Here is a 55,954-nt window from a genome sequence, read left to right on the forward strand (position 1 = left end):
GGGGCCGCCGATCCGGAAGAGGACGGCGGCCAGGGAGCCGAAGAGGGCGATACCGAGGGCGTTGCCGAGCTCGTTGCCGGTTTCGGCCAGGGCAGCGGCCGCGCCGGCCCGTTCGACCGGGACCGCGGCGACAGCGATATCGGCGACCACGCTGAACGAGATGCCGTAGCCGATGCCCGCGACGGCGGTCGCGGCGATATACCAGCCGACACCGTCGCCGGTGCTGGTCGGCAACAGCAGCAACAGGCCGACCGCGATCGTGAAATGGGCGGTGATCAGGGCTGCCGAGTGGCCGATGCGGGCGACGACAGCCGGGGTGACGACGGCGGCCACGGTGAGAACGAGAGCTCCGGGGACCGCGAGCAGCGCGGCGTCGGCGATGGCCATGCCGAGGACCGATTGCAGGTAGGTCGCGGCCAGATAGGCGGTCGCCGACCAGGCTGCCAGGGGCAGGAACCCGGTGATGATCGCGATGGTGAAGACCCGATTGCGGAACAAGGTGAAGTCGATGAGCGGATTGTCGATGCGCCCCTGCCTGCGGCCGAACGCGCCGAGCAGCGCGACACCGGCCAGCCCGACGATCACCGACGAGATCGAAATACCCTGTGCTGCCATATGTTTCACCGCGTACATGGTGAGCAGTAGCCCGACCGCCGAGGTGAGCACGCTCGCCACGTCGATGCGACCGAGACCGGTCGCGCGCACCTCACCGAGCAGGACCGGCGCCAGCACCAGGAACACCAGCACCACCGGCACATTGATCAGCAGCACCGAGCCCCACCAGAACCGGGTGAGCAGCTGACCGGCGACGATCGGGCCGACCGCGAAACCCGCGGCGAAGGTGGCGGCGAAGATGCCGATGGCCTGTGCGCGTCGACGCGGGTCGGTGAACAGGGTGCCGAGCACCGCGAGCGCCGATGGCAACAGCGTCGCACCGGCCACCCCCATCAGGACCCGGAAGGTGATCAGCAGCTCGGGGCTCGTGGCGAAGGCCGCGCCCACCGAGCCGAGGCCGAACATCGCCGCGCCGATCATCAGCAGGCGCTTGCGGCCGTAGCGGTCACCGATGGTGCCGAACGCGATCAACAATGAGCCGACCGCGAAGCCGTAGCTGTCCAGGATCCAGAGGGATTCGTCGGCCGAAGGCGACAGTGCGTCGGTGATGGCGGGCATCGCCAGGAATAGCACCGAGCCGTCCATCGCGACAAGCAGTACGGGGCCGAGCACCACCAGCAGGCCCAGCCAGGACCGCAGCTCGGTGTCATGGGTTCGCAACATGTCACCACCTTGCGATCGGGTGCCGGTGGCAACCAGACCCCTGACGTGGGTACACCCAGGCGGGGTAGGCAGGTGCTCGCCCAGGTGCCTACGATAGGAACGATGGAGTTGGAAAGCCTCGGAACGTTCCTCAAGTCCCGCCGCGACCGAACCACCCCCGAACGGATCGGCCTACGAACCTTCGGAGTCACCCGCCGCGTACCCGGCCTGCGTCGCGAGGAACTCGCTCAGCTCGCCGGGGTCAGTGCCGGGTATTACACCCGCCTCGAGCAGGACCAGGCAGGAACCGTCTCCGCGCAGGTCATCGATGCCATCGCCCGGGTGCTCCAACTCGACCCCGCCGAAACGGCCCACCTGCACAACCTCGCAGGCCAACCGGCCGTCCCACGCCTGGTCAGGACGGAGCCGGAACAACCGCACCCTCGCGTACTCACGCTGCTCACCTCACTGGGCGACACCATGCCCGCCATCGTCCTCGGTCGTCGTGGCGATGTGCTCGCCTGGAACCGCGCCGGGCACGCGCTGGTCGCCGAGCACCTCGACTTCACCGCTCCCGAGGACCCCTCGCGGCGCCCGTCGATTCCGCGACTGTTCTTCCTCGATCCGCTCGCCAGGGATCTGTACCGAAACTGGGACGAACTCGCCCGCATCCACGTCGGCTACCTTCGCCTGACCGCTGGACGCCATCCCACCGACGCGCACCTGGCCGAACTGATCGGCGAACTCGCCATGCGCAGTGCGACGTTCGCGACGCTGTGGGCTGCGGCGGAGGTCGCTGATTGCACGGTCGGGCCCATGGATCTGCGTCATCCGACGGTCGGCCGGGTCGATGTGGACTATCAGGTGTGGTTGCAGCCCGACAGTCCCGACCACCGCCTCGAGGTCTACACCGCGCGTAACGAGAGTTCGGCCGATGCGCTGCGCCTGCTGGCCGCATCCGCTGGGACGCGCCACCTTCCGGCGATGGTCGACTCCGAAACGTCGGACGGAACCCACCCGTAGGTCTCGCGGACGAACCGGTGACGCCGCACGCAGTGCGACGCCACCGGTTTCGATCAGCCGCCCGTGATGATCGACTCCGCCGCACCCGGTGGGACCGGCGCGTAGGAGTCGAACACCATCGAGTAGTTCGCTCGGCCACGGGTTTTCGAGCGCAGGTCCCCGATGTAGCCGAACATCTCCTGGAGCGGGGTCAGCGCGCGCACCACGTGCGCGCCGCCCCGTTCCGTGAGGTCGGTGACCCGGCCACGGCGGGCGTTGAGGTCACCGATCACCTCGCCGACGTACTCCTCCGGCGTCACGACCTCGACAGCCATCACCGGTTCGAGCAGTACCGGCTTCGCCCGCGCGATCGCGGCACGCACCGCTGCCGCGCCCGCCAGACGGAACGCCAGTTCCGACGAATCCTGCACGTGCGCGCCGCCGTCGAGCAACGTCACCTTCACGTTCACCATGGGGAAGCCGCCGAGCGTGCCGACGCGCAGCGCGTCCTGTGCGCCCGCGTCGACCGCGGGGATGTACTCCCGCGGTACGCGCCCGCCGGAAACCCGGCTCTCGAACTCGTAGATCGCGTCGTCATCGGCCACGTGCGGTGCCAGCGCGATCACCACCTTGGCGAACTGTCCGTGCCCACCCTGCTGCTTGCGGTGGGTGTATTCGAACAGCTCGACCGCGGCGGTGATGGTTTCGCGGTAGGCCACGCGTGGGGCGCCGATGTCGGCGTCGACCCGGAACTCCCGTTTCATCCGGTCGACCAGGATCTCCAGATGCAGTTCGCCCATGCCGCCGATGACCGTCTGGCCGGTTTCGGCGTCGACGTGCACGGTGAACGTCGGGTCCTCGTCGGCCAGGCGAGCCAGGGCGGTGCCCAGCTTGTCCTGGTCGGCGCGGGTCCTCGGTTCGATCGAAACGGCGAGTACCGGGTCGGGGAAGGTCATCGACTCCAGCACGACGGGGGCCTCCCGATCGCACAGGGTGTCGCCGGTTCCCGTCGCCTTCAGGCCGATCACGGCACAGATCTGACCGGCCTGCACCCGCTCGACGGCGATCTCGGTGCTCGAATGCATCTGGAACAGTGTGCCCAGGCGCTCCTTTCGTCCATTCGTCGAATTCAATACGGTCGCACCGGGTTCGGCGGTCCCGGAGTACACCCGCAGGTAGACGAGCTTGCCGAAGAACGGGTGCAGCGCGACCTTGAACGCCAGGGCCGCGAAAGGCTCGGCGATATCGGGTGCGCGGTGGATGTGCTCGCCCTCCGGCGAGAATCCATGCACAGCGACAACATCCAGCGGTGACGGGAGATAGTCGACGACGGCGTCCAGCAGCGGTTGCACGCCGATGTTCGCCAGTGCCGAGCCACACAGGACCGGGTAGGCCTGTGCGTCGATCGTCATTCGCCGGATGGCCGCTTTCAGCACGTCGACGGTGATCGGCTGACCGGCGAGGTAGTGCTCCAGCACTTCCTCATCAGCTTCGGCGACCGCCGCTTCCAGTGCTTCGCGGTGCTGGAAGGCTTTGGTGCGCAGCTCTTCCGGGATCTCGACCGTCTCGAAACGTGCACCGTGGCCGGTGTCGCCACGCCACACCTTCGCGGTCATCTCGACCAGGTCGATAACCCCTTCGAACTCCCGCTCCGCACCGATCGGCAGCTGAATCACCAATGGGCGCACGCGGAGTCGCTCCGCGATGGTCCGCACGGTGAACGCGAAATCGGCACCGAGCTTGTCCATCTTGTTCACGAAGCAGATCCGCGGAACGCCGTACTTGTCGGCCTGGCGCCACACCTGTTCCGATTGCGGCTCCACGCCTTCCTTGGCGTCGAATACGGCGATCGCACCGTCGAGCACCCGCAGCGAGCGCTCCACCTCGACGGTGAAGTCGACGTGGCCGGGGGTGTCGAGGATGGTGATCTGGTGCTCGTTCCACCAGCAGGTGGTCGCCGCCGCGGCGATCGTGATGCCGTGTTCGCGCTCCTGGATCATGCGATCCATCGCCGCGGTGCCGTCGTGCACCTCGCCGAGGGTGCGGGTGACACCGGTGTAGAACAGCACCCGCTCGGTGGTCGTGGTCTTGCCCGCGTCGATGTGGGCGGCGATACCGATATTGCGGATGCGGGCGAGGTCGGTGCGTGGTCTGGTCATGGGAATCCCCCAGTGGGTCAACTAGTTCGGTCGAGGAATCGACGCTCGCCAGTTGTGCGTTCCACCGGACGGCACGGGCGTCGGATCACGCGGCGCCACACCGGCGCCCGAAGACCCGATGTGAACTAGTGCCGCGAATGCGGACGTGCCGTAACCATGGGACCAGTTCTACGCGGTCGCAGGCTCGACTGTCGACGGGTTTTTCGTCGCCAGTGCGTTCGAGGATTCAAGCGGGCATAAATCCGCCGCGACCACGGTTCGTCACAACGAGGGCCCGCCCGTGGTATCCATCCGGCGAGTCAGGCACCGCGCACCCAGAGGAGACCCACCGATGACAGCAGAGTTCGACCCGCAACAACTGCTCGCGACGGCCAAGCTCGGCGTACTGGCCACGATCAAAGCCGACGGACGTCCGCAACTGTCCCCCGTCACCCCGTACTACGACCGCGACGCCGGGATCATCTATGTCTCGATGACCGAAGGCCGGGCCAAGACGGCCAACCTCCGGCGGGATCCGCGGGCCGCCTTCGAGGTGACCGCGCCCGACGGCTGGTCCTGGGCCACGGCCGAGGGCAGCGCCACCCTCACCGGTCCTGGCACCGACCCAGCCGGTCCCGAGGTGGAGGCTCTTGTCGCCTATTACCGTGCCGCTGCCGGTGAGCACCCTGATTGGAACGAATACCGGGAAGTCATGGTGTCGGACCGCCGGGTGCTGATGGCGTTGAGCGTCGAACGCGTCTACGGTGCCAAGATTCGCTGAGTCAGGTTGTCGCAGCAAGGAATTCGGTGACGTCGGGGGCGAAGCGGGCATGTTTGATCGCACCCAGATGGCTCGTGGCGGGATAGATGATCAGGCGGGAATCGGGAATGCCTTCGGCGGTGTGGCGGAACGAGGATTGCTCGTAGAACTCGTCGCGTTCGCCGGCGACAACCAGGGTGGGGGTGGTGATGTCGGCGAGGCGGTCGGTCAGGTCGAAGGCGTCTTCGGCATGAACGAAGGCGAGCGTGTCGGCCGGGTTCTTCGGGCGAAGTAGCGGGTCCGCCAGCCAGGCCATCGCGCCGACGAGGCGGGCCTTCAGCGGCGATTCGATGCCCTGGGTTGCCAGGTGGTGCAGGGCGCGCTTGCCCGCGGCGGCGGCCTGCGCGTAGTTCATCTGCGACGTACGCGCCGACTGGTCGAGACGGTAGGCGGAGGAAGCGATCACCAATCGGCGCACGGCGGATGGATGGTCGGCGGCGAGTTGCAGCGCTACCGAACCGCCCGAGGAGATGCCGAGAACGTCTACGGGAGCACCGAATTCGGCGCGCAGGGCTTGCGCGTGCGCCTGCGCGATATCGGCCATCGAGGTCCCTGCCGCCATCCCCGGCGCGCGATTGACCGCGTACACCCGGAAGTTCCTGGCCAACGGCGCCATCGTCTTGATCTCGCTCGACCGCAGCCAGCCACGCGGATTCGCATGGTCGGGCGTGAACCACCGCAAGAACACCAGCGGCCGCCCCGATCCGAACGCGAGATAGGGCATCCCGTGTTCGAGCACGCCCTCGCGGACATCCAGTTCCCGTTCGAGCGCGGCCCTACTCATGACGTCTCCGATCTTGTCGAATGCGCTAGCGCCCCAAGGCTACCGAGCACCACCGACAACCACGATGACCTGCGACGTCATCCGCCGTCGGTAGGCTGACGGTTCGTTCGACTACAGGAGAATCCGATGGGACAAGAATCGCTGCTGCGCCGCGGTGTCGGCGTATTCAACACCGGCGTGGTTGCCCTGACCAAGGCACCCGTCATCGGCAAACTAATGGGCAAGGCCTTCGCCCAGATCACCTACGTCGGCCGCCGCTCGGGCCGCACCATCAGCACCCCCGTCAACTACCGCCGCTCCGGCAACGAATACCTCATCGGCGTGGCCATGCCGGACAAGAAGACCTGGTGGCGCAACTTCCTGGGCGAAGGCGCTCCCGCCACCCTCCGCATCGACGGCATCGACCACCCCGGCCACGCCATAGCCCACCGCGACGACCGCGGCGGAGTGTCCGTCCGCTTCCGACCGGAGTAGCGCATCCGCCCGAGTCGACACCATGTGAACCGGACGAGCTCGCCCGAAACGCCGAACGGCGCCGCTCCCAGGGGAGCGACGCCGTTCAGGTAGTGCAGTGGGTCTTACCGACTCACTTGATGATCTTCGTGACGCGACCGGCACCGACGGTGCGGCCACCCTCGCGGATCGCGAAGCGCAGGCCTTCGTCCATGGCGACCGGCTGGATCAGCTTGACGCTCATCTCGGTGTTGTCGCCGGGCATGACCATCTCGGTGCCCTCGGGGAGGGTAACGACGCCGGTCACGTCCGTGGTACGGAAGTAGAACTGCGGGCGGTAGTTGTTGAAGAACGGGGTGTGGCGGCCGCCCTCATCCTTCGACAGGATGTAGGCCTGGCCCTCGAACTCCGTGTGGGGAGTCGTGGTGCCCGGCTTGACGACAACCTGGCCACGCTCGACATCTTCGCGCTTGATGCCACGAACCAGCAGACCGACGTTGTCGCCCGCCTGGCCCTGGTCGAGCAGCTTGCGGAACATCTCGATACCGGTGACGGTGGTCTTGGTCGACTTCTCACGGATGCCGACGATTTCCACCTCCTCGTTCACGTTCAGGATGCCGCGCTCGATACGACCGGTGACGACGGTGCCACGACCGGTGATCGTGAAGACGTCCTCAACGGGCATCAGGAACGGAAGCTCGGTCTCGCGGACCGGCTCCGGGATCGCCTCGTCGACAGCGTTCATCAGCTCGACGACCGACTCGGTCCACTTCGGGTCGCCCTCGAGCGCCTTCAGACCGGAAACGCGCACGACCGGCGCGTCCTCGTCGAATTCCTGCGAGGCCAGCAGTTCGCGGACCTCCATCTCGACGAGCTCGAGGATTTCCTCGTCATCGACCATGTCCGACTTGTTCAGCGCGACCAGGATGTAGGGCACGCCGACCTGACGGGCGAGCAGCACGTGCTCGCGAGTCTGCGGCATCGGGCCATCGGTGGCCGCGACCACCAGGATGGCGCCGTCCATCTGCGCCGCACCGGTGATCATGTTCTTGATGTAGTCCGCGTGGCCCGGGGCGTCGACGTGCGCGTAGTGGCGCTTCTCCGTCTGGTACTCGACGTGGGAGATGTTGATCGTGATACCACGAGCCTTCTCCTCCGGCGCCTTGTCGATCTGATCGAACGCGAACGCGTCGTTCAGGGTCGGGTACTTGTCAGCCAGCACCTTGGTGATCGCTGCAGTCAGCGTGGTCTTGCCGTGGTCGACGTGACCGATGGTGCCGATGTTGACGTGCGGCTTCGTCCGCTCGAACTTCGCCTTCGCCACTGTGGGTCCTCCTGGACTTGTTGGTGCGTGCATTTGCAGCAGTGCGTGTGTCATCCCCACTGGGGGTGGGGACCGGGTTTTTTCTTGACGGCCAGCACTTGCGGTCCAGTGTGTCACTGGACCGCAAGAGGGTTTTATTCGCCGGTCGCCTTAGCGATGATCTCCTTGGACACGTTGGCCGGAACCTCCGCGTACTGGGCGAACACCATGGAGTAGTTCGCGCGACCCTGGGTCTTGGACCGCAGGTCACCGATGTAACCGAACATCTCCGAGAGCGGAACCAGCGCCTTGACGACACGGGCACCACTGCGTTCCTCCATGGCCTGAATCTGGCCACGGCGGGAGTTGAGGTCGCCGATCACGTCGCCCATGTATTCCTCGGGCGTGATGACCTCGACCGCCATGAGCGGCTCGAGGATCACCGGACCGGCCTTGCGGGCCGCTTCCTTGAGGGCCTGCGAACCCGCGATCTTGAACGCCATCTCCGAGGAGTCGACGTCGTGGTACGCGCCGTCGAGCAGGCTGACCTTCAGGTTCACCAGCGGGTAGCCGGCGAGCACGCCGTACTGCATGGCATCCTGGGCGCCCGCGTCGACCGACGGGATGTACTCACGGGGCACGCGACCGCCGGAGACCTTGTTCTCGAACTCGTAGGTCGCGCCGTCTTCGCCGACGAACGGCTCGAGGGCGATGATGACCTTCGCGAACTGGCCGGAGCCACCCGTCTGCTTCTTGTGGGTGAACTCGTGCTTTTCGACCTTCTTGGTGATGGTCTCGCGGTAGGCCACCTGCGGCTTGCCGACGTTGGCCTCGACCTTGAACTCGCGACGCATACGGTCGACGAGGATGTCGAGGTGGAGCTCGCCCATGCCGCCGATGACGGTCTGGCCGGTCTCCTGGTCGAGCTTGACCGAGAACGTCGGGTCTTCGCGCGCCAGCTTCTGGATCGCGGTGCCGAGCTTCTCCTGGTCGGACTTGGTCTTGGGCTCGATCGAGACCTCGATGACCGGATCCGGGAAGGTCATCGACTCGAGGACGACCTGGTTCTGCGCGTCGGACAGGGTGTCACCGGTGGTGGTGTCCTTCAGGCCGATGACCGCGTAGATGTGGCCCGCCGAAGCCGTGGCGACCGGCATCTCCTTGTTGGAGTGCATCTGGAACAGCTTGCCCAGACGCTCCTTCTTGCCCTTGGTCGAGTTGACGACCTGGGCGCCGGAGGCAACCTGACCCGAGTACACACGCACGTAGGTGAGTTCACCGAAGAACGGGTGCACCGCGATCTTGAACGCCAGGGCCGCGAACGGCTCGTCGACGTTGGGCTTGCGGGTGACCAGCTCTTCTTCCTTGTTGGGCACGTGGCCGGTGGTGGCCTCGACGTCCAGCGGGGAAGGGAGGTAGTCGATGACCGCGTCGAGCATGGGCTGAACGCCCTTGTTCTTGAACGCGGAACCACACAGCACCGGGTACAGCTCGGAGTTGACCGTCATCTTGCGGATGGCGCCCTTGATCTCCTCGATGGAGAGATCCTCGCCACCGAAGAACTTCTCGAGCAGTGCCTCGTCGGACTCGGCGACGGTCTCGAGCAGTTCCTGACGGTACTGCTCGGCCTTCTCCTTGAGGTCGGCCGGGATCTCGACGACTTCGTACTCTTCGCCGAGCTTGGTCTCGCCCTTCCAGACCTTGGCGTTGTTCTCGACCAGGTCGACGATGCCCTCGAAGTCGTTCTCAGCGCCGATCGGCAGCTGGATCACGAGCGGACGAGCGCCGAGACGGTCCTTGATGGTCTGCACGGTGAAGTAGAAATCCGCACCGAGCTTGTCCATCTTGTTCACGAAGCAGATACGCGGCACGTCGTACTTGTCGGCCTGACGCCACACCTGCTCGGACTGGGGCTCGACACCCTCTTTGCCGTCGAACACCGCGACCGCACCATCGAGCACGCGCAGCGAACGCTCCACCTCGACGGTGAAGTCGACGTGCCCGGGGGTGTCGATGATGTTGATCTGGTTGTCTTTCCAGAAGCAAGTGGTAGCCGCGGAGGTGATGGTGATACCACGCTCCTGCTCCTGCTCCATCCAGTCCATCGTGGCCGCGCCATCGTGAACTTCACCGATCTTGTACGTGATACCGGTGTAGAACAGGATGCGTTCGGTTGTGGTGGTCTTGCCCGCATCGATGTGGGCCATGATGCCGATGTTGCGGACCTTGTTCAGGTCGGTGAGCACGTCCTGTGCCACGAAATTCTCCCTTTTAAGTGACGGGCCGGACTATCACCAGCGGTAGTGCGCGAAGGCCCGGTTCGACTCGGCCATCTTGTGGGTGTCCTCGCGACGCTTCACAGCGGCACCGAGGCCGTTGCTGGCATCGAGGAGCTCGTTGGCCAGACGCTCGACCATGGTCTTCTCGCGACGGGCGCGGGAGTAGCTGACCAGCCAGCGCAGCGCGAGGGTGTTGGCGCGGCCCGGACGGACCTCGACCGGCACCTGGTAGGTGGCGCCACCGACACGACGGGGCTTCACCTCGAGGGCGGGCTTGACGTTGTCCAGCGCGCGCTTGAGGGTGACGACCGGATCGGTGCCGGTCTTCTCACGCGCCTGCTCGAGTGCGCCGTAGACGATGCGCTCGGCGGTGGACTTCTTGCCGTCCATCAGGATCTTGTTGACCAGCTGAGTGACCAGCGGGGACCCGTAAACCGGGTCGTTGATCAGCGGACGCTTGGGTGCGGGGCCCTTGCGTGGCATATCAGCTCTTCTCCTTCTTGGCGCCGTAGCGGCTGCGCGCCTGCTTGCGGTTCTTCACGCCCTGGGTGTCGAGCGAGCCACGGATGATCTTGTAACGGACACCGGGAAGGTCCTTCACACGACCGCCGCGGACGAGCACCATGGAGTGCTCCTGCAGGTTGTGGCCCTCACCGGGGATGTACGCCGTGACCTCGATCGCGCTGGTCAGGCGAACACGCGCGACCTTACGGAGCGCGGAGTTCGGCTTCTTGGGGGTGGTGGTGTACACGCGAGTGCACACACCACGACGCTGCGGGCTCCCCTTCAGGGCCGCAGTCTTGGTCTTGGTGACCTTGTCGCGGCGACCCTTGCGGACCAGCTGGTTGATGGTTGGCATAGACCGGCTTTCCTTATTGGTAATTGCGCTTGGTGTGCAGTGTCTTGCAGTTCATCGAGCTTTCACTCGCACGTCAGACCACGTTTCCCTTAACCCGTGGTCGGGCGTGTCGCTGTGGCGCTCAGTGCCCTTTTCAAGGCACGTCGGAACATATCGGCCGCTTTCGCTGGCCTACGTTCACACACGAACTTGCCCGTAGCAATCCGGGCACAGGGATCTACGATACCCGCGTGCCCGATTCGGGGTCAAAGCGGGGGGCCGCGTCAAGCCTTCTACCGGGCGAGATCCAGAGTGAGCTCCACCAATTTCTGGGCACCCGCGCACGGATCGGGGTGTGCCGAGCCGGGCCGGTAGTTGATCCACCAGCCGACGACGCCGACATCGGCGGCCGGCGCGGTGACGCCGCAGGAGTCGTTGTCGCCCGGCCGACGCACCTGCAGCGCCCTGCGGCCCTGCACGGTGATGTCGCCGGAGAGGTAGCCCAGCTTGTCGTTGGTGGTCTTCTCGTTGTTCAGGGTACCCATCTCGTACCAGTTGAGGCTGACCATGGCTCCCCCACCAGGTGCGTCCTCGATGTCCCACATGCAGACGGCACCGCTGAAGGAGGGACTGACGAGCATGGCGTTGCCGACGATCTCGCCGATCTTGTCGGCGGCCACCACCTCGCACTCGCGCAGCAGCTTGTCGAAGTCGGTATTGATCGACTCACCGCCGCCACCCTGACCCAGCGGCTGGGCGCTGCCCTCGATCTTCTCACCGCAACCTGCCAGCGTGAGGGTGAGGATCAGCGCGGCCGCGACCTTGCCCGCCCTCACTGCAGCCGTCCCACGGTCAGCTCGGCCAGTTTCCTGGTCCGATCGCACGGGTTGCCGCCGACGGCGAAGAGGCCGGTGGACATCGACCATTCGAAGAAATCGTCGTCGAGTTGCACAGCGAGGTCACAGACGGTGCCCTGCGGGTCGAGCGCCATGAAGCCGGAACGGCCGCCGACGTCGATGGTTTCCGGTTCACGGCCGACGCTGGACACCCACGCCTTCTCACGTTCGATCGGACTGCCCCGGTACGAGGCGAAAGTGACGCTGGGCGAAGACAATCCGGCCGCCTGCCAGTTGCAGCCGGTCGCGTTCTTATAGACCCGCGCGATCTGACCGAGGCCGGCGAGGGTGCGCACTTCGTCGTCGGTGACATGACCGCACTCGCCCACGAAGGGGCCGAGTGAGGCGACCTTCGGTGGTGGTCGGTTGGGCCCTGTCGGCGTATCGGAGTCGCCCCCCGATCCGCACGACGTCAGCATGACGACCAAGGTCATACCGGTGATGATCGCCGAGGGGATCCGCATGCCATGAACTCTAACCGGCGGTGCGGTCCGGTCACAGATTGCCGCGGGCCTCCTGTTCCCGTTCGATGGCCTGAAAAAGGGCCTTGAAGTTGCCTTTTCCGAAACCGAGTGAGCCGTGTCGCTCGATGAGTTCGAAGAACACGGTGGGGCGATCGGTGAGGGGGCGGGTGAAGATCTGCAGGAGGTAGCCGTCTTCGTCGCGGTCGACCAGGATGCCTCGGCGCTGGAGTTCGTCGACCGGAACGCGCACGGCACCGATGCGCGCACGCAGCTCGGGATCCTCGTAATAGGTGTCGGGTGTAGCGAGGAATTCGACGCCCTCGGCGCGCAGGGCGTCGACGGTGGTGAGGATGTCGCCGGTGGCCAGCGCGATGTGCTGCACGCCGGGGCCGCGGTAGAACTCGAGGTACTCGTCGATCTGAGAACGCTTGCGGCCCACGGCCGGTTCGTTGAGCGGGAACTTCACGCGGTGGTTGCCATTGGCGACGACCTTGCTCATCAGCGCGGAGTACTCGGTGGCGATGTCGTCGCCGACGAACTCGGCCATGTTCGTGAATCCCATGACGCCGCGGTAGAAGTCGACCCAGCGGTCCATCATGCCGAGTTCGACATTGCCGACCACGTGGTCGATCGCCTGGAATACGCGCGGGCCCGGCTCGCGGGTCGAGGTGCGCGCGATATAGCCGGGGAGATAGGGGCCCACGTAGTCGGAGCGGTCGATGAGGGTGTGCCTGGTGTCGCCGTAGGTGGCCAGTGCCGCGGAGCGGACGGTGCCGAATTCGTCGGTCTCGTCGTGGGGTTCGGTGAGGATCGTCGCGCCGTGCTCGCGGGCCCAGGCGATGCAGCGGTCCACGTCGGGAACCTCGAGCGCGATGTCGACGATGCCGTCGCCGTGGCGGTCGTGGTGGGCGACGAGTGGACTGTCGGGGTCGACCGCGCCGGTGATCACGAACCGCGCTCCGCCGCTGCGCAGCACGAACGACTTGTGGTCGCGATTGCCGGTCTCGGGCCCCGAGTACGCCTCGAGCCGCATGCCGAACGCGGATTGCAGGAAGTGGGCGCTCTGGGTCGCGTTGCCGACAACCCAGACGAGTGCGTCCCACCCGATCACCGGAAACGGATCGACACTGTCGTCGTGCTCGATCAGCCCGACGAGCTGCTGCTCAATGGTCATGACCTAGGAAATCGCGTCACGTCGCAGGTGGGCAACTACCCCATATTTGCCTGAACAGGCTGGCTCGAGAAGCCACCGAATACGCATAAATGGTGGACAATTTGAATAGCAACCGGACACGGAGGTCTTCTCATGCGCACGCCCGCGAAATTGGATGAGCTCGACCTGGCGATCCTCACCGCGATGCACGAGTTCCAGAAAGCCGGAATTCTCGAGCTGTCGCGGCGGACGAAGGTCGCGCGGGCGACGGTGCAGGCGCGGATCAACCGGATGGAGGAATCCGGGGTGATCGCCTCCTACGATCCGCAGATCGACGTCACCGCAGCGGGTTTCGATGTCCAGGCGTTCGTGACGCTGGAGATCGCGCAGGGAGCGCTCGACCTGGTGAGTGCGGAGCTCGCGGCGATTCCGGGGGTGATCGAGGCGTACGCGACGACCGGGTCCGGTGACGTGCTGTGCCGGATCGGAGCCGATTCACATGCCGGGTTGCAGGCGGTGTTGCTGAGCATCGATCGGACCGGGTCGGTGGTGCGGTCGCACAGTGTGGTCGTGCTGTCGACGGTCATCGCGCACCGCACGATGCCGTTGCTGCACACCTTGACTCCGGCGGGCACCGCGAAGGCACCCGCGTACCGGGATCACCGCTGAGAATTCACGGCCGGGGTTTCCGGCCAGGAGCCCTTATCGGGCAGGGGTCGTCATTGCCTGGCGAGGCGAGTCAGTAGGCCGTGTACGTGGGCTTCCGCCGCCGCGCGGGCCGACTCGGGGTGGCCGGATTCGAGGGCTTCGACGATGCGGCGGTGTTCGCGCAGGGCGACGCGGCGGTTGCGGGCCGAGCACCACAGGTCGCCGCGGTACAGGTGGGCCTGGGCCTCCAGGCGGGCCAGTTCGTCGACGACACACGTGTTGCCGGAGGCGTCGCGGATGAAGGTGTGGAATTCCAGGTCGAGCTGGGCGTCGCGCGCGGGGTCGACCGGGTCGTCCAGGTGCGCGAGCTGTGCGGTGACGATGCCGGTGAGCTTGTCGAGGTCGGCCTCGGTGAGGCGGGTGGCGGCCGCGGCGGCGGCGAGGCCGTCGAGGACGGCGCGGACCGCGAGCACATCGCGGATGCGGTCGTCGTCGACGGCGGCCACCTTGGCCCCGGCGTGCGGCGCGCTCACCGCGAGACCCTCATAGATCAGCTGCTGCACCGCTTCCCGGACGGGGCTGCGGCTGACCCCGAGCTCGGTCGCCAGCGCGGGCACGCTCAGCGATCGGCCCGGGGTCAGCTCGCCGGACAGGACCATCTGCCTGATCTGGCGATGGACAGACTGGCCGAGCAGCGAGGCTTCGGTCATCGCAGAATCTTCTGGCATGCTCGGGCGCCCTGCGTGGTGACGCGGGCTGCCTCCTCCGGGCGCTGACCGCTCATGCCGTGTCCTTTCCGTTGGTTGCGCTGATTATCCCTGGGGCCGGTAGTTCGCCTGCACCCGCTGAGTCAGGAAGTCCGCCGCTGTGACGGGCGGATACTTGCCCGCCGGCCCTTGGATGACGGCGTCGCGGTCGGCCTGGGCGAAGTAGGCGATGCTGTAGCGCTCACCCTGGTACTCGCCCTCGCCGGGGCTGCGCACGCGGTGGAAGTTCGACGGCAGCAGGTCGTCGCTCCAGCGGGTGAGCATGTCACCGATATTGCAGGTGATCAGGCTCGACGACGCCGTGATGGAGGTCCACTGCTGCTCCGCCATCTCCTTGCCGGGGCACACCTGCAATCCGCCCTGTCCGTCACGCTGGAAAAGCAGTGTGAGGCAGTCGAAATCGGTGTGCGCACCGGCCCGCCAGCGCCCGGGGACGCCGCGCAGTTCTTCGGGAACGGCGAAGTAGTGCAGCAACCGCAAGGCGCTCTGGTAGCTCGCGGAGCCGGGATCGTGTGCGGCGGTGAAGTGTTCGCGTTCGAGGCCGAGGCGGTCGGCGAAGCAGGACAGCACCCGCATCGCCACTGCCCAGGCTCGACTCTCGAAATCGAGGACGCGGGAGCGGAATCCGGCCAGCTCGGCCTCACTGGGCCACAGCTCGTCCATGTGCGGCCGGGTGATCTGGTAGGACTCCTTCTGGTCGGGCACGCCGATGGACGGGCGTACCTGGCTCAGGCTCTCCCAGCCCGCGTTGTTCTTCTTGACCAGGGGGTATTGGCCCTTGACCGCCTCGGGGAGGGCGAAGAAATCGGCTGTGGTGGCGAACATCTCGTCGATCAGGTCCTGCGCGATGCCGTGGCCGGAGAGCTGGAAGAAGCCGATCTCGGTGGCGGCGGCCCACAGTTCCTCGGTGATCTCGGCGCGCCGGTTCTCGAAGTCGGTGAGGTCGATGACGCGGATCTCGCGGTCGGTGGTTTCCTTGCCGAGGCCGCCCATCTGCTTCTCGCGCGAGACTTCGGACAGGTCGTAGCTGGTGGTCATGGGTGTCTCCTTATCCGGTGACGGAAATGGCGGGGTCGAGGAATTCCTTGGTGACCAGGTCCTTCGCGGTTAGGCCATGCGGTACGTTCGCGCCGCCCGCGCGCAGGATGGGCCCGAATTCGTCGATGATGCGCTGGACGCGGGCCTCGTCGAAACTGCCCAGCACGCCGTCGGTGTCGTTGCCGATCAGGCCGCCGTCGATGAGGGCCTTGGAGCCGAATTCGGCCAGTTCGGCGCTGTAGGGGCTGAGCTTGGGGTTCTGTTCGACCACGTCGACCACGATGTCGTTGACGTGGGTGGGATCGGCCTTGAACGACGCGGTGGCTCGCTGGATCATCGGCACCAGCTTCTGCAAGCACGGGCGCAACTCGGCGAGCTTGTCGGCGCGCACATTCACGGTGCGGGCATAGCCCTCGTAGCCGACATCCTTGAGCAACTGGTAGCCGACCGGCTTGTTCCAGGCCCGCACTTCGTGCTCGTAGGTGAAGGGTTCGGCGTTGACGAAGCCCTGCTGGGCGAAGGACGGATCGGTGACGAAGCGCGAGGGCGAATTGTCGTAGGAGGCGTCGACCTGCGCCTTCTGCACCAGCCCGCGGGCGACGAGCCAGTCCGGGTAGAGCTGACCCTTCGACACCACGACAGGCTTGCCGGACTTGCCGATATCGGCGATGCCCCGCCAGTCGGGATTGGTCTCCGGATCCCACATCAGCATCTGCGGGCTATTGCGCAGCAGGGTGGTGACGGCGACGATCGGCTGCTGACCGGCGGCGGCGATGGCGTGCTCGGAATGGGCGAGGCCGAGGGTGATGCTCTGGTCGACATACATCTGCGACGGCACGGTCTGGAAGCCGATGGCCGGGCCGCCCGCGCGGATCTCCAGCCGCACGCCGGTGTCCTTGCCGTCGGCGACGAGCGGGCCGGTGATCTTGTTGTTGTCGGCGTCTACCTGGTAGCCGGGGCCGAGCAGACCGAAGATCGGGCCGGAGTCGGTTTCCGGTGCCCACTGGAGCTGGACCACCACGGTGGCGGGGCAGGCGCCGGCGAGTTGTTGTTCGGCCGGTGCCGGTTCGAGCGCGACGACGGGTGCGTCGGTGGTGTCGTCGGAACAGGCGGCCGCGGTGCCTGCCAGCAGCACGGCCAGCGCGGCAAAACCTAGGCGGCGCAGGGGAAGTGTCTTCATGGTTGTCCTTGGAGGCTATTGGGCGGAGTTGTGCCAGCGACCGACGCTGACCTTCTGGATGACCGTGAACACGGCGAACACGAGCACGCCGAACAGGGCGGCCAGCAGCAGCGCACCGATCAGGTCCTCGGATTGCAGGCGGGCGCGGTAGGTGTCGAGCAGGGTGCCGATGCCGGGTTTACCCTGCGCGAAGAACATGTCGCCGATGATCGCGCCGGTGACGGACAGTCCTGCGGCAGTGCGCAATCCGGTGAGCGTCGAGGGCAGCGCGGCGGGCAGTTGCAGCGACCAGAGGCGGCGCAGGCGGCCCGCTCGGCCGAGGGTGAACAGTTCTTGGAGATTGCCGTCGACGGATTTGATGCCGAACAGCGTCATCGCGATGATCGGGTGGATCGCGATCAGCACACACACGGTGGTGCGGGCGGCGAACCCGTAGCCGAGCCACAAGCCGATCAGCGGAACCACTGCGAGCACCGGGATCGCCTGCAAGACCACCGCGTACGGGTAGACGACGTTCTCGATCGGCTTGGCCTGGCTCATCAGCACCGCGATCGCCACCCCGAGCACCGCCGAGATCAGCAGGCCGGTGATCGCGACCCTGGCGGTGACGGCCAGCGCCTCGAGCATCACCTCGAGCTTCTTCGGATCGGCGAGCGATTCGCTGAAGACAACGTGCGGCGGCGGCAGCAGGAAGCGGCGGCCTTCGCTGAGGATCAGCATCGACACCGCGTACCAGGCGGCCAGCGCCAGGGTGATCGAAATGGTCGGCGCCACCAGGGCACTGCCGAATGTGCGCAGTCGCACGGTCGGCAGCCGCAGCTTCGGCGTGGCAGGGACCCGAGCCGCGACACTCACCATCAGGCAGCCTCTTTCAACGAGCGCGAGATGCGCGAGACGAGTTCGGTGAAGGCGGGTTCGAAGCGCAGTTCGCGTTCCCGCGGGTAGGGCAGATCGACGTCGATCACCTCGTGGATGCGGCCCGGCCTGGCCGACATCACCACCACGCGCGAAGCGAGGAACACGGCCTCGGAGACCGAGTGGGTGATGAACAGGGCGGTGAAGGCATTGTCGCGATAGAGGCGAAGGAGCTCCTCCTGCATGTTCAGCCTGGTCATCTCGTCGAGCGCGCCGAACGGTTCGTCCAGGAGCATCAGCCGCGGTTCCAGCGACAGCGCCCTGGCCAGCGAGACGCGCATGCGCATGCCGCCGGAGAGCTGGCTCGGCAGCTTGTTCGCGAAGTCGGCAAGGCCGACGGCTTCGATCGCTCGCTCGACCCGTTCGCGGCGCGTCGTACGGTCGACGCCGGCCAGCTCGGCCGAGAGTTCGACATTGCGGCGCACCTTGCGCCACGGCAGCAGCGTGGCCTCCTGGAAGATGAAGCCGATCGAATTCGTGCGCACCGCAACGGCTCCCGAGCTCACCGGTTCGAGACCGGCCGCCAGGCGCAGCAACGTGGACTTGCCACAGCCGGACGGGCCGACCACCGCGACGAACTCGCCTTCGCGGATGTCGAGGTCGACGTCGGTCAGGGCGAGCGTGCCCGCTTCGCCGCCGAAGCGCTTGCTCACTCCGGCGAAGGAAACCTCCATGCCGGACAGCAGCGTCCTCGCGTCGGCGTCGTTCACCGTGTCATAGAGCGTCACCGTGATCACCTTCTCCCGCGGTGTTTCAGTGTTGCGTGCAACCTTTGAGTGGATTCAGTTTGAACTAGCTTGATTACATGCAATATGGCGCTCGTTTCTGAATTATTAATATTCATCGCATGCGGATCAGACGCTGCGCGAGATCCTGGTGATCGACGCGAGTGCTCGCGCCGTCGCGGATCACGGCCTCGCCGTCGACCCACACGGCGTCGATCACGCGCGACGACGCGGCGGTGAGCAGGGTGGCGCCGGGGTCGAGAACCGGCAGGCAGGCGAAGTCGCGATCGAAGCGAACGAGAGTGAGGTCGGCGCGGTCGCCGATCGCGATGCCGGTGTGCGACGGGCGGCCGAGTACCCGGCCCGCGGCGCCGGTCGCCATCCGCAGCATCTGTTCGAAGCCGAGCAGGTCGGCCCTTTTGTGCGACGCACGCTGGAGGTACGCGCCGATCCGGAGAGCGAGCAGCATGTCCTGGGTGTCGTTGCTCGCGGCGCCGTCGACACCGAGCGTGACGTCGATGCCCGCCGCGAGCATCTCCGGAACCGGGGCGACGCCACTGCCGAGGCGCATGTTGGAGACCGGGTTGTAGGAAACGGCGACACCGCGCTCGGCGAAGACCTTGCGGCCGTGGTCGTCGAGGTTGACGCAGTGCACGGCCAGGGTGCGGTCCCAGAGGAAGCCGCTCGCGTCGAGGTAGTCGACGGCGCAGGCACCTGCATGCAATCGGCACATGTCGTCGTCGGTGGTGGTCTCGAGAACATGGATCGACACCGTTTTGCCGGTGGCCTGCGCGTACTCACGAGTGGTCGCCATGCCGTCGGGGGTGAGGCAGCGCGGGTTGGGGACGGCGAGAGCGGTGCTGATGCGGGTGCCCACCAGCTGCTTGTCGAGCTCGTCGACGTGGGCGAGTGCCTCGTCGAGCGGTTGGATGAGGCGCGGGTCGAGGCCCCATTTGCGGGTGATGTCGGCGCGGTCGGCGATGCCGCGTCCGAGGACGACCCGGATGCCGAGTTCGCGCAGCGCGCGGATCATCGCCTGGTGGACCGCGTCGGACGGGTTGGGCCACAGGTGTTCGACGACCGTGGTGACACCGCTGCGCAGCAGTTCCAGACCACCGGCCAGCGCCGAGAGATAGGTCTGTTCCGGAGTGGCGGCCACGGTGTGTTCGCCGACGCACCGCAGCCATTCCAGCAGCGGCAGCCCCTCGCCGGCGCCGCGCAGTACCGCCTGTTGCAGGTGGGTGTGGGTGTTGACGAAACCGGGGAGCAGGTAACCACCGCCGCCGTCGAAACGGGGTAGGTCCGTGTGTTCCGGCCCGGCTCGCAGGGCGATGACGACGCCGTCGCGGACCACCACTTCGCCGGGCGTCCAGCCCTGCTCGGTGTAGACGATGACGTCGGTGATGACGACGGACGCGGCGGATTCCATGCGCGCACCTCTTTCGGGATGCGGCTGGTTAGCGCGCCGGATTCAGCGCAGCACGTCGTCCGTTGCAGCCATGAACGTCGTGAGGACGACCCTAGGATCCGGTTGTTGCCTCGACGTTAAAGATGTGTCACAGGCGCAGGTCCGCGCCAGGTGCCAGGATCTCCACCGTTGGCTCGGATTCGGGTTCGAGGAAGGCCAGTAGCGCCGCTGCTTCTTGTTCTACCTGCGCCGCTTCGGTTTTCGTCCACGTGCGGGTCGGGCTGATCCGTAGCTGCGCGGTGCCGGACTTGACGAAGATCTTGTAGACGCCGGCGAGGAAGCCGTCGATCAGGATCGACGAGACGCTGGTGGCGAACGCGCGCAGGGGCGGGGCGGAGGTGTCGCCGACGATGCGGGAGCGGTCCTTGTGCGCGAGCAGCGCGTTGTCGTACCAGCCGAGCAACCGGACCGGAGCGGGCAGGTCGGGATCGGCGAGTTCGAGGTCGGCCGCGTCGTAGAGGGTGCGGCCGCGGTCGTCGGTGTAGGTGCGGACCCGGTCGCCGAGGTCGGTGACGGCTTGCTTCATGGCCGGCAGCCGGGACCAGGCCTGCATGTCCATCGTGCTGGCCGGACCGAACGCGCGCAGGTAACGCAGGATCAGTTCCGATACCGGGTAGGTCGGGTCGAGCGGTGCGCTCAGCCAGGGCTCGATTCTCGACCAGACCGGGCGGCTGTTATCGCGCCAGCGGCCGCGCGGGGGCGTTTGCAGGACGGGGAGTTGGTACAGCCACGCTTGCAGGACCACACCGGCGTCGCGATCGGGGTACCGGCGCGCGGCCTCGACGCGCATGTCCGCCGCCGACATCGGCTCGTCGCCGAGAACCGCTTCCCCGTTGGCCCGCACCTCCTCCGGGTCGAGACCGACCAGCGCACCGAAATTGAAGCCTTTGCGGAACGGGGCCTTTTCCAGTTCCGGTTGGATGTGGGGCGCGATACGTAGCGCATCGGGCGGGGTGACCAGGTGAATCGTGCCGCGCATCAAGGTGATTCGCACGAGTGAGCGGTCTTCTAGACCGGTCGACACCGTCGCCGGATCGAAATCGGCTATCCGACTCCATAATCCGATGAACGGCGGTGGCACGTCCTGGGCCTGCAGGCCGACCAGGTGATCGCACATCTGCGGTGTCGTCAAGGTGGAGCGCTCGAGCAGGTGCTGGCGCGCGAGCAAGGTCCGGTTCAATTCCCGATTCGACACCAGCATTGCGACTCCTTCGGCTCCGTGACGGACGATACCGGCCGATTGGGCGATTATGCCGGTCTCATCGCAGTTGGACGACGACCTTGCCTACGGCGGTGCGCTCATCCAGTGCCGCAACCGCTTCCGCGGTGCGGTCTAGTGGATAGAGAACCGGGTCGGGGGCGGTGATCGCGCCGGACGCGAGCAGGGGTTCGATCTCGGCCCACTGTTCGGCGAGGTAGGTGGGGTGGGTCATCACCCATTCGCCCCAGGCCGCGCCGACGACCTCCACGTTCTTGAGCAGCAAGCGGTTCACCTTCACCGTCGGGATCTCCCCCGCGGTGAAGCCGACCACGAGCAGTCGGCCGCCGCCCGCCAGCGAGCGGACGCTATCGGTGAAGCGGTCACCGCCGACCGGGTCGAGGACGATGTCGACGCCGCGACCTTCGGTCAGTTCCTTCACTGCGGCGAGCCAGCCGTCGGTCAGCACCACGTCGGTGGCGCCGTTGGCCTTGGCCACCTGAGCTTTCGCATCGGTGCTGACCACCGCGATCACCCGGCCCGCGCCGAGCGCCTTGGCCATCCGCAAGGTGGCGGTGCCGACGCCGCCGGCCGCGCCGTGCACCAGGACCGTCTCGCCCTCGGCCAGCCTGCCGCGCTTGGTCAGGCAGAAATGGACGGTGAGGTCGTTGAACAGCACGCCCGCGCCCGCTTCGAGGGAGATGTTGTCGGGCAGCGCGAACACGGCGTGCTCGGGTGACACCGCCACCTCGGCGACACCGTTGCCGAGCATCGTCAGCGCGGCGACCCGGTCACCGGGGCGCAGCGACGAACCCTCCGGCGCCTCGCGCACCACCCCGGCCACCTCGCCGCCGACGACGAAGGGCAGGCCCGGCTTCATCTGATAGAGACCGCGCGTCATCAGCACATCGGGGAAGGCGATGCCCGCGGCGTGCACGTCGATCAGGACACCACCCGGATAGGCCACCGGCTCGGGCAGATCGACGATCTCGATCGCCGACGGACCGTCCAACTTGCCGACCTGGGCTGCGCGCATTTTCGACACCTCTCTTGATGACATTCACCCGCGAACATAGCCCGGCGAGTGGTTCAACGATGGGCGAACTCGGTCACCGTCTCGCTGAACGACGGTTTGCCGGGAACGGTGATGGTGAGACCGTCGGCACTGAGCAGGTACTGGGTGCCGTCGGTGTAGTTGGTCGCGATGAACGAGCCGTCACCGTTGGGCACCGGATCGTCGAGCGTGATGACGGCGCCGTCACTGACCCGGACACCCTTGTAGTAATAGCGCTGATCACCGGTATGGCAGATGACCACTCGCGATTGGGTGGTGCGGGCGATGGACATCGCGGCGTCGTTGTCATGACAGCGCGGGCCGCCGGAAAGGAAGCCCTGACCGTCGGCGCCGGTGACACTCGACTGCAGCGGCGGGACGGTGGTTTCGGTGGGCAACTGCGCCGTGGAGGCATACGTCTGGCTCGCGGTGTCGATCACGGACGGTTCGACGGCGCCGGACTCGAGCGGTGGCGGGACTGCCACGTTACGACGGTCATCGACGCTCATCATGAACCACACCCCGACGCCGACCGCCGCCAGCGCGATCAGCGAGCCCAGCGCGCCGACCAGCAGCGGTGTCGCCGAATTACGTTGTGGGGGAATCGGTATCGGCGCCGAGGGATGGGTGTACCCACTCCCCTGGCCGGGACCGACCACCCGTTGTGATGCCCGGACGACCGTGGACTCGTGTCCTGCCGCGCGTGTGGGCCGGGGTTCGGTCACGCGACGCATCGGCTGCGGTTCGGCCGATTGCGGGCCTGTCCCGCGACGCGTCGAATTCGGTTCTGCGGGTTGTGGACCCGTGACGCGAGGTACCGGGGTGAATGAACCGGCGCCGGTCGCGGATCGGGCCGGCCCCCGAGTTGTCGGCGACGACAGCGATCCGGCGGAGAAAGCCGCCGCAGCACGGGTTGCCGGCGACGACTGGGACGACAGGGCCGCGGCGGCGCGAGTCGGCGGGGACTGCGAGTCGGCCGGGACGGCAGCCGTGCCACGGGTCGGCGGCGAGTGCGAGTCGCGTGACAGGGCCGCAGAGTCCCGAGTCGGAGGCGACTGCGAGTCGGGCGAAAACGCCGCAGCGTCCCGCGTCGGGGGCGACTGCGAGTCGGGCGAAAACGCCGCAGCGTCCCGCGCAGGGTGCGAGTCGCGTGACAGAGCCGCAGCGTCCCGCGCAGGGTGCGAGTCGCGTGACAGAGCCGCAGAGTCCCGCGTCGGTGGGGGTTGCGAGTCGGCTGGGACGACAGCGGAGCCGCGGGTCGTCGGTGGGGACGGCGGAACCTCGGAGCGGTGCGGCGTCTGTGGGCCGGTGATCTCGATTCGAGGTCCGGATACCGTTGCGGGAGTGGAGCGCTCGGCTTGGATCAGTGCGGCTCTGGCGGCACGAGCCAGGTCGACGGGCGAGGCATAGCGCTGGTCGGGGCGCTTGGCCATTCCCCGCTCGATCACCGGGTCGAAGGTGGTGAGCGTGGGGTCGGCGGCGCTGGGGCGCGGGGCGGGCGCCATCTGGTGCGAACCGATCGCGCCCGCGAGGCTGTTCACCGGGAACGGCACCCGGCCGACCAGCGATTCGTAGAGCACACAGGTGAGCGCGTAGGTGTCCACCGACGGGGACATCGGCACGCTCTCGAACCGCTCCGGCGCCATGTACGCCATGGAACCCACCGCACTGCCCGCGCTGGTGAGCTGCGGATCGGTGGCGGCGTGGGCGATGCCGAAGTCGACCAGATAGGCGAACAGGTTGCCGGTGAGCAGGATGTTGCCCGGTTTCACGTCGCGATGGACCAGGCCGACCTCGTGTGCGGCATCGAGCGCGAACGCGATCTGCTCGACCACCTGCACCGCCTCGACAGGGGTGAGCCTGCCGTACTGCTGGAGCCGCTCCTTGAGATCGACGCCCTTGACCAAGCGCATGTCGATATACAGGACGCCGTCGACCTCGCCCCAGTCGTGCACCGGGATGACGTGCGGTTCCTGCACGCTCGCCATCGCGTGCGATTCGCGGCGGAAGCGCTGCACGAAGGTGGGGTCGGTGGCGAGTTCCCGGTTGAGCATCTTGAGGGCGACAACACGATTCTTGGAGGTGTCGTAGGCCTCGTAGACCTCTCCCATACCGCCGACTCCGAGAAGTCTGCGAATCTCATAGCGCCCGAACATCGAGCCCGCCAATGCTCCGCCGGCCATGACAGCAGGCTACCTGGGCGCGGATAGGTCTGTCATGTAGGACAACCGCGTTCGGACCTCCCTAGTGACCGGCACCTGGTACCCCTAGTCCCGACTCGCCGCGAGGGTGTGATCTGCGACCCGTAAAGTCGTCTACAGAACTACGCAAGAAGTCGCGGCGCACCTGGTGTGTCGCGCAAGGAGCACACGTGTCACTCGATCAGCCACTGGCCCCGCTTCCCGAGGAGGGCACGGGTTTCGCCACGGCGTGGCCTGTCCGGGCCGGCGACGTGGATCCTTATCAACGACTGCGCCTGGATGCCGTGGCGCGGTATCTGTCCGATATCGCCTGGGACGAGCTCAACCAGACCGCTCTGCATCTCACCGATCCCACCTGGATCGTGCGCCGCACCGTCATCGATGTGATCCGCCCGGTCGTGTGGCCCGATCACGTGCATCTCGAGCGCTGGTGTTCGTCGATGTCCACCCGGTGGACGAATATGCGCACGCGGATCACCAGCGAACGCGGCGGGCTGATCGAGACCGAGGGATTCTGGATCAACCTCAGCGAATCGAGCAACCTCCCCGCCCGGATCAGCGACGACGGCCTTGCCTATCTGGCCCGATCCACCGACGAGCATCGCCTGCGCTGGCGGCCCTATCTCACCGATCCGGCGCCGCGCGAGTCCGATACCGACCTGCCGTTCCCGGTCCGCGCGACCGATATCGACCAGTACAACCACGTCAACAATGCCTGCTACTGGCAGGCCGTCGAACAGTTCCTCGTCGACTTCCCGAAGCTGGTCGCCGGACCGCACCGCGCCGTGATCGAGTACGTGGCGCCGGTGCTGGCCCGCGAGCACATCACCGTGCGCGCCCGCCACGAACCGGGCGACCGGACCGGGCAGGTGGTACTGCGGCTGTGGTTCGTGGTCGGCGGCGTCACCACGACCGTCGTCAGAATCATGCCGCTGCCTGTGTAATTTGGCGGCTGGCGCCGCGGTTCTCGGCGCTTGACTCCACCTCTTCCCTCCCTACGGGCGCTCCTTCGTCGCACCCTTCGGTCAGTCCATCGGCGGAGGCGCGCCGAGAACCGGCCTTCGGCCGTCCCTTCGGCGCCGTGCCCGGCAGGGGCGTGGGCCCCTGCCGGATCTACGGCTAACCCTTTGCGGCCTTGAGCAGGTCGGCGCGGGTGGTGAACTTGACCCGGGGCCTGCCTGCCGCCTTGCCCGCGGTCTTCTCGGCCTGGTCGATGGTCTTCCAGCCCTTGCGGTCGACCAGATCGGGCTGACGCTGTTCGAGCAGCGCGCGCAGTGCGGCCCGGTCGCCGGTCGGCGCGGTGAGTTTGCCCGCCATGAAGTCGGCGATCACCGCTTCGACGGTTTCCTCGGCGTCGGCCCGGTTGGAGCCGATCACCCCGCGCGGGCCGCGCTTGATCCAGCCCGAGACGTAGACGCCGGGGACGGGCTCGGTCGCGTCGAGAACCCGGCCGTGCTCGCTCGGCACCGTGCCACGACGCTCGTCGAAGGGCAGCCCGGCGACGGGTTCGCCGCGGTAGCCGATCGAGCGCAGTACCAGTCCGGTGTCGATCGTTTCGGTGCGGTCGGTGGCGGTGGCCACCAATTGCCCGTTCTCCTCGGTCAATTCGTTGTGCGCGAACTCGATCGCGGTAACCGCGTCGGTGCCGTGCACGGCGGTCGGCGCGGTGAGGTAGCGGAACACGATCCGCTTGTTCGACAGGTCGGGTTGCGCCACCGAATACTCTTGCGCGAGTTCGTACTTCAGGCGCATCGAGGGTTCGATGTTCGGATCGTCGAGCACCGCACGGCTGTGCGGGTCGAGTTCGATATCGGCGGGGTCGACGATCACATCCACGCCGGTGCGATGGGTGAGCGCCAGGAACTCCGGCGAACTGTAGGCGGCTTGCAGCGGGCCGCGTCGACCGAGAATCACGACCTCGCGAATATTGCTGCGGCGCAGGGCGTCCAGCGCGTGGTCGGCGATGTCGGTCTTGGCGAGCTCGTCGGGGTGGCCGGTGAGCACGCGCGCCACATCGAGGGCGACGTTGCCGTTGCCGACGATCACCGCACGCTCACCGGAGAGATCGAACTCGCGCTCGGCGAAGTCGGGGTGGCCGTTGTACCAGGCCACGAACTCGGTGGCCGAGTGGCTGCCGGGCAGGTCTTCGCCGGGGATGTCGAGCGAGCGGTCGCTCGAGGCACCGACGGCATAGATCACCGCGTGGTGGTGGTCCAAGAGCTCCTGGTGATCGATGTGCTCGCCGACCTCGACATTGAGGTAGTACTGCAGCGAGTCGCGACGGAACGCCGACTCGAACATCTCGGCGACGCCCTTGGTGCCCGCGTGATCGGGGGCTACGCCCGCGCGCACCAGGCCCCACGGGGTCGGCAGCCGGTCGAACATCTCGATCTCGACATCGCTGCGCCGCAGCAGTTCGTCGGCGGCGTAGCAGGCCGCGGGGCCCGCACCGACGATCGCGACGCGCAGCGTACCCAGACTCTTGGGCGGGCGGGCCGGCGTACTCAGTGGGTCGAAGTTCGACTCGAGCGGGTGACGCTGAAAATAGGCGGCGTTGATCTCGCGATACCTGGACAGCGAGGCCAGCAGGTCGTCTTCGGAGAAGATCGCGTCCACCGGGCACGCGTCAACGCAGGCACCGCAGTCGATGCAGGTGTCAGGGTCGATGTACAGCATCTCCGCCGTGGCGAACTCCGGTTGATCCGGAGTCGGGCGGATGCAGTCGACCGGGCATTCGGTGACGCAGCTGGCGTCGTTGCAACAACGCTGCGTGATGACGTAGGCCATAGGGTGCAGATCCTCGAAATGTGTGGTCGGTGGCTCGAGGCGCCGCCGCGACGGGCCCGCGACGGGTGAGCCGCGAACGCATCATCGGTGACGCACCTTTCAGTGTGCCTCGAGTGTGACTGCGACCTCACCGCTGCCCAGTGATTACGGTGTTCTCATGGTGGTGACCCTGATCTTGATGCGGCACGGAAAATCGGCCTACCCCGACAATGTCGACGACCACGCGCGCCCGCTGGCACCGCGTGGCGAACGCGAAGCGGCGCTGGCCGGTGCCTGGCTGCGCGCCTCCCAGCCGCCCATCGACGCCGTGCGCTGCTCGACCGCCGAGCGCACCAGACAGACCCTCGCGGCCACCGGCATCACCGCGCCGGTCGAATACACCGACGACATCTACGACGCGAACCCACACACCCTCATGGAGCTGATCGGGCTCACCGACGACACGATCTCGACACTGCTCATCGTCGGCCATGTACCCGGGATCCCGTGGACCGCGTGGGAACTGGCGGGCAACCGCGAATCCGATCAGGCGACCGAACTCAGCCGCAAGTTCCCCACCTCGGCGCTGGCGGTGCTCGAGTTCGACCGACCGTGGGCACAACTCGGCCCCGGCACGGGCGAACTCACGTCATTCCACGTCCCGCGCTGAGTTCCCGCGGTGGCTCACTTGAGCAACTTGCCGCCGACGACGATGCCCACCCCCAGCAGCGCGAGGAGCAGGAACGCGACGAATCCGTTCGTCAGCGCCCAGACCACGCCTAGCACGAGTACCACCGGCGCCACGGCGATAGCGGTGATCACCGGGCTCTCCTTGACCGTTTCCCAAGCCGAGCGGGCCCTGACGCGGTCGATGTCCTTACCAGCCATGTGATCCACACTACGTTTCTGTGGGACCCCGGTACACACGCTTGGCGCGCACGGACATGTGATCCACACCTTGTTTCTGTCGGACCCCGCAACGATGCTTGACCGCATGGAATGGAAAATCGAACTCGTTGCCATCCCGGTCACCGATGTCGACCGGGCCAAGGATTTCTACACCAGCATCGGCTTCAACGCCGATCACGACCACACACCGAGCCCGGAGATCCGGTTCGTGCAGCTCACTCCGCCGGGTTCGGGATGTTCGATCTGCATCGGGCGCGGGCTCACCAGTGCCGCGCCGGGCAGTGTCGAGGGCATGCAGATGGTCGTTGCCAGCGCCGACAAGGCCTATGAACAGCTGATCGCGGCAGGCGTGGAAGCCTCCCCCGTCGAGGACATGGGCTGGGGCCGGTTCACCTTCTTCGCCGACCCCGACGGCAACAAGTGGGCGATTCAGGAGCTGCCTAACTACAGCTGAATTCGCCCGTCCCGTGAGAATAGGTCTTGCTTGGAGTGCACTCCAGGTGGATAGCGTCTCCAGGGAGTTCCACGGGAAGGGACGAGCACGATGGATCAGGACGCAGCGCTACGCGCCGACAGCGACGACGAGCACGAGCGCCCGAGGTATTCGATCGGCGAGGTGGCGCAACGATCGGGGCTGAGCCGCGACACGCTGCGCTGGTACGAGCGGATCGGGCTGATGGGCTACGTCGGTCGCGATCACACCGGCAACCGCCGGTTCAGCGATCGCGACCTGGAGTGGCTGGCGCTGATCGCGCGGCTGCGGCTCACCGGCATGCCGGTGGCCGACATGATCCGCTACGCCGAACTGGTACGGGCAGGTGAGCAGACCTACCCGGATCGGCTGGAGATGTTCCGGCAGACCAGATCCGACGTGCTCGACAAAATCGCGGAGCTGCAGCAGACCGTGGCCGTTCTCGACTACAAGATCGCCATCTACGAAGGCCGATCCGATGTGGTCCGTCCCGCCACGATCACCGTGCACACGAGCGAAGGAAGCGACACATGAGCACCACCGCGACACTGCCGACCACCACGCTGGGCGCCGACGGACCGCTGGTCGGGACACAGGGGCTCGGCTGCATGGGCATCAGCGAGTTCTACGGTGATACCGATGCGGCCGAATCGCGGGCCACCCTCGACCACGCGCTCGAACTCGGCGTCACCCTGTTCGACACCGCCGATGTGTACGGCTCCGGCCACAACGAGGAATTCCTGGCCGATTTCGTGCGCGCCAACCGCGAGAACCTGCTGATCGCCACGAAATTCGGCATCGTGCGCAAGGCCGACGACCCGTCCTTTCGCGGCTTCGACAACTCCCCCGCCTACCTCCGCGCGTCGGTCGAGGCCAGCCTGCGCAGGCTCGGTGTCGACACGATCGACCTGTACTACATGCACCGGCGCGACCCCGCGGTCCCGATCGAGGAGACCGTCGCCACGATGGCCGAACTCGTCGCGGCGGGCAAGGTGCGGGCGCTCGGGTTGTCGGAGGTGACCGGCGACGAGCTGCGTGCCGCGCACGCCGTACACCCGATCGCGGCGCTGCAGTCGGAATGGTCGCTGTTCTCCCGCGACGTGGAACGCACCGCGGTGCCCGCCGCGGCCGAATTGGGTGTGGCGTTCGTGCCGTACTCGCCGCTGGGTCGCGGTTTTCTCACCGGCGCGTTCACCTCGGCGAAAGAGCTGAGCGACAAGGACTTCCGTCAGTCCCAGCCCCGCTTCACCGGTGACAATGCCCAGCACAACGCCGAATTGCTCGCGCCGTTGGCCGCGATCGCCGCCGCGCACGACATCACCCAGGCCCAAGCCGCGCTCGCCTGGGTGCATGCGAGGGCGGGTGCGCACAACGTATCCGTGGTGCCGATCCCCGGCACCCGCAAGCGGACCAGGCTGGCCGATAATGTCGCCGCGGCGTCCGTGCGCCTGTCCGCCGACGAACTGGCGACGCTGGAACCGATCGCCGGGCAGGTGGCAGGCAGCCGCTACGCGGATATGTCGTTCACCTCGGCCGGGCGCGAATAGGATCGCGGCCATGACCGAGGCCACCGATCCGCAGCGCCGCGTCGTGCGCAACGTCGAGAAGAACCGCTACGACGTGTTCTTCGACGATGAGCTCGCCGGTTTCACCGAGTACATCGAGCGCGACAACGACACCGATTTCATCCACACCGAGATCGACGACGCGTTCGCGGGCAAGGGACTCGGCGGGGTTCTCGCCCGCCAGGCCATCGAGGACGTGATCGCGCGCGGACGCACCATCACCGCGCACTGCGCGTTCATCCGCGGCTGGCTGGACAAGCACCCCGAGTACGACGCGCACGTGGTGGGCAAGGGCATCACGCCGTGAGCGACAGGGAGATCGACCCGGACGAGGCGCTGTGTGAGCCGTCGCCGCGCCCGGGTCCGATCACCGAGCTGTACCCGGCCAGGGAGGTGCCGCTCGGTGGCGTGCGCGGAGTGTATGTGGAACGCACACTGCCGCAGCGGGATCTGCCGACCGTGGGCGCGTGGTGTTTTCTCGACCGGTTCGGTTCGGCCGCCGCGACCGAGGCGGGCGCCTCCCCCGACATCCTGCCGCACCCGCACATCGGCTTGCAGACGGTGACCTGGCCGCTCGACGGCCGCATCCGGCATCATGATTCGGTGGGATCCGACGTCGAGATCGAACCGGGCCAGCTGAACCTGATGACCTCCGGTCGCGGCATCGCGCACTCGGAGTTCGGCGTACCCGGCGCCGAGTCGGGCCACGGCCTACAGCTGTGGATCGCGCTGCCCGGCCACGCGACCGGCATCGATCCACATTTCGAGCAGCATCGCGAACTGCCGATCTACGCCGAGCCGGGACTGCGCGCCACCGTGCTGATCGGCGCGCTGGGCGGTGTCCGCTCACCGGCGAAGGCCTACACACCGATCGTCGGGGCCGACATCGTGCTCGATCCCGGCGCCGAGGTGCGGCTGCCGCTGGAGCGCGCGTTCGAGCACGCGGTGCTGGTGATCGAGGGTTCGGCGACGGTCGACGGCACCGAGCTCACCGCGGGACCGCTGCTGTACCTGGGTACCGACCGCACCGAGCTGCGCCTGTCCAGCACCGACGGCGCGCATTTCGCGCTGGTCGGCGGCGAACCACTCGCCGAGGAGCTGGTGATGTGGTGGAACTTCGTCGGCCGCAGCCACGACGAGATCGTCGCTGCCCGCCAGGCCTGGGAAGCCCGCGACAGCAGCCGCTTTCCGTTGGTCGTCGGCCACGGCCCGGACGAGCGGATACCCGCCCCGCCACTGCCGCCGTTGCGTTTGAAGCCGCGCAAACGAGCGACCGGCTGCACTCACCTCTGACTCGGCACCGCGGTCGATTCGCCTTCGCACCCTGAATCAACCTGCGCACGAGCCGAAACCTCCGACCGCAGCCGAACCTGGATCAGACCGCGCCTGCACCCGATGCGGGCTCCCGCGCCACATCGGGTGCGGGCTCCCAGCGCCGCATCGGGTGCGCGCGATCAGCGACCGCCGGCAAGCAGGGCGTCGAGGGCGCGGTAGCTGTCGTTGAGGCCGCCCTCCATGCCCGAGGCCAGCATGCCCGCGCATTCCTCGGCCGTGTGGAAGACGCTGTCGGTGACGACTCTGGTGCGGCCGTCGCCGAGGTCGATGAAGGTGGTGTCGTCGATGGAGATGTGGGCGGGCATGCCGTCCCATTCGAAGGACTGCACGATGCGTTCCTTCGGGGTGATCTCGCGGAAGCGGCCTTCGAATCCGTAGGACTCGTCGCCCTCGTGTTCGACGAAACGCCAGTGCCCGCCCTTGCGGAACTCCCAGCGCTCGACGTCGATCACGTGCCCGCGACCCCACCAGCGCGAGAGCTGCTCGATGCGGCTGTAGGCATCCCACACCCGGTCCAGCGGCGCGTCGAAATCGCGTTCGATGTGGACTTCGCGGTCCGAGGTGGAGGTGATGACCGCGTCCTTGATGGTTGTGCTCATTGCTCTGGCTCCGTTCGTTGCAGGAATTCACCGAGACGGTCCATCCGGGCCTCCAGCATCTGCCGATAACCCTGCATCCAGGCCACCTCACGATCGAAGACGCGCTCGGAAATGCGGCAGTACCGCACCCGCCCACGCTTCTCGGTGACCACCATGCCCGCGTCCTCGAGCAATCCGATGTGCTTCTTGATGCCGGTCAAGGTCATCTCGAACTGCTCGGCCAACTCGCTGATACTCGCGGGCCCACGCCCGAGCTGCTCGAGGATGCCCCGCCGGGTGGGGTCCGCGAGCGCCCCGAACGAGGCGTCTAGGAAGTCATACTGAACCATCTAGTTCAGTATTGCGCAGCGATCCCCTTCGGTCAAGAGCCTTTCGGCAAACCCTGGACGTGCCAACGGATTTACTACTACGCTTTGTCGTAGAACGTGGTGGGACATCATCGAGGGGGAACTCATGGACAAGACCACATGCTGCATCGTCGGCGGTGGCCCCGCGGGCACGATGGCAGGCCTACTCCTGGCCAGAGCCGGTGTCGAAGTCACCGTGCTGGAAAAACATGCCGACTTCATCCGGGATTTCCGTGGTGACACGGTGCACCCGTCGACGGTGCGGCTGATCGACGAACTGGGGCTCGGCGCCGAGTTCGCCAGGTTGCCGCGCTCCGAGCTGACCCGAATGTGCATATACGCGGGCGACCGCATGGTGATCGCCGCCGATCTCACGCGGATTCCCGGCAAGTACCGGCACATCGCCATGGTGCCGCAATGGGACTTCCTCGACCTGCTGACCAGCGCCGCCGCCGAGGAACCCGCCTTCACATTGCGCATGCGATCGACCGCGATCGGGTTGATCGACGAGGCGGGCCAGGTAGCAGGCGTGCGCTACCTCGATGCCGACGGTGTCGAACACGCGTTACGCGCCGATCTCGTGATCGCGTGCGACGGACGCGATTCCGTGGCACGCGAGGCCGCAGGCCTGCGTCAGCGGATGGAGGACGTGCCGATGGACATGTGGTTCTTCCGCATCCCCAAAGCCGTGGACGATATCGACGGCGGGGCCGTACAGGCCCGCTTCACCAGCGGCAACTCCGCGGTGGCCATCGACCGCGGCGACTACTACCAGACCGGCTACATCATCGAAAAGGGTTGCGACGCAGAGCTTCGCGCCGCACACGAGGTGCGCTGGCTGCGCGATCGCGTCACCGAACTCTTCGGCTGGTCCACCGAGGCGACGGCGGCGATCCAGACCTGGGACGACGTCAAGCTGCTCGAGGTCACGGTGGGCATGCTCGACCGGTGGTATGTGCCCGGCCTGCTGTGCATCGGCGATGCGGCGCACACGATGTCACCGGTCGGTGGGGTCGGGGTCAACCTCGCGGTGCAGGACGCGGTGGCGGCCGCGCGCGTCCTGGCGCAGCCACTGCTCGACGGCACCGTGCAGACCGCCGACCTGGAAAGAGTGCAGCGCAGGCGGATGTTGCCCGCGAGCTTCACCCAGCGATCCCAGCGCGGCGAGCACGACATGCTCATCGGGCCCGCGTTGCGGGGAACCCTGCACACCGCACCGCTGCCGCTGCGTATCGTCGACGCCGTGCCCGCGCTCGCCGGACTCACCGCCTACCTCGGCGGCATCGGCCTGCGTCCCGAGCACGCACCGGAGTTCGCGCGACGTCCCCGGACCGGCGCCGAACCGGCGCACGCGACGCGCTGATCCCCCTACCGCCCCCAGCCGACTTTCCGAAAAGGGCCACAACGGCTAGGTTTGCCGCGACGAACCGGACTAATCGGACCGGATGAAGCAGCAGGAGGCTTGCGGGATGAGGATCGGCACTGGGGTCGGGGCTGCACTGCTCGCGATGGGGGTCATCGTGGCGGCAGCCGGAAACGGGCACGCCGAGCCCGCTCCGGTTGTCGCCGAACAGCCGACTCCGGCACCTTCGCTGCGCGGGGTGGACAAGGGCGTGAACTACCAGGTGAGCGCGACCGACGATCGGCGCGCGGTGGTCACCAGCATCGACGCGGGGCGGTTCCAGCTCGTCCACGACGCGAAAGTTGTCGCGGTGACCGATGAATCGGGTACGGTACTCGCCGCGCTGCCGATGGTCGTGCGCGTCGGCGAGCACACGGTGCCGCTCACACCGTCGATCGACGAGAAGGGCACCAGCCTGACTCTCACCCCGGTCAGCGAATCCACCGCACCGGTGCGCGACATCAGCGCACAGGAACGCTTCTTCGCCGAAACCCAACGCCTGCAACCGAAGATCATCGAGGGTGCCGCCATCGGGGCCGCCATCGGTTTCATTCTCGGCTTCCCGCTCGGCCTGTTCATTCTCGACTTCATCACCGTCCCGGTCGCCACCGTGGCGGGCGCGGCGATCGGCGCACTCGCCGGGTACGCCTTGGCAGGCGGCCAGCCCGCGATCGACACCGCGCTGGCTTATGTCACCGGAGCACCCTGATCGCCTATTGCGTTGTGGGTCCTCGCCGGGCCGCCGGGACCAGCAATTCGACGGGAATCATCAGCACGTAGAACCCGTGCGGTGCGCCGGCAACGCTGATCCCGTCGCCCTTCTCCGCTAACGTTGAGGGCAGAAGTCCGCACGGGTGGGTGGTGATGAGAGTGGTGTTCGACCCGCTGGCCGATATCGAACGCGCCCTGGCCGAACAGGCCGGGTGGACGTGGTTCGACGACTACCTGCTGTACACCTGCGGGGTGGCCGATCTACTGGCGCGCGGTGAGGTGGCGCTGATCCCGCACACGGCGACGCGGGTGCGGACCGAGCCCGGTGAGGTCGGCCTGGCCGAAGGGACGGTCAACTGGTACACGTGGCGGGCGACGGGCGACGGCAGCCGGACTCGTCGTCAGGCCCCCGTCACCGGTACGCCTCCGATCTCGGCGGCCGCGCAGTTGGGCAATGCGGTCGTGAACCGCACGCGGCGCGCGCAAGCAGCGGCCGCCGCGCAACCGCGCTGGGTGGCCGAGCGGGCCGGGTCGGTGATGATCTCGGACCGGCGGTTGCACCTGACCAACCCCGAACGGTCGTTCTCGCTGTACTGGTCGGCACTCGAGTCCATCGACCTCACCGCGCCGGACCGGATCGGCTGCCGGTTCCCCGACCAGGAAGGCAAGTTGCAGCAGATCCAGGTCCAGAGTCCCTGGGCGGTACTGCTTTTCGTCACTGCCGCGCTCCAGCACTTTCCGCATCACCCGCAGTTGAAAACCGGCACCTGGCTGCCCGCCGGGTTCGAGGACAAGTGTCATCTGGCGGGGAAGAAGTGCCCGAAGGTCCGGTAGGCGCACTGTCGGCACGGCCGTACCGCCGGGTAATCGAAACCCCGGCGGTCTGCCCGACTCGGGTTAGCTGATGCGCGTGAACAACCGGCCTGCCAGGTCGACGCCGATCACCGCGCCGTCCTCGTCACGGCTGAAGTACCCACGCTGACCGACGAAAGCTCCTGAGGTGACGATGTATTCGTCGCCGGCGCCCGGCAGCAGGCCGAACTCGAACGGCGCGTGGTCGGGCGGGAGCGCCTGGTCGGCCGCGCGCAGCTCCGGCTTGATCCTGACCTCGAGGACCAGACTCGTTGGGGTCGCGGTGATGTCGAAGGTCATCGCGTCGATCTCATAGCGGCCGAGCAGTTCCGCCGCGGCCGTGGCGTCGAAAGGCAGCGGTGTCGGGTCGACATCGTCGATGCCGAGGTAGTGCGCGAGGATCCAGCGGACGATCCGCTGGTTGCACGCGATGCCATCGGGACCGGCATTGGCCATCACGACCACCGCGAAGTCGCGTTCGGGGATGAGAAGCAGTTCGGCGAACTGCCCGAAGCCCGAACCGCCGTGGCCGATGGTGCGGACACCGTCGATGTCTCGAACGAACCAGCACAGGCCGATCGCGTCGCCGAGCGAACTGGCCCGCAGCTGCACGGTCGGCTCCTGCATGCGGGTGAGCATGTCGGCGGGCAGCACGTCACTGTTTCCCAGGTGGACACGCATCCACCGCAGCTGATCGGCGACGGTCGTGGCCAGGCCACCGCCAGGATTGTTGGCGCGGTTGCCCTTCCATGGCCGGACGACGCTCACGTCGTGGTCGGCGCCGAGTTCGTGGCCGATCGCGAATCGGCGGGTGATGACGTCGGAGAGCTGAAAGACGCTGTCGTTCATCCCGACTGGCGCGAGCACGAGATCGTGGACCGCGCTCTCGAAACTCTGTCCGGTGACGGTTTCGATGACCCGGCCGAGGAGGTTGAAACCGGCCTGGCTGTAGGAGGAGCGTTCGCCGGGCTTGCCGATCGGCGGGAGATCGCTCAATTGGCGGGCGAACTCGGCGAGCGCGTCGTCACCCTCGCCGGTGTCGACGAGGAGGTTCCAGTCCAGGCCCGCGGTGTGGTTGAGCAGGGTCGCGACGGTGATGTCGGTCGAAGCGGTGAAATCCGGAACATACTGCCGCACAGGCGCATTCAGGTCGATTCTACCGTCGGCGACCAGCCGCATCAGCGCGGTCGCGGTCACCGGTTTGGTGATCGAACCAGCGGCGAACAGGGTGTCGGGGGTGATGGGAAGCGGGTTGTCGATGCCGGTGACGCCGTGCGTCGCGAAGATCTCGTGACCGTCGGCGAAAACGCCGACGGCTACGCCGGGGATGCCGAATTCGGTGGCGGTAGCGGCGATGAACTGGGCGAGAGCGGACATGGTTCTTCTCCTTGCGTGCAGTATCAGGAAAGGGCGAGGGCGGCGAGGCCGAGGATGGTGCCGCCGAAGACGGTGATGTTGCGCAGCGTCTGCAGCGTCCAGGTCCAGGCGGGGAAGCCGGATTCGGCGGCTGCGAGCAGTGCGGGAACGTCGATGCGGATCAGTTCGGGATCAGCCTTGCGGCGGAACGCGGCGCGCACCGAGCTCACGGCGGTGTGATTGCTGTAGACGATGACGCTGTTGCCGAGCAGAACCAGCGTCAACAGCACCCAGTTCAGCGGCCGGGCGACGGCCAGGTCAGCGAGGTTGACCCCGGCGAGCGCGATCATGATCGCGGCGACGCTCAATGGCGCGGCGCTCTCATGGCCGCTGGCGTCGAACCGCATGCCGTTCTCGGTGAGCGCGGTGGTACGCACGCCCTGCCGGGCCAGCTCGGACTCGGCGGTGGCCATGGCGGCCGCGCCGTAGCGATTGCGCACGATCGGCATGCTCACGAAGGCGGCGGCGATGGCGAGGGCGATGGTGGCGAGGAGGACGTTCATGCTGGTCAATCCCTTCTTGAACTATGTAAAAGTAGAATAGCTCGCGACTTGAACTAAGTGCAAGAGATTTCTTGAACTTTGTGAAAGTGCCAGGCGAGCCCCTAAGGTTGGGACATGCCGCGTGAGACATTGACCCGCGAACAGATCGTCGCCACCGCGATCGAGCTACTCGACGAAGAGGGCTTGGACGGGCTGAACATGCGCAGCCTCGGCAAGCGGCTCGACTCCGCGCCGACCGCGATGTACTGGCATGTGAAGAACAAGGACAACCTGATCCGCCTGGCCGCCGACGAGACCTGGGGCGAAATCGCCCTGCCCGATCCCGGCTCGCCCGACTGGCGCGCGGCCGCCGAACAGCTGGCTCGCGGGTTGTACACAACCATCACCAGGCATCCCTGGCTGGCGCAGGCCCAGTCGAGCTACCTGCTCTACGGGCCGAACAAGGCTCGCCACGATGAGGTCGCGCTCACGGTGTACGAGAACGCCGGGTTCGTCGACGACGCCGCCGACCAAGCGATGGGGGCGGTGTTCACGCTGATCCTCGGCAGCGCGGCCGGCGCCGCGGCCGACGTGTCACTGCGGCGGCGGCTCGGGCGCGGAGATCGCGATCCGGCGGTCGAATTACAGGCCGCGCTCGACGAGGCGGGCGAGATCGCGCAGCCATACCCGCGGCTGCGGGCGCGGCTGGAGCGCGCCGATATGGATACCCTCACGGCCGTGGCGAGTTTCGAGTTCGGACTCGCGGCGTTGCTCGACGGGCTCGCGGAACGGCTGTCGAGCGGCTAGATCGCGGCAGCTCCGCACGCCGGATCGCGTTGCGGCGGGCTACTTCTGACGCGCGCGGTAGGCGGCGACAGCGTTGCGGTTGCCGCAGGCGGTGCTGCAATAGCGGCGGGAACGGTTGCGAGACAGGTCGAGCACCAGTCCCGCACAGTCGGCGTCGGCACAGATCGACAGGCGGCTCATGTCGTCGGCGCGGATGAGATCGATCATCGCCATCGCGGTTTCAACGGCGACGCGGACCGGAAGTGGGGCTTGCGGCGGGACCGCGTGCACGTGGTAATCCACGTCGCCGTGGCAGACCAGCTGCGGCACCGCGCGGTGCTCGGCGAGGGTCTCGTTCACGAGGGTGACGGCGGCATCGCGGTCGCTGGTGAGCATCGCGCGGAGTGGCGCGCGCAAGGCGCGGACAGCGGCCAACTCCGCGGGGCCGCCGGTATGCGCGCCCGTGTAGACGTGTCGTTCGAAGAACTCGGCGAGCTGGGTCGTTTCGGTCAACGTGTCGGGGTCTTCGGCGGAATTGACCAGTTCGACCGCCGCCAGCAGGGCCGCCTCGGTGTCATGAGCAAAAACCACATTGACATATTACCGCAGGCTGCTTACCGTCATTAGTCATGGCGACTTTGACTCATGACAGCGCGATCCGGATGCGTTCCGGGCTGTTGCTCGCGCTGACGTCGGCCACCTCGTTCGGGCTGTCCGGTCCGCTCGCGCGTGGGCTGATGAACGCAGGGTGGAGTGCGGCCGCCGTCGTCGCCGCACGGGTCATCCTCGCCGGGGTGGTACTCCTGCCGCTCGCGCTCCCCCAGCTGCGCGGCAACTGGAAACTGGTGCGCGCCAATGCGAGTCTCATCGGCGCGTATGGGCTGGTCGCCGTGGCAGGCACCCAGCTCGCCTACTTCAACGCCGTCGCACACATGGAAGTCGGCGCCGCGCTGCTGATCGAATACACCGCGCCGATCGCTGTGGTCGGCTGGTTGTGGTTGCGCCACCGGCAACAGCCCGGCGCGGCCACAATCGGCGGCGCGGTTCTCGGCATCACCGGACTGCTCCTCGTCCTCGATGTGGCCTCGGGACTGTCGACCGACCCGATCGGCATCGCCTGGGCCCTTGCCGCCATGGTCGGCGCCGCAGCCTATTTCGTCCTCTCCGCCCAGGGCGGCGACCTCCCCGGCACCGTCCTGGCCTGCGGCGGCCTCCTGATCGGCGGCCTCACCCTGATCCTGGCAGGCCTCGTCGGCATCGTCCCCCTGCGCGCCACCACCGAACCCGTCGCTTTCGCCGACTTCACCACCCCCTGGTGGATCCCCATCCTCCTCATCGGCATAGTCACCGCCGCCATCGCCTACGTCACCGGCATCGCCGCCACCCGCCGCCTCGGCTCCCGCCTGGCCTCCTTCGTCGCCCTCACCGAAGTCCTCGCCGCCCTGATCTTCGCCTGGGCCCTCCTGGGCGAAGCTCCCCGCCCGATCCAATTGCTCGGCGGCGCTTTGATTCTCATCGGAGTCGTCATCGTCCGCCTCGGCGAACCCGGCGCCCCCGCCCTCGGCGACCCCGAGACACCGGCAGACACCCCGGCGACTCGGACCGAGCAAGGATCCTGATCGATCACCCTCAATATAAGTTGTGACTTATAATCAGATCGTGAAATGGGAGATCGTGCTACTCGAGCAAGTCGATCACTGGTTCATGAAGCTGTGCGAGTCCGACCCAGCATCGGCAGCCTTGATCGAACAGGCGCTGGACCAACTCGCCGCTGTTGGTCCAGCGCTGGGCAGACCTCTTGTCGATACCCTCGAACACAGCCGGTTGAAGAACCTGAAGGAGTTGCGTCCCGGTTCGAGTGGCCGGTCGGAGATCCGAATGCTGTTCGTATTCGATCCCGATCGCCACGCGATCATCCTGGTCAGCGGCGACAAAATGGGACGCTGGTCCAAGTGGTACGACGACGCGATTCCGCTGGCAGAACATCGCTACGCCGACTATCGCGCCGATAGCGAGAAGGAGATCCGATGACTGGCGCACGAAGCTGGCGCGAAGTAAAAGAAGAAGCTCACCGGTTGCACCCGGAACTGGCTGACCCGAAGGTACAGGCAGCCGCAGCCGAACAGTTGGCAGGCCGTATTGCCGGACACCACCTCAAGGAACTCCGACGAACAGTCGGGAAGACGCAGGCCGAACTCGCGGCCGCCATCGGAGTAAGCCAGGCGCGTATCTCCCAGATCGAGAACGGCGACCTGGCAGCCATGGAACTCGACACCCTCCGCGCCTACGCCCGCGCACTCGGCGGCCACGTCGACATCAGCGTGAGCGTCGGCCCGCACACGATCAAGGTTGCCTGACTACTCGACGCGTCGCAAAACAGTTCGGCCCCGCGCTCTTCCAGTCTGGTTCTGCAGGGACCGGCTGCTCGGATTTGCCGCAAATCTTACGTAGTCGAACTCGCGGTCACGCTCCGTAAGGGCTGGGAGCCTGATTGGTTGTCTGGTCTGACCCCAATGGTCAGCCGTGTTGCCCAGAATCAGGGGACGACATTGATGTAATCGAGGCCAGCGGTGCGGACAGCCCTGAAGTGGTGATCCGCGGTGGCGATGTCGCGGATGTGTAGGCGCTCGGCGACGGCGATCAACGAAGCATCAGCCGCTCCAAGTGGGAAGTCGGCGAACTGCTTCATCAGCTCGATGATTCGGGTGGAGTCAACCGTGTCGAATTCTTCGCGGAAGAGCTTGTCGCGCACCGTCTCCATGAACTGGATCTCGACCTGGGCCCCTGCGTACTTCTGCAGAAGGTACGTCACCTCGGCGACGATGTACGGGGTCACAACGAAGTCATCGGACCTGGACGACAGGTACGCCTTCATCTCGGCGTGCCGCTTGTCTTTGCGATTCATCACCGCAACAAGGACGTTCGCGTCGACGATGAGCGTCACTCGGACCCGAACAAGTCGTCGTCCATGCGCTCGCTGAGGTCTTCTGGGCCGTCGAACGACGGTAGTGCGGCGAGGCGGCCCGGCGAGGGGTCCTGTACCAAACGGAGCAATGCCTCGCGCGCGGCCGGAGCCGTCTCTGGTCGAAGCTGTTCGACCAGACGATGCAGCTCGGGGTAGTGATCGTAGGCTGCGGTCATGAGTCCAACGATACCGAAGTCGCGCGACCCCGGACCGACGAACGCCCCGCTCCTCGAAAGAAGCGGGGCGTCCATGTTTACGGACTAGCGGTAGTCGCTGAAACCGTAGTCGTCCAGCGGCACTGCTGCGCCGGTGGAGGAGCCGAAGCTGTCCGGGGAGTAGTAGGTGTCGTCGTAGGACGGCACCGCGTACGCCGCGGCACGGGCTTCTTCGGTCGGCTGCACCTGGATGTTGCGGTAACGGTTGATACCGGTACCGGCCGGGATGAGCTTACCGATGATCACGTTCTCCTTCAGGCCGATCAGCTTGTCGGAGCGGCAGTTGATGGCCGCATCCGTCAGCACTCGGGTGGTCTCCTGGAAGGAAGCCGCCGACAGCCACGAATCGGTGGCCAGCGACGCCTTGGTGATACCCATCAGCACGGGACGGCCCGAAGCCGGCTCGCGGCCTTCGGCCACCACGCGACGGTTCGAGTTCTCGAACTCGGCGCGCTCGGTGAGCGAGCCGGGCAGGAACTCGGTCGCACCCGAATCGATGATCGTCACGCGACGCAGCATCTGGCGCACGATGACCTCGATGTGCTTGTCGTGGATCGACACACCCTGCGAGCGGTAGACCTCCTGGACCTCGTGGACCAGGTGGACCTGCACCTGACGGGGACCCATCACGCGCAGCACCTCGTGCGGATCGGCAGCGCCCTCGAGCAGCTGCTGACCCACCTCCACGTGGTCACCGTCGGCCAGCAGACGCTCGGAGCCGTCGTCGTGCTTGAACACCCGCAGACGCTGACGCTTCGAGAGCTTGTCGTAGACGACTTCTTCCGACCCGTCATCAGGGATGATCGTGATCTTGTAGAAGCGGTCGTCGTCCTCGAGACGCACCCGGCCCGAGACCTCCGCGATCGGCGCCTTGCCCTTGGGGACACGGGCCTCGAAGAGCTCCTGAACACGCGGCAGACCACCGGTGATGTCGTCGCCTGCGACACCACCCTGGTGGAAGGTACGCATGGTCAGCTGGGTACCCGGCTCACCGATGGACTGGGCGGCGACGATGCCGACGGCCTCGCCGATATCGACCAGCTTGCCGGTGGCCATCGAACGGCCGTAGCAGGTGGCACAGACGCCGGTGCCGGTGGTGCAGGTCAGCACGGAGCGGACCTTCACCTCGGTGATACCGGCCTCGAGCAGTGCCTCCAGCGCGGGGTCGCCGAGGTCGGCGCCCTTCGCGACGATGACGTTGCCCTTGGCATCGACCGCGTCGGACGCCAGGGTCCGAGCGAAGGTCGAGGTCTCGACGTGCGCGTCACGGATGATCGTGCCGTCGGCCAGCTTCTCCGCGATCGGCACCAGGATGCCGCGTTCGGTGCCACAGTCCTCTTCGCGGACGATGACGTCCTGCGACACGTCCACCAGACGACGGGTCAGGTAACCCGAGTCGGCGGTACGAAGCGCCGTATCGGCCAGACCCTTACGAGCACCGTGGGTGTTGATGAAGTACTCGAGCACGGTCAGGCCCTCACGGAACGAGGACTTGATCGGGCGCGGGATGAACTCACCCTTCGGGTTCGTCACCAGGCCCTTCATACCCGCGAGGGTACGGGTCTGGGTGAAGTTACCCGTGGCGCCGGAGTCGACGATCGTGATGATCGGGTTGTCCGGCGGGTAGTGGGTACGCAGCGCGGCACCCACTTCCTCGGTGGCTTCCTGCCAGATCTTGACCAGGGCGTTGTTGCGCTCGGAGTGATCGAGCGCACCACGCTGGTACTTCTTCTCGATCAGGTCGGCCATAGCTTCATAGCGTTCCATGATCTCGGGCTTCTCCGGCGGAACGAGCACGTCCGTCATGGAGACGGTGACACCCGAACGCGTGGCCCAGTAGAAGCCGGCGTCCTTGAGCTTGTCGACGGTCTGCGCGACGACGATCATCGGGTAGCGCTCGGCCAGATCGTTGATGATCGTGGCCTGACGCTTCTTCGGCATCGGCTCGTTGATGAACGCGTAGTCCGCCGGCAGCAGATCGTTGAAGATCACCCGACCCAGCGTGGTCTCGGCCAGCCACGACTCGCCGCGCTTCCAGCCGTCCGGGAACAGCTCGTTCTCGATATCGCGCGGCGGGCGCTGCTCGGTCAGCCGCACCTTGATGGTGGACCGCACGGTCAGCTCGCCACGGTCGACGGCCATCTGCGCCTCGGCGGGCGAGGAGTACACGCCGTACTCCGGCTCGTCCTTGGCGGCGGCCTTGTAGGTGCCGACACCGTTCTCGTCGAGACGAGTCAGGTAGAACAGGCCCGTCACCATGTCCAGACGCGGCATCGCCAGCGGGCGACCCGACGCCGGGGACAGGATGTTGTTCGACGACAGCATCAGGATGCGTGCCTCGGCCTGCGCCTCCGCGGACAGCGGGAGGTGCACGGCCATCTGGTCACCGTCGAAGTCGGCGTTGAACGCCTCACACACGAGCGGGTGCAGCTGGATGGCCTTGCCTTCGACCAGCTGGGGCTCGAAGGCCTGGATGCCAAGGCGGTGCAGGGTGGGCGCGCGGTTCAGCATCACCGGGTGCTCGGCGATGACCTCTTCGAGGACATCCCACACCTGGGCACGCTGACGCTCGACCATCCGCTTGGCGGACTTGATGTTCTGCGCGTGGTTGAGATCGACCAGACGCTTCATGACGAACGGCTTGAACAGCTCGAGCGCCATCAGCTTCGGCAGACCACACTGGTGCAGCTTCAGCTGCGGACCGACGACGATGACCGAACGGCCCGAGTAGTCGACGCGCTTGCCGAGCAGGTTCTGACGGAAACGACCCTGCTTGCCCTTGAGCAGATCGCTCAGCGACTTCAGCGGGCGGTTACCCGGTCCGGTGACCGGACGGCCACGACGGCCGTTGTCGAACAGTGCGTCGACCGACTCCTGCAGCATCCGCTTCTCGTTGTTGACGATGATCTCGGGCGCACCCAGATCGATCAGTCGCTTGAGGCGGTTGTTGCGGTTGATCACCCGGCGGTACAGGTCGTTCAGGTCGGAGGTGGCGAAACGGCCACCGTCGAGCTGAACCATCGGACGCAGCTCCGGCGGGATCACCGGAACAGCGTCGAGCACCATGCCCATGGGCGAGTTGCCGTTGGTCTGGAAGGCCGCGACGACCTTGAGACGCTTGAGCGCGCGCAGCTTCTTCTGACCCTTGCCCGAGCGAATGGTCTCGCGCAGGCTCTCGGCTTCGGCGGGAATGTCGAAGTTCTTCATCAGGATCTGGATGGATTCCGCACCCATCGCACCGGTGAAGTACTCGCCGTAGCGGTCGACCAGCTCGCGGTAGAGCACCTCATCGACGATGAGCTGCTTGACCGACAGCTTGGTGAAGGTCGTCCAGATCTCGTCGAGACGATCCAGCTCGCGCTGCGAGCGGTCGCGCAGCTGACGCATCTCGCGCTCGCCGCCGTCCTTGACCTTGCGACGCACGTCGGACTTGGCGCCTTCGGCCTCGAGCTCGGCCAGGTCGGCTTCGAGCTTCTGCGCACGGGCCTCGAGATCGGCGTCGCGCTGATCGCCGACAGACTTCTTCTCGACCTCCATCTCGGCCTCGAGGGTGCTGAGCTCGTTGTGGCGCAGCTCCTCGTCGACACCGACGATGACGTAGGCGGCGAAGTAGATGATCTTCTCGAGATCCTTCGGCGCCAGGTCGAGCAGGTAACCCAAGCGCGACGGAACGCCCTTGAAGTACCAGATGTGGGTAACGGGAGCGGCCAGCTCGATGTGGCCCATCCGCTCACGACGCACCTTGGCGCGAGTCACCTCGACGCCACAGCGCTCACAGATGATGCCCTTGAAGCGGACACGCTTGTACTTGCCGCAGTAGCACTCCCAGTCCCGGGTAGGACCGAAGATCTTCTCGCAGAAGAGCCCGTCCTTCTCCGGCTTGAGCGTGCGGTAGTTGATGGTCTCCGGCTTCTTCACCTCGCCGAAAGACCACTGGCGGATGTCATCGGCGGAGGCAAGGCCGATCCGGAGTTCATCGAAGAAGTTGACGTCTAGCACGTAACTTCCTTTCCCCTATTCGGGTCGAATTCGAGCAAAAGTTCACTAGTTGTCGAGCGCGGTGCGCGGTGCGGTCGCTTCCACAGCGACCGCACCGCTTACCACCTAGTTCGCCAGATCGTCGATGGTGGCGGCTTCGTTCCTGGACAGGTTGATGCCCAGGTTCGCGGCCGCGCGCTCCAGATCCTCGTCCTCGCCGCCGCCCATCTCGATCGCGGCGCCGTCCGAAGACAGCACCTCGACGTTGAGGCACAGTGATTGGAGTTCCTTGAGGAGCACCTTGAACGACTCCGGAATGCCCGGCTCCGGAATGTTCTCGCCCTTGACGATCGCCTCGTAGACCTTCACGCGGCCGACCACGTCGTCGGACTTGATGGTCAGGAGTTCCTGCAGCGTGTACGCCGCGCCGTAGGCCTGCATGGCCCAGCACTCCATCTCACCGAATCGCTGACCACCGAACTGCGCCTTACCACCCAGCGGCTGCTGGGTGATCATCGAGTACGGACCGGTCGAACGGGCGTGGATCTTGTCGTCGACCAGGTGGTGCAGCTTCAGGATGTACATGTAACCGACCGCGACCGGGTACGGGAACGGCTCGCCGGAGCGACCGTCGAACAGGGTCGACTTGCCGTTCTCGTCGACCATGCGCTCGCCGTCACGGTTGGGCAGCGTCGACGCGAGCAGACCGGTCAGCTCGTCATCCTTGGCACCGTCGAAGACGGGCGTGGCGATGTTCGAGTCGGCGGGCGCGGACAGCATCTCCTCGGGCAGCGTGGCCGCCCAATCGGGACGGGTGCCGTCCGTGGCCACGTCGATATTCCAGCCGGCCTTACCGATCCACCCGAGATGGGTTTCCAGGATCTGGCCGATGTTCATACGACGGGGCACACCGTGGGTGTTCAGGATGATGTCGACCGGCGTGCCGTCGGGCATGAACGGCATGTCCTCGATGGGGAGGATCTTGCCGATGACGCCCTTGTTGCCGTGGCGACCGGCGAGCTTGTCGCCGTCCTGGATCTTGCGCTTCTGGGCCACGTAGACGCGGACCAGCTCGTTCACACCGGGAGGCAGATCGTCGTCGTCTTCGCGCGAGAACACGCGAATGCCGATGACCTTGCCGGACTCACCGTGGGGCACCTTCAGCGAGGTGTCGCGAACTTCGCGAGCCTTCTCACCGAAGATGGCACGCAGCAGACGCTCTTCCGGGGTGAGCTCGGTCTCGCCCTTGGGCGTGACCTTGCCGACCAGGATGTCGCCGTCGCGGACCTCGGCACCGATGCGGATGATGCCGCGCTCGTCGAGGTCGGCGAGGACCTCGTCGGAGACGTTCGGGATATCCCGAGTGATCTCCTCGGCACCGAGCTTGGTGTCGCGGGCATCGATCTCGTGCTCTTCGATGTGGATCGAGGTGAGAACGTCCTCTTCCACGAGGCGCTGCGACAGGATGATCGCGTCCTCGTAGTTGTGGCCTTCCCACGGCATGATCGCGACGAGCAAGTTCTTGCCCAGCGCCATCTCACCGTTCTCGGTGCAGGGGCCGTCCGCGAGGACCTGCCCCTTCTCCACCCGATCGCCCTCGTCCACGATCGGACGCTGGTTCGAGCAGGTGCCCTGGTTCGAGCGGTTGAACTTGCGCATCCGGTAGGACTTGCGGCTGCCGTCGTCGGCCATCACGGTGACGTAATCGGCCGAGACCTCTTCGACCACACCGGGCTTCTCGTTCACGACGACGTCACCGGCGTCGACGGCTGCGCGCAGCTCCATGCCGGTACCCACGATCGGGGACTCGGAACGGATCAGCGGCACGGCCTGACGCTGCATGTTCGCACCCATGAGGGCACGGTTGGCATCGTCGTGCTCGAGGAACGGGATCATGGCCGTCGCGACCGACACCATCTGGCGCGGCGAGATGTCCATGAAGTCGACCTGCGCCGGCGTCACGAACTCGACCTCTTCGCCCGCACGGCGGACGAGGACCTTCTCCTCGAGGAAGCGACCTTCGGCGTCGACCGGGGAGTTGGCCTGCGCGCGAACGTAGCGGTCTTCCTCGTCGGCGGTCAGGTACTTGACTACGTCGGTGACCTTGCCGTCGACAACCTTCTGGTACGGCGTCTCGATGAAGCCGAACGGGTTGACCCGCGCGTACACCGACAGCGAACCGATCAGGCCGATGTTCGGGCCTTCCGGGGTCTCGATCGGGCACATGCGGCCGTAGTGCGACGGGTGGACGTCACGAACTTCCAGACCGGCACGCTCACGGGACAGACCACCGGGGCCGAGCGCCGACAGGCGGCGCTTGTGGGTCAGACCCGACAGCGGGTTGTTCTGGTCCATGAACTGCGACAGCTGGGAGGTTCCGAAGAACTCCTTGATCGCGGCGACGACCGGGCGGATGTTGATCAGGGTCTGCGGCGTGATCGCCTCGACGTCCTGAGTCGTCATCCGCTCACGAACCACGCGCTCCATGCGGGACAGGCCCACGCGGATCTGGTTCTGGATGAGCTCGCCGACGGTGCGCAGACGACGGTTACCGAAGTGGTCGATGTCGTCGATCTCGACGGGGACCTCTTCACCGCCGGGGGCGGTCATCGTGCGGTCACCGGCGTGCAGACGCACCAGGTACTCGATGGTGTCGACGATGTCTTCCTTGGTGAGAACCGAGGAGGTCACCGGCTCGTGCACGTGGATGCCGAGCTTCTTGTTGATCTTGTAACGACCGACGCGGGCCAGGTCGTAGCGCTTCTCCTTGAAGAACAGGTTCTCCAGCAGAGTCTGCGCGGACTCCTTGGTCGGCGGCTCGCCCGGACGCAGCTTGCGGTAGATATCGAGCAGCGCCTCGTCCTGGCCGGGCGTGCTGTCCTTCTCCAGGGTGGACATCATGATCTCGGAGAAGCCGAAACGCTCGACGATCTCCTCGGTCGTCCAACCCAGCGCCTTGAGCAGCACGGTAACCGGCTGACGACGCTTGCGGTCGATACGGACACCGACGGTGTCGCGCTTGTCGACGTCGAACTCCAGCCACGCGCCGCGCGACGGAATCACGCGCACGCTGTGCAGGTCCTTCTCGGTGGTCTTGTCGATGTTGTGATCGAAGTAGACGCCCGGGGAACGGACCAGCTGCGAGACGACGACACGCTCGGTGCCGTTGATGATGAAGGTGCCCTTGTCGGTCATCATGGGGAAATCGCCCATGAACACCGTCTGGCTCTTGATCTCGCCGGTGTTGTTGTTGATGAACTCCGCGGTGACGAACAACGGCGCCGCGTAGGTCATGTCCTTCTCTTTGCACTCATCGATGGAGGCCTTGACCTCTTCGAAGCGCGGATCAGAGAACGACAGGGACATGGACCCGGAGAAGTCCTCGATCGGCGAGAGCTCTTCGAGCACCTCCTCGAGGCCGCCTGCGAGACCGACGTCGCCGCGAGCGGCTGCCTTCTCGCGCCAGTCGGGTGTACCGACCAACCAGGCGAACGAGTCCGTTTGTAGGTCGAGAAGTCCGGGCACCTCCAAGGGCTCTCGGATCTTCGCGAACGAAACCCTCAACGGGGCTCCGGGGATACCAGCCTTGGTCTGGGTGGAGACTGCCAAGATGCGTCCTTCCAGCACCTCACGCGCGTCGCGTGGTGGTCCGCGACCGTCGCTTGTCTGCTACGAATTCCGCTGGTTACAGCCCGAACGAAACCAGAACAAGCAGCAGCGGAAGTAACACCGGAAGGGTGGAACTTTCGAGTGCGAATCAAGGTGTGGACAGGAGGCAGCCAGCGCAACGTCCAAACTTACACCCCTAGACAAGGGAGTGTCAACATACCATCCGTGTGACCGCTCGCACGGGATAACGCGCCGAAGCCCTGGACGCTGGCCGCGTCGGGTTCCTTCACCGCTGCGCGCCTACTGCCGACTCCCCCGAGCCGACTGCTCACTTGGCGCTGAGCCCTCTATTCAACTGGCGCTGGGCCCCTGTCAGCTGACGCTGGGCCGAATTCCTCGCTGGCGCTGATGCCCCTCAACAGCTCACGCTGCTGTGAATAGGGTGACTGTTCGCGGGCCCCTCGTCAAGTGGCGCGCGCAGGTCTGTTCGCGATGCGAGATCGCCTGGCGCGCTGAGGATCCCCCACCCGGCGCCGCGGTCATTTTACTCGCGACACGCCGTGCGCGCCAGCTCGCGGAGCGGCCGGTCAGCAGCCGTTTTCCGCCTCGTGACGCAGAAGAGCCCCGGCCGTAGGGCCGGGGCTCTTCCGAGGTGTAAAAGTCGCTCAGCCGTTGATCTGGCCGTGCGGAACCGTCTTGAACGTCTCGGTGGGCTGATCGCTGCCACCGTAGTTCGCCATCACCTGGGTGTCGTCGGAGGCGTCGAGCGACTCGCGGATCGCCACCTGCGCCGCGTGCGGCAGCGTGTGGATGATCTCGCGCACGCGGGCCTGACGGCGGAACACCGCCTGACGGGCGGGCATGCCCGGCTCGGCCTTCATCTGCGGGATGATGCCTTCGATCTCCTCGGCGCCACCGTGGTGGTGGCCGGCATCCGCGAGCGCCTGCTCGCGTGCCATCTGCGCCTCGTCCTTCTCCTCCGACATACCGATCGGGCCGACCATCCGGCCGTTGAGGAACTGCTTGACCACCGGCTCATCACTGGTGAGCAGTACCTCACGCGGTCCGAACATGACCAGCTGGCGACGGAACATCATGCCGATGTTGTCGGGCACGGTACGAGCCAGGTTGATGTTGTGCGTCACGATCAGGATCGTGGCGTCGATCTGCGCGTTGATGTTGAGCAGCAACTGGGCGATGTAGGACGTACGCACCGGGTCGAGACCCGAGTCCGGCTCGTCGACGAGGATGATCTGCGGGTCGAGCACCAGTGCGCGTGCCAGACCGGCGCGCTTGCGCATACCGCCCGAGATCTCGCCGGGCAGCTTGCCCTCGGCGCCGAGCAGACCGGTCAGCTCGAGCTTCTCCATGACGATGCGACGGATCTCGGTTTCCGACTTCTTCGTGTGCTCGCGCAGCGGAAACGCGGTGTTGTCGTACAGATTCATCGAGCCGAACAGTGCGCCGTCCTGGAAGAGGACGCCGAACAGTTTCCGGATTTCGTAGAGCTCCTTGTTGGAGCACGTCATGATGTCGGTGCCATCGATGAAGATGGACCCGCGCTCGGGTCGCAGCAGCCCGATGAGCGACTTCAGGAACACCGACTTACCCGTACCCGAGGGGCCCAGCAGTGCACTGACCTCACCCGTAGGGAGCGTGATCGACACGTCCTGCCAAATTCGCTGTGAACCGAAGGATTTAGTTACACCCTCGGTCCTGACCTCGACGCCCACTGCTACCTCCATTGATCCCTGCGAGCACCCCACCCGCGTTCCCGCGCGCTCACATCACGGCGGTGCGCTACGACTCTGTGGGTCCGGTCACTGTAACCCATCAGTGAGACGGGGCACACCCCTTCATGACTGAAGAGTAACCTGACGCGGTTCCTACGACCCGGATCACTTTCGCATGTCCGGTCAAATAGCAAACGGGCGGCCCGGAAAGGACCGCCCGTTCACAACAGCACAGGAGTGCGAATTACTTGACGGACACCTTGGCGCCGGCCTCTTCGAGCTTCGCCTTGGCGGCCTCGGCGGCATCCTTGGCGACCTTCTCCAGGATCGGCTTCGGGGCGCCCTCGACCAGGTCCTTGGCTTCCTTCAGGCCCAGGCCCGAGACGATCTCACGGACCACCTTGATGACCTGGATCTTCTTGTCGCCGGCACCCTCGAGGATGACGTCGAACTCGTCCTGCTCTTCGGCAGCCTCGGCCGGAGCAGCGCCACCGGCGGCCGCGACGGCGACGGGGGCAGCGGCGGTGACGTCGAAGGTGTCCTCGAAGACCTTGACGAACTCAGCGAGCTCGAGCAGGGTCAGCTCCTTGAAGGCGCCAATCAGTTCTTCGGTGCTCAGCTTTGCCATGGTGTTTCCTTCCGATGGTGTACCTCGCAGCGCATACGCGCCGCGAAGCGGGTATTAGTTGTCTTATTCGGCGTCGGCCGCGGGTGCCTCGTCGGCAGCCGGAGCGGCGACAGCACCTTCAGCGCTGGTGCGCTTCTCGAGCAGCGCCTGCGCGAGCCGGGCGACCTGCGAAGCGGGCGCGGCGAACAGGGCGGCAGCCTGCGACGGCTTGGCCTTGAACGCACCGGCCAGCTTGGCCAGCAGCACCTCGCGCGAGTCGAGGTCAGCGATACGCTCGACCTCGGACACGGACAGCGCGCGGCCGTCCATGTATCCGCCCTTGATGACCAGGGACTTGTTGTCCTTGGCGAACTGCTTGAGCGCCTTGGCGGCATCGACCGGTTCACCCTGGATGAAGGTGATGGCGGTCGGGCCGACGAACAGCTCGTCGAGACCCGCCACACCGGCTTCGCCGGCAGCGATCTTGACCAGGGTGTTCTTGGCGACGGAGTACGTGGCGTCGGCGCCGAGCGCACGACGCAGCTCGGTGAGCTTGCCGACCGACAGGCCACGGTATTCCGTGACAACAGTGGCCGTGGAGTTCTTGAACTGCTCCGCGATCTCCGCGACAGCGGTGACCTTTTCAGGTTTCGCCATACTTCGCCTCCTCTCTGATGTCGGTTTCGTTGGTGCACTACCGAATCAGGGGCCGGCGACAAAACGAACGCCCCGGACGCAAGGCGTACCGGGGCGCAAAATAACTTCGGCCTCAGCTCTCCCTGCGTGGGTCGCCGGCAATGTCGCCGGACCTTCGATCGACACCGTGAAATTCGGCATCAACGACCAACGGTCTTCGGTAGAACGAATGGGTGTGGTCCTCGCCGGATGTATGCACATCCCGCATGACCGTTGACCACTGTACCCGCACCTACCCTCATCTGCCAAAACGGGGGTCCCCCGGTCGCATTCAGCCGGATTTGTTGTGACACAGCCCACTTCGATACTGCGATGTGGCAGTGATCCTACAAAGAAGGTGTTACGTACGGTGACAGTAATCTGGTTCACTCCACTTCTATGACAACTTCCATAGTCGCTCCACCAGTGCTGCTGGACCGGCGTTCGCAGCGGTTTCTCGCGCTCGTCGTGATCTGTCTGGCCGAATTGCTGGTGGTGCTCGACAACACCATCGTCAACGTCGCCCTCCCCTCGATCGGCGTCCAGCTACGGACCGGAGTCTCCGGCCTGCAGTGGGTCGTCGACGCCTACACCCTCACCTTCGCCGGCCTGCTGCTGGCCGCGGGCAATCTCGGCGACCGCTACGGTCGCCGCCGGATCATGACCATCGGCCTCGTCGGGATCGCGGCGATGTCGGTCGGCGGGGCACTGGCCGACACGATGACGCAGGTCATCGTCGCCAGGGCCGCGATGGGTGTCTTCGCCGCGGCGGTCTTCCCCGCCACCCTCGCCCTGATCATCAATATCTTCACCGACCGGCGCGAACGCGCGCTGGCGATCGCCGCGTGGACCGCGATGGCCGGGTTCGCGATCGCCATCGGTCCGATCTCCGGCGGCTGGCTGCTGGAACACTTCAGCTGGCACTCGGTGTTCTGGATCAATGTGCCAGTGGCGCTGGTCGCCCTGATCGCCACGCTCATCTGGGTGCCTGAATCACGCGCCGATCAAGTCGGCACACTCGATCTCATCGGCATCGGCCTGTCGATCGCCGGCATCACCATGGTGGTGTGGGCGATCATCGAAGCACCGCACAACGGCTGGTACTCGCTCACCACACTGGGCACCACCGCACTCGGTGCGACTCTGCTTGCCGCCTTCGTCATCTGGGAACTACGCACCGCCGCACCAATTCTCGATATGCGCTTGTTCCGCAATCGCCGATTCTCGCTACCCGCCTTGGCCATTGCCATCGGCTACTTCTCGATGTTCGGGTTCCTCTTCCTCATCACCCAGTACTTCCAGGGCGTGCGGGAATACAGCCCGCTCGAATTCGGCATCGCCTCACTGCCATTCGCGTTCTCCATCGCGGTCGGCGCACCGGTAGCCACGGTGCTCGCGCAGCGCTTCGGCACCACAGCAGTACTCGTGATCGGGCTGCTACTGACCGGCCTCGGTCTCTATCTCGGCGGCCAGGTCACCGTCGACAGCACCTACCTCGCCGACGTGCTCCCCGCGATGGTTTTCATGGCGCTCGGCCTCGGCATCGTGCAGGGACCGGCCACCGAGTCGATCATGTCCTCGTTGCCTCTCAACGAAGCGGGCGCGGGCTCGGCGGTGAACGACACGACCCGCGAAATCGGCGGTACCTTAGGCGTCGCGGTGCTCGGCTCGATCGTCGCCTCCTATTACACGACCCAGATCGGCCCGCGCATCGAGGCCATCCCACTCGGCATCATGAACGCCAACGAGAAGAGCCTGGTCCAAGCCAGCCCGCTCAGCATCCTCGAGCTCCGCAAACGCGAACTCACTCCGTTCCTCGACACTCAGCGTGAGAACCTCATCGTCGCGATGAAGGCCGCGACGCTACAGGGCGCTCACACCGCATCGCTGGTCGCCACCGGCGCCGTCGTCGTGTGCGCGGGGATCGTCGCGGTCTTCCTGCCGTGGAAGCCGCAGGAGGGCGATTCGGTACTGCTCGGATGGCGCAAGGGCGCCGACGAGCCCACTGTCGACGCAGTCGACTCCGCTACCGAACGCGACTAGCCCCACCAACGCCGCGAGGGTGGGAACGCATCATGCGTTCCCACCCTCGCGGCGGATCAGGGGATCCTGTCAGACGTCAGCGCAAGCTCACGCATCCTCGTCGAGGAGGTTGCGGGTGCGGTTCGGGTCCACCGGGATGCCCGGTCCGGTGTTCGTCGAAACCGTGATCTTCTTGACGTAGCGACCCTTGGCGGTCGACGGCTTCACACGCAGGATCTCGTCCAGCGCGGCGCCGTAGTTCTCCACCAGCTTGGCATCGTCGAAGGACGCCTTGCCGATGACGAAGTGCAGGTTGGCCTGCTTGTCGACGCGGAAGTTGATCTTGCCGCCCTTGATCTCGTTGACGGCCTTGGTCACATCGTTGGTGACGGTGCCCGTCTTCGGGTTCGGCATCAGACCACGCGGGCCGAGGACACGCGCGATGCGGCCGACCTTGGCCATCTGATCCGGGGTGGCGATCGCGGCGTCGAAGTCGAGCCAGCCGCCCTGGATCCGCTCGATCAGGTCCTCGGCGCCCACGGCGTCGGCGCCTGCGGCCTCGGCCTCGGATGCCTTCTCGCCCGCGGCGAACACGATGACGCGGGCAGTCTTACCGGTGCCGTGCGGCAGGTTGACGGTGCCACGGACCATCTGGTCGGCCTTGCGGGGATCGACGCCGAGACGGACGGCGACCTCGACGGTCGCGTCGGTCTTGGTGGTCGCGGTCTCCTTCGCCAGGCGCGCGGCGGCCAGCGGGGAGTACAGCGCGTCGCGATCGACCTTCTCAGCAGCGGCGAGGTACGCCTTGCTTCGTTTTGCCATGATTTTCTGTCCTTAATGTTCTGGTTTCAGATGTGGTTTATTCGGGCCTGGCCGGCCCTCCCACATGTGAGCGAGACGCTCAGCCTTCGACGGTGATACCCATCGAACGCGCGGTACCGGCGATGATCTTCGCGGCCTGATCGATATCAGTGGCGTTGAGATCCTCGGCCTTGGTCTTGGCGATCTCGCGGACCTGGTCCATCGTGACCTTGGCGACCTTGGTCTTGTGCGGCTCAGCGGAGCCCTTCTGCACACCGGCGGCCTTGAGCAGCAGACGGGCGGCAGGCGGGGTCTTCAGCTTGAAGTCGAACGACCGGTCCTCGTACACCGAGATCTCGACCGGAATGACGTTGCCACGCTGCGACTCGGTCGCGGCGTTGTACGCCTTGCAGAACTCCATGATGTTGACGCCGTGCTGACCGAGCGCGGGGCCGACCGGCGGTGCCGGGTTGGCTGCGCCGGCCTGGATCTGCAGCTTGATGATCCCGGCGAGCTTCTTCTTCTTGGGGGGCATCTTTCTTCCTTGGCTTTCTGGGGTTCGGTTCCTTACGGTTGCCGTAAGCCTCGTATCCGCGCACGACTCGGCCCCGACAGGCATGCGGGGAAGTCAGAACACGAACCATCACACTCTACTTGACACAGCGGACTACCTGGCAATCGGGTGGCGACCAGCACAAACGCGAAACGGCACCGCCGGTGAGCGGTGCCGTTTCGCGAAAGCGGGAAGACTTTAGATCTTGGAGACCTGGGTGAAGTTCAGCTCGACCGGGGTCTCGCGACCGAAGATCGACACGAGCACCTTGAGCTTCTGCTGCTCGGCGTTGACCTCGGAGATCGAGGCGGGCAGCGTCGCGAACGGGCCGTCCATGACGGTGACCGACTCGCCGACCTCGAAGTCGACCTCGATGGTGGGCTTGCCCGACGCCGCGCTACCGGCATCCGAACCGCCGGCAGCGGCCGCGGCGGCCTTCTTCTGCGCCTGCGCACCGGCCGGAACCAGGAACTTCACGACCTCGTTGATGGTCAGCGGGGTCGGCTTGGCGCCGGGGCCACCGCCGGTCATACCGACGAAACCGGTGACGCCGGGGGTGTTGCGGACCGCGCC

55 protein-coding genes (2 of these 55 only partly in view) are annotated in these 55,954 nt (G+C 66.2%); 19 read left to right on the forward strand and 36 right to left on the reverse strand.

Annotated elements, in window-relative coordinates:
• Positions 1 to 1,278 carry the 5' portion of an MFS transporter gene (locus tag ACFWO8_RS03425; protein ID WP_378941026.1) on the reverse strand. 249 nt of this gene lie to the left of the window's left edge, so 1,278 of the gene's 1,527 nt are visible here — the first part of the coding sequence; it begins with the start codon at positions 1,276 to 1,278; its stop codon lies off the left edge, out of view.
• Positions 1,279 to 1,380: 102 nt separating this feature from the next.
• On the opposite strand from ACFWO8_RS03425, the gene ACFWO8_RS03430 reads away from it, so the two are divergent.
• A complete protein-coding gene (locus tag ACFWO8_RS03430) occupies positions 1,381 to 2,280 on the forward strand; it encodes a helix-turn-helix transcriptional regulator (protein ID WP_378941028.1) in 900 nt (299 codons plus the stop codon).
• A gap of 53 nt (positions 2,281 to 2,333) precedes the next feature.
• On the opposite strand, the gene fusA (ACFWO8_RS03435) is transcribed toward ACFWO8_RS03430, so the two are convergent.
• Positions 2,334 to 4,418, reverse strand: coding sequence for an elongation factor G (gene fusA / locus ACFWO8_RS03435; protein WP_378941030.1), 2,085 nt, complete (start codon positions 4,416 to 4,418; stop codon positions 2,334 to 2,336).
• Positions 4,419 to 4,749: 331 nt separating this feature from the next.
• Between fusA (ACFWO8_RS03435) and ACFWO8_RS03440 the strand changes: the two genes are divergently transcribed.
• Positions 4,750 to 5,178 carry a PPOX class F420-dependent oxidoreductase gene (locus ACFWO8_RS03440; protein WP_378941032.1) on the forward strand — a complete coding sequence of 143 codons (429 nt, stop codon included), beginning with the start codon at positions 4,750 to 4,752 and terminating at the stop codon, positions 5,176 to 5,178.
• A gap of 1 nt (position 5,179) precedes the next feature.
• Here ACFWO8_RS03440 and ACFWO8_RS03445 read toward each other — a convergent pair whose 3' ends face one another.
• Complete coding sequence (locus tag ACFWO8_RS03445; protein ID WP_378941034.1) at positions 5,180 to 6,001, reverse strand: alpha/beta fold hydrolase; 822 nt, start codon at positions 5,999 to 6,001, stop codon at positions 5,180 to 5,182.
• Between the two features lie 126 nt (positions 6,002 to 6,127).
• On the opposite strand from ACFWO8_RS03445, the gene ACFWO8_RS03450 reads away from it, so the two are divergent.
• Complete coding sequence (locus ACFWO8_RS03450) at positions 6,128 to 6,475, forward strand: nitroreductase/quinone reductase family protein (RefSeq protein WP_378941036.1); 348 nt, start codon at positions 6,128 to 6,130, stop codon at positions 6,473 to 6,475.
• A 112-nt stretch (positions 6,476 to 6,587) separates the two neighbouring features.
• On the opposite strand, the gene tuf is transcribed toward ACFWO8_RS03450, so the two are convergent.
• From tuf to hppD, 7 genes are all read right to left on the reverse strand, one after another.
• Positions 6,588 to 7,778 (reverse strand): elongation factor Tu, encoded by a 1,191-nt coding sequence (gene tuf / locus ACFWO8_RS03455; protein ID WP_378941038.1) that lies wholly within the window; start codon positions 7,776 to 7,778, stop codon positions 6,588 to 6,590.
• A 134-nt stretch (positions 7,779 to 7,912) separates the two neighbouring features.
• Positions 7,913 to 10,015 carry an elongation factor G gene (gene fusA / locus ACFWO8_RS03460; RefSeq protein WP_378941040.1) on the reverse strand — a complete coding sequence of 701 codons (2,103 nt, stop codon included), beginning with the start codon at positions 10,013 to 10,015 and terminating at the stop codon, positions 7,913 to 7,915.
• 33 nt (positions 10,016 to 10,048) lie between these two features.
• Positions 10,049 to 10,519: a 30S ribosomal protein S7 gene (gene rpsG / locus ACFWO8_RS03465; RefSeq protein WP_056814216.1), complete on the reverse strand. Its 471-nt coding sequence runs from the start codon at positions 10,517 to 10,519 to the stop codon at positions 10,049 to 10,051.
• A 1-nt stretch (position 10,520) separates the two neighbouring features.
• On the reverse strand, positions 10,521 to 10,895 hold the full coding sequence (gene rpsL, locus ACFWO8_RS03470) for a 30S ribosomal protein S12 (RefSeq protein WP_056814220.1): 375 nt from the start codon (positions 10,893 to 10,895) through the stop codon (positions 10,521 to 10,523).
• Positions 10,896 to 11,167: 272 nt separating this feature from the next.
• A complete protein-coding gene (locus tag ACFWO8_RS03475) occupies positions 11,168 to 11,710 on the reverse strand; it encodes a DUF3558 domain-containing protein (RefSeq protein WP_378941042.1) in 543 nt (180 codons plus the stop codon).
• Positions 11,707 to 12,234, reverse strand: a complete 528-nt coding sequence (locus tag ACFWO8_RS03480; RefSeq protein WP_378941044.1) for a DUF3558 domain-containing protein — start codon at positions 12,232 to 12,234, stop codon at positions 11,707 to 11,709. The genes ACFWO8_RS03475 and ACFWO8_RS03480 overlap by 4 nt, the downstream gene beginning before the upstream one ends.
• A gap of 31 nt (positions 12,235 to 12,265) precedes the next feature.
• Positions 12,266 to 13,408: a 4-hydroxyphenylpyruvate dioxygenase gene (gene hppD, locus ACFWO8_RS03485; protein WP_378941046.1), complete on the reverse strand. Its 1,143-nt coding sequence runs from the start codon at positions 13,406 to 13,408 to the stop codon at positions 12,266 to 12,268.
• Positions 13,409 to 13,540: 132 nt separating this feature from the next.
• Between hppD and ACFWO8_RS03490 the strand changes: the two genes are divergently transcribed.
• On the forward strand, positions 13,541 to 14,056 hold the full coding sequence (locus ACFWO8_RS03490; RefSeq protein ID WP_378941048.1) for an Lrp/AsnC family transcriptional regulator: 516 nt from the start codon (positions 13,541 to 13,543) through the stop codon (positions 14,054 to 14,056).
• Between the two features lie 50 nt (positions 14,057 to 14,106).
• On the opposite strand, the gene ACFWO8_RS03495 is transcribed toward ACFWO8_RS03490, so the two are convergent.
• The 9 genes from ACFWO8_RS03495 to ACFWO8_RS03535 all read right to left on the reverse strand — a co-directional run bounded on the left by ACFWO8_RS03495 (position 14,107) and on the right by ACFWO8_RS03535 (position 24,563).
• Positions 14,107 to 14,745: a GntR family transcriptional regulator gene (locus tag ACFWO8_RS03495; protein WP_378941050.1), complete on the reverse strand. Its 639-nt coding sequence runs from the start codon at positions 14,743 to 14,745 to the stop codon at positions 14,107 to 14,109.
• A gap of 102 nt (positions 14,746 to 14,847) precedes the next feature.
• Entirely contained in the window at positions 14,848 to 15,840 is a 993-nt protein-coding gene (locus ACFWO8_RS03500; RefSeq protein WP_378941052.1) for an isopenicillin N synthase family dioxygenase, read from the reverse strand.
• 10 nt (positions 15,841 to 15,850) lie between these two features.
• On the reverse strand, positions 15,851 to 17,020 hold the full coding sequence (locus ACFWO8_RS03505) for a nitrate ABC transporter substrate-binding protein (RefSeq protein WP_378941054.1): 1,170 nt from the start codon (positions 17,018 to 17,020) through the stop codon (positions 15,851 to 15,853).
• 15 nt (positions 17,021 to 17,035) lie between these two features.
• Positions 17,036 to 17,878: an ABC transporter permease gene (locus ACFWO8_RS03510; protein WP_378941056.1), complete on the reverse strand. Its 843-nt coding sequence runs from the start codon at positions 17,876 to 17,878 to the stop codon at positions 17,036 to 17,038.
• A complete protein-coding gene (locus tag ACFWO8_RS03515; RefSeq protein ID WP_378941058.1) occupies positions 17,878 to 18,663 on the reverse strand; it encodes an ABC transporter ATP-binding protein in 786 nt (261 codons plus the stop codon). Before ACFWO8_RS03515 ends, ACFWO8_RS03510 begins: the two co-directional genes overlap by 1 nt.
• A gap of 112 nt (positions 18,664 to 18,775) precedes the next feature.
• Positions 18,776 to 20,089, reverse strand: a complete 1,314-nt coding sequence (locus ACFWO8_RS03520; protein WP_378941061.1) for an amidohydrolase family protein — start codon at positions 20,087 to 20,089, stop codon at positions 18,776 to 18,778.
• Positions 20,090 to 20,216: 127 nt separating this feature from the next.
• Entirely contained in the window at positions 20,217 to 21,329 is a 1,113-nt protein-coding gene (locus ACFWO8_RS03525; protein ID WP_378941063.1) for a winged helix DNA-binding domain-containing protein, read from the reverse strand.
• A 58-nt stretch (positions 21,330 to 21,387) separates the two neighbouring features.
• Positions 21,388 to 22,362, reverse strand: coding sequence for an NADPH:quinone oxidoreductase family protein (locus ACFWO8_RS03530; RefSeq protein ID WP_378941065.1), 975 nt, complete (start codon positions 22,360 to 22,362; stop codon positions 21,388 to 21,390).
• 53 nt (positions 22,363 to 22,415) lie between these two features.
• Positions 22,416 to 24,563: a protein kinase gene (locus ACFWO8_RS03535; RefSeq protein ID WP_378941067.1), complete on the reverse strand. Its 2,148-nt coding sequence runs from the start codon at positions 24,561 to 24,563 to the stop codon at positions 22,416 to 22,418.
• Between the two features lie 188 nt (positions 24,564 to 24,751).
• Here ACFWO8_RS03535 and ACFWO8_RS03540 point away from each other — a divergent pair, with 188 nt between their 5' ends.
• Complete coding sequence (locus ACFWO8_RS03540; RefSeq protein WP_378941069.1) at positions 24,752 to 25,525, forward strand: acyl-[acyl-carrier-protein] thioesterase; 774 nt, start codon at positions 24,752 to 24,754, stop codon at positions 25,523 to 25,525.
• Positions 25,526 to 25,700: 175 nt separating this feature from the next.
• On the opposite strand, the gene ACFWO8_RS03545 is transcribed toward ACFWO8_RS03540, so the two are convergent.
• Positions 25,701 to 27,368 carry an FAD-dependent oxidoreductase gene (locus ACFWO8_RS03545; protein ID WP_378941071.1) on the reverse strand — a complete coding sequence of 556 codons (1,668 nt, stop codon included), beginning with the start codon at positions 27,366 to 27,368 and terminating at the stop codon, positions 25,701 to 25,703.
• 157 nt (positions 27,369 to 27,525) lie between these two features.
• Between ACFWO8_RS03545 and ACFWO8_RS03550 the strand changes: the two genes are divergently transcribed.
• On the forward strand, positions 27,526 to 28,017 hold the full coding sequence (locus tag ACFWO8_RS03550) for a SixA phosphatase family protein (protein ID WP_378941073.1): 492 nt from the start codon (positions 27,526 to 27,528) through the stop codon (positions 28,015 to 28,017).
• A 14-nt stretch (positions 28,018 to 28,031) separates the two neighbouring features.
• Here ACFWO8_RS03550 and ACFWO8_RS03555 read toward each other — a convergent pair whose 3' ends face one another.
• Positions 28,032 to 28,235 (reverse strand): hypothetical protein, encoded by a 204-nt coding sequence (locus ACFWO8_RS03555; RefSeq protein ID WP_378913265.1) that lies wholly within the window; start codon positions 28,233 to 28,235, stop codon positions 28,032 to 28,034.
• A 106-nt stretch (positions 28,236 to 28,341) separates the two neighbouring features.
• On the opposite strand from ACFWO8_RS03555, the gene ACFWO8_RS03560 reads away from it, so the two are divergent.
• The 5 genes from ACFWO8_RS03560 to ACFWO8_RS03580 all read left to right on the forward strand — a co-directional run bounded on the left by ACFWO8_RS03560 (position 28,342) and on the right by ACFWO8_RS03580 (position 31,586).
• Positions 28,342 to 28,710: a VOC family protein gene (locus tag ACFWO8_RS03560; protein WP_378941075.1), complete on the forward strand. Its 369-nt coding sequence runs from the start codon at positions 28,342 to 28,344 to the stop codon at positions 28,708 to 28,710.
• A gap of 90 nt (positions 28,711 to 28,800) precedes the next feature.
• Positions 28,801 to 29,262 (forward strand): MerR family transcriptional regulator, encoded by a 462-nt coding sequence (locus ACFWO8_RS03565; RefSeq protein WP_378941077.1) that lies wholly within the window; start codon positions 28,801 to 28,803, stop codon positions 29,260 to 29,262.
• The gene (locus tag ACFWO8_RS03570) at positions 29,259 to 30,275 is read left to right on the forward strand and encodes an aldo/keto reductase (RefSeq protein ID WP_378941079.1); all 1,017 of its coding nucleotides are present in this window, start codon (positions 29,259 to 29,261) and stop codon (positions 30,273 to 30,275) included. The genes ACFWO8_RS03565 and ACFWO8_RS03570 overlap by 4 nt, the downstream gene beginning before the upstream one ends.
• 10 nt (positions 30,276 to 30,285) lie before the next feature.
• Complete coding sequence (locus ACFWO8_RS03575; protein ID WP_378941081.1) at positions 30,286 to 30,600, forward strand: GNAT family N-acetyltransferase; 315 nt, start codon at positions 30,286 to 30,288, stop codon at positions 30,598 to 30,600.
• Complete coding sequence (locus tag ACFWO8_RS03580; protein ID WP_378941083.1) at positions 30,597 to 31,586, forward strand: pirin family protein; 990 nt, start codon at positions 30,597 to 30,599, stop codon at positions 31,584 to 31,586. Before ACFWO8_RS03575 ends, ACFWO8_RS03580 begins: the two co-directional genes overlap by 4 nt.
• 161 nt (positions 31,587 to 31,747) lie before the next feature.
• Here the strand turns inward: ACFWO8_RS03580 and ACFWO8_RS03585 are convergent, their stop codons facing one another.
• Together ACFWO8_RS03585 and ACFWO8_RS03590 are read right to left on the reverse strand one after the other, a co-directional pair.
• Entirely contained in the window at positions 31,748 to 32,227 is a 480-nt protein-coding gene (locus ACFWO8_RS03585; RefSeq protein WP_378941085.1) for an SRPBCC family protein, read from the reverse strand.
• Entirely contained in the window at positions 32,224 to 32,556 is a 333-nt protein-coding gene (locus ACFWO8_RS03590) for an ArsR/SmtB family transcription factor (RefSeq protein WP_378941087.1), read from the reverse strand. The genes ACFWO8_RS03585 and ACFWO8_RS03590 overlap by 4 nt, the downstream gene beginning before the upstream one ends.
• 106 nt (positions 32,557 to 32,662) lie before the next feature.
• Here ACFWO8_RS03590 and ACFWO8_RS03595 point away from each other — a divergent pair, with 106 nt between their 5' ends.
• The 3 genes from ACFWO8_RS03595 to ACFWO8_RS03605 all read left to right on the forward strand — a co-directional run bounded on the left by ACFWO8_RS03595 (position 32,663) and on the right by ACFWO8_RS03605 (position 35,521).
• On the forward strand, positions 32,663 to 33,937 hold the full coding sequence (locus ACFWO8_RS03595; protein ID WP_378943136.1) for an FAD-dependent oxidoreductase: 1,275 nt from the start codon (positions 32,663 to 32,665) through the stop codon (positions 33,935 to 33,937).
• 106 nt (positions 33,938 to 34,043) lie between these two features.
• A complete protein-coding gene (locus ACFWO8_RS03600; protein ID WP_378941089.1) occupies positions 34,044 to 34,685 on the forward strand; it encodes a hypothetical protein in 642 nt (213 codons plus the stop codon).
• 155 nt (positions 34,686 to 34,840) lie between these two features.
• Complete coding sequence (locus ACFWO8_RS03605) at positions 34,841 to 35,521, forward strand: hypothetical protein (RefSeq protein WP_378941091.1); 681 nt, start codon at positions 34,841 to 34,843, stop codon at positions 35,519 to 35,521.
• A gap of 63 nt (positions 35,522 to 35,584) precedes the next feature.
• On the opposite strand, the gene ACFWO8_RS03610 is transcribed toward ACFWO8_RS03605, so the two are convergent.
• Positions 35,585 to 36,916 carry a serine hydrolase domain-containing protein gene (locus tag ACFWO8_RS03610; RefSeq protein WP_378941093.1) on the reverse strand — a complete coding sequence of 444 codons (1,332 nt, stop codon included), beginning with the start codon at positions 36,914 to 36,916 and terminating at the stop codon, positions 35,585 to 35,587.
• Between the two features lie 23 nt (positions 36,917 to 36,939).
• Positions 36,940 to 37,458, reverse strand: coding sequence for a hypothetical protein (locus tag ACFWO8_RS03615; protein WP_378941095.1), 519 nt, complete (start codon positions 37,456 to 37,458; stop codon positions 36,940 to 36,942).
• Between the two features lie 114 nt (positions 37,459 to 37,572).
• Between ACFWO8_RS03615 and ACFWO8_RS03620 the strand changes: the two genes are divergently transcribed.
• On the forward strand, positions 37,573 to 38,244 hold the full coding sequence (locus ACFWO8_RS03620) for a TetR/AcrR family transcriptional regulator C-terminal domain-containing protein (RefSeq protein ID WP_378941097.1): 672 nt from the start codon (positions 37,573 to 37,575) through the stop codon (positions 38,242 to 38,244).
• A gap of 39 nt (positions 38,245 to 38,283) precedes the next feature.
• On the opposite strand, the gene ACFWO8_RS03625 is transcribed toward ACFWO8_RS03620, so the two are convergent.
• Entirely contained in the window at positions 38,284 to 38,814 is a 531-nt protein-coding gene (locus tag ACFWO8_RS03625; protein WP_378941099.1) for a CGNR zinc finger domain-containing protein, read from the reverse strand.
• Between the two features lie 38 nt (positions 38,815 to 38,852).
• Between ACFWO8_RS03625 and ACFWO8_RS03630 the strand changes: the two genes are divergently transcribed.
• The 3 genes from ACFWO8_RS03630 to ACFWO8_RS03640 are packed head-to-tail and all read left to right on the forward strand — an operon-like array spanning position 38,853 to position 40,580.
• Positions 38,853 to 39,842, forward strand: a complete 990-nt coding sequence (locus tag ACFWO8_RS03630) for a DMT family transporter (protein ID WP_378941101.1) — start codon at positions 38,853 to 38,855, stop codon at positions 39,840 to 39,842.
• A 40-nt stretch (positions 39,843 to 39,882) separates the two neighbouring features.
• Positions 39,883 to 40,254 (forward strand): type II toxin-antitoxin system RelE/ParE family toxin, encoded by a 372-nt coding sequence (locus ACFWO8_RS03635; RefSeq protein WP_378941103.1) that lies wholly within the window; start codon positions 39,883 to 39,885, stop codon positions 40,252 to 40,254.
• Positions 40,251 to 40,580 (forward strand): helix-turn-helix domain-containing protein, encoded by a 330-nt coding sequence (locus ACFWO8_RS03640; protein WP_378941105.1) that lies wholly within the window; start codon positions 40,251 to 40,253, stop codon positions 40,578 to 40,580. The genes ACFWO8_RS03635 and ACFWO8_RS03640 overlap by 4 nt, the downstream gene beginning before the upstream one ends.
• A gap of 179 nt (positions 40,581 to 40,759) precedes the next feature.
• On the opposite strand, the gene ACFWO8_RS03645 is transcribed toward ACFWO8_RS03640, so the two are convergent.
• From ACFWO8_RS03645 to rplJ, 7 genes are all read right to left on the reverse strand, one after another.
• Positions 40,760 to 41,167: a type II toxin-antitoxin system VapC family toxin gene (locus ACFWO8_RS03645; RefSeq protein ID WP_378941107.1), complete on the reverse strand. Its 408-nt coding sequence runs from the start codon at positions 41,165 to 41,167 to the stop codon at positions 40,760 to 40,762.
• A complete protein-coding gene (locus ACFWO8_RS03650; RefSeq protein ID WP_378941109.1) occupies positions 41,164 to 41,364 on the reverse strand; it encodes a hypothetical protein in 201 nt (66 codons plus the stop codon). The genes ACFWO8_RS03645 and ACFWO8_RS03650 overlap by 4 nt, the downstream gene beginning before the upstream one ends.
• A gap of 84 nt (positions 41,365 to 41,448) precedes the next feature.
• A complete protein-coding gene (locus tag ACFWO8_RS03655; RefSeq protein WP_378941111.1) occupies positions 41,449 to 45,402 on the reverse strand; it encodes a DNA-directed RNA polymerase subunit beta' in 3,954 nt (1,317 codons plus the stop codon).
• Between the two features lie 105 nt (positions 45,403 to 45,507).
• On the reverse strand, positions 45,508 to 49,008 hold the full coding sequence (locus ACFWO8_RS03660) for a DNA-directed RNA polymerase subunit beta (protein WP_378941113.1): 3,501 nt from the start codon (positions 49,006 to 49,008) through the stop codon (positions 45,508 to 45,510).
• Between the two features lie 647 nt (positions 49,009 to 49,655).
• Positions 49,656 to 50,735: an ABC transporter ATP-binding protein gene (locus tag ACFWO8_RS03665; RefSeq protein ID WP_378941115.1), complete on the reverse strand. Its 1,080-nt coding sequence runs from the start codon at positions 50,733 to 50,735 to the stop codon at positions 49,656 to 49,658.
• Positions 50,736 to 50,967: 232 nt separating this feature from the next.
• Positions 50,968 to 51,351 carry a 50S ribosomal protein L7/L12 gene (rplL, locus tag ACFWO8_RS03670; protein WP_378941117.1) on the reverse strand — a complete coding sequence of 128 codons (384 nt, stop codon included), beginning with the start codon at positions 51,349 to 51,351 and terminating at the stop codon, positions 50,968 to 50,970.
• 63 nt (positions 51,352 to 51,414) lie between these two features.
• Positions 51,415 to 51,987 carry a 50S ribosomal protein L10 gene (rplJ, locus tag ACFWO8_RS03675; RefSeq protein WP_301903703.1) on the reverse strand — a complete coding sequence of 191 codons (573 nt, stop codon included), beginning with the start codon at positions 51,985 to 51,987 and terminating at the stop codon, positions 51,415 to 51,417.
• Between the two features lie 417 nt (positions 51,988 to 52,404).
• Here rplJ and ACFWO8_RS03680 point away from each other — a divergent pair, with 417 nt between their 5' ends.
• Positions 52,405 to 54,048: an MFS transporter gene (locus ACFWO8_RS03680; protein ID WP_378941119.1), complete on the forward strand. Its 1,644-nt coding sequence runs from the start codon at positions 52,405 to 52,407 to the stop codon at positions 54,046 to 54,048.
• A gap of 87 nt (positions 54,049 to 54,135) precedes the next feature.
• Here ACFWO8_RS03680 and rplA read toward each other — a convergent pair whose 3' ends face one another.
• From rplA to nusG, 3 genes are all read right to left on the reverse strand, one after another.
• The gene (gene rplA / locus ACFWO8_RS03685) at positions 54,136 to 54,849 is read right to left on the reverse strand and encodes a 50S ribosomal protein L1 (RefSeq protein WP_266293661.1); all 714 of its coding nucleotides are present in this window, start codon (positions 54,847 to 54,849) and stop codon (positions 54,136 to 54,138) included.
• A gap of 79 nt (positions 54,850 to 54,928) precedes the next feature.
• Complete coding sequence (gene rplK / locus ACFWO8_RS03690; protein ID WP_056814343.1) at positions 54,929 to 55,363, reverse strand: 50S ribosomal protein L11; 435 nt, start codon at positions 55,361 to 55,363, stop codon at positions 54,929 to 54,931.
• Positions 55,364 to 55,579: 216 nt separating this feature from the next.
• Positions 55,580 to 55,954 carry the 3' portion of a transcription termination/antitermination protein NusG gene (gene nusG, locus ACFWO8_RS03695; protein ID WP_378943140.1) on the reverse strand. 444 nt of this gene lie beyond the right edge of the window, so the window shows 375 of its 819 coding nt (coding positions 445-819); the start codon falls outside the window, past its right edge; it ends in the stop codon at positions 55,580 to 55,582.

Origin of the sequence: Nocardia sp. NPDC058480 (genome assembly GCF_042720495.1) — a bacterium.
Lineage (GTDB): Bacteria > Actinomycetota > Actinomycetes > Mycobacteriales > Mycobacteriaceae > Nocardia.

Excerpts from the sequence above, each read along its gene's own strand:
- ACFWO8_RS03430 (WP_378941028.1), top strand. The coding sequence starts at position 1,381 with ATGGAGTTGGAAAGCCTCGGAACGTTCCTCAAGTCCCGCCGCGACCGA.
- fusA (WP_378941030.1), bottom strand. The coding sequence starts at position 4,418 with ATGACCAGACCACGCACCGACCTCGCCCGCATCCGCAATATCGGTATC.
- ACFWO8_RS03440 (WP_378941032.1), top strand. The coding sequence starts at position 4,750 with ATGACAGCAGAGTTCGACCCGCAACAACTGCTCGCGACGGCCAAGCTC.
- ACFWO8_RS03445 (WP_378941034.1), bottom strand. The coding sequence starts at position 6,001 with ATGAGTAGGGCCGCGCTCGAACGGGAACTGGATGTCCGCGAGGGCGTG.
- ACFWO8_RS03450 (WP_378941036.1), top strand. The coding sequence starts at position 6,128 with ATGGGACAAGAATCGCTGCTGCGCCGCGGTGTCGGCGTATTCAACACC.
- rpsG (WP_056814216.1), bottom strand. The coding sequence starts at position 10,519 with ATGCCACGCAAGGGCCCCGCACCCAAGCGTCCGCTGATCAACGACCCG.
- rpsL (WP_056814220.1), bottom strand. The coding sequence starts at position 10,895 with ATGCCAACCATCAACCAGCTGGTCCGCAAGGGTCGCCGCGACAAGGTC.
- ACFWO8_RS03480 (WP_378941044.1), bottom strand. The coding sequence starts at position 12,234 with ATGCGGATCCCCTCGGCGATCATCACCGGTATGACCTTGGTCGTCATG.
- hppD (WP_378941046.1), bottom strand. The coding sequence starts at position 13,408 with ATGACCATTGAGCAGCAGCTCGTCGGGCTGATCGAGCACGACGACAGT.
- ACFWO8_RS03490 (WP_378941048.1), top strand. The coding sequence starts at position 13,541 with ATGCGCACGCCCGCGAAATTGGATGAGCTCGACCTGGCGATCCTCACC.
- ACFWO8_RS03495 (WP_378941050.1), bottom strand. The coding sequence starts at position 14,745 with ATGACCGAAGCCTCGCTGCTCGGCCAGTCTGTCCATCGCCAGATCAGG.
- ACFWO8_RS03500 (WP_378941052.1), bottom strand. The coding sequence starts at position 15,840 with ATGACCACCAGCTACGACCTGTCCGAAGTCTCGCGCGAGAAGCAGATG.
- ACFWO8_RS03505 (WP_378941054.1), bottom strand. The coding sequence starts at position 17,020 with ATGAAGACACTTCCCCTGCGCCGCCTAGGTTTTGCCGCGCTGGCCGTG.
- ACFWO8_RS03510 (WP_378941056.1), bottom strand. The coding sequence starts at position 17,878 with ATGGTGAGTGTCGCGGCTCGGGTCCCTGCCACGCCGAAGCTGCGGCTG.
- ACFWO8_RS03520 (WP_378941061.1), bottom strand. The coding sequence starts at position 20,089 with ATGGAATCCGCCGCGTCCGTCGTCATCACCGACGTCATCGTCTACACC.
- ACFWO8_RS03525 (WP_378941063.1), bottom strand. The coding sequence starts at position 21,329 with ATGCTGGTGTCGAATCGGGAATTGAACCGGACCTTGCTCGCGCGCCAG.
- ACFWO8_RS03530 (WP_378941065.1), bottom strand. The coding sequence starts at position 22,362 with ATGCGCGCAGCCCAGGTCGGCAAGTTGGACGGTCCGTCGGCGATCGAG.
- ACFWO8_RS03535 (WP_378941067.1), bottom strand. The coding sequence starts at position 24,563 with ATGGCCGGCGGAGCATTGGCGGGCTCGATGTTCGGGCGCTATGAGATT.
- ACFWO8_RS03545 (WP_378941071.1), bottom strand. The coding sequence starts at position 27,368 with ATGGCCTACGTCATCACGCAGCGTTGTTGCAACGACGCCAGCTGCGTC.
- ACFWO8_RS03550 (WP_378941073.1), top strand. The coding sequence starts at position 27,526 with ATGGTGGTGACCCTGATCTTGATGCGGCACGGAAAATCGGCCTACCCC.
- ACFWO8_RS03555 (WP_378913265.1), bottom strand. The coding sequence starts at position 28,235 with ATGGCTGGTAAGGACATCGACCGCGTCAGGGCCCGCTCGGCTTGGGAA.
- ACFWO8_RS03560 (WP_378941075.1), top strand. The coding sequence starts at position 28,342 with ATGGAATGGAAAATCGAACTCGTTGCCATCCCGGTCACCGATGTCGAC.
- ACFWO8_RS03565 (WP_378941077.1), top strand. The coding sequence starts at position 28,801 with ATGGATCAGGACGCAGCGCTACGCGCCGACAGCGACGACGAGCACGAG.
- ACFWO8_RS03570 (WP_378941079.1), top strand. The coding sequence starts at position 29,259 with ATGAGCACCACCGCGACACTGCCGACCACCACGCTGGGCGCCGACGGA.
- ACFWO8_RS03575 (WP_378941081.1), top strand. The coding sequence starts at position 30,286 with ATGACCGAGGCCACCGATCCGCAGCGCCGCGTCGTGCGCAACGTCGAG.
- ACFWO8_RS03585 (WP_378941085.1), bottom strand. The coding sequence starts at position 32,227 with ATGAGCACAACCATCAAGGACGCGGTCATCACCTCCACCTCGGACCGC.
- ACFWO8_RS03590 (WP_378941087.1), bottom strand. The coding sequence starts at position 32,556 with ATGGTTCAGTATGACTTCCTAGACGCCTCGTTCGGGGCGCTCGCGGAC.
- ACFWO8_RS03600 (WP_378941089.1), top strand. The coding sequence starts at position 34,044 with ATGAGGATCGGCACTGGGGTCGGGGCTGCACTGCTCGCGATGGGGGTC.
- ACFWO8_RS03605 (WP_378941091.1), top strand. The coding sequence starts at position 34,841 with ATGAGAGTGGTGTTCGACCCGCTGGCCGATATCGAACGCGCCCTGGCC.
- ACFWO8_RS03610 (WP_378941093.1), bottom strand. The coding sequence starts at position 36,916 with ATGTCCGCTCTCGCCCAGTTCATCGCCGCTACCGCCACCGAATTCGGC.
- ACFWO8_RS03615 (WP_378941095.1), bottom strand. The coding sequence starts at position 37,458 with ATGAACGTCCTCCTCGCCACCATCGCCCTCGCCATCGCCGCCGCCTTC.
- ACFWO8_RS03620 (WP_378941097.1), top strand. The coding sequence starts at position 37,573 with ATGCCGCGTGAGACATTGACCCGCGAACAGATCGTCGCCACCGCGATC.
- ACFWO8_RS03630 (WP_378941101.1), top strand. The coding sequence starts at position 38,853 with ATGGCGACTTTGACTCATGACAGCGCGATCCGGATGCGTTCCGGGCTG.
- ACFWO8_RS03640 (WP_378941105.1), top strand. The coding sequence starts at position 40,251 with ATGACTGGCGCACGAAGCTGGCGCGAAGTAAAAGAAGAAGCTCACCGG.
- ACFWO8_RS03650 (WP_378941109.1), bottom strand. The coding sequence starts at position 41,364 with ATGACCGCAGCCTACGATCACTACCCCGAGCTGCATCGTCTGGTCGAA.
- ACFWO8_RS03665 (WP_378941115.1), bottom strand. The coding sequence starts at position 50,735 with ATGGAGGTAGCAGTGGGCGTCGAGGTCAGGACCGAGGGTGTAACTAAA.
- rplL (WP_378941117.1), bottom strand. The coding sequence starts at position 51,351 with ATGGCAAAGCTGAGCACCGAAGAACTGATTGGCGCCTTCAAGGAGCTG.
- rplJ (WP_301903703.1), bottom strand. The coding sequence starts at position 51,987 with ATGGCGAAACCTGAAAAGGTCACCGCTGTCGCGGAGATCGCGGAGCAG.
- ACFWO8_RS03680 (WP_378941119.1), top strand. The coding sequence starts at position 52,405 with ATGACAACTTCCATAGTCGCTCCACCAGTGCTGCTGGACCGGCGTTCG.
- rplA (WP_266293661.1), bottom strand. The coding sequence starts at position 54,849 with ATGGCAAAACGAAGCAAGGCGTACCTCGCCGCTGCTGAGAAGGTCGAT.
- rplK (WP_056814343.1), bottom strand. The coding sequence starts at position 55,363 with ATGCCCCCCAAGAAGAAGAAGCTCGCCGGGATCATCAAGCTGCAGATC.